The organism is Chryseobacterium sp. KMC2, assembly GCF_016756935.1.
GTDB classification, from domain to species: Bacteria; Bacteroidota; Bacteroidia; order Flavobacteriales; family Weeksellaceae; genus Chryseobacterium; species Chryseobacterium rhizosphaerae.
In genome coordinates, this window is the sequence record NZ_JAESIT010000001.1 from 230,687 (window position 1) to 288,357 (window position 57,671).

The 57,671-nt window shown below is 36.5% G+C and carries 52 protein-coding genes (1 of these 52 cut by a window edge); 22 read left to right on the plus strand and 30 right to left on the minus strand.

The annotated features are described in order from the left end of the window. The 8 genes from JML65_RS01030 to JML65_RS01065 all read right to left on the minus strand — a co-directional run bounded on the left by JML65_RS01030 (position 1) and on the right by JML65_RS01065 (position 6,344). Positions 1-186, minus strand: a complete 186-nt coding sequence (locus JML65_RS01030) for a hypothetical protein (RefSeq protein ID WP_047485441.1) — start codon at positions 184-186, stop codon at positions 1-3. Positions 187-413: 227 nt separating this feature from the next. After that, the gene (locus JML65_RS01035) at positions 414-1,655 is read right to left on the minus strand and encodes an MFS transporter (protein WP_202269652.1); all 1,242 of its coding nucleotides are present in this window, start codon (positions 1,653-1,655) and stop codon (positions 414-416) included. A gap of 73 nt (positions 1,656-1,728) precedes the next feature. Beyond that, a complete protein-coding gene (gene rny / locus JML65_RS01040) occupies positions 1,729-3,294 on the minus strand; it encodes a ribonuclease Y (protein WP_047485450.1) in 1,566 nt (521 codons plus the stop codon). A 230-nt stretch (positions 3,295-3,524) separates the two neighbouring features. Further along, a complete protein-coding gene (locus JML65_RS01045) occupies positions 3,525-3,812 on the minus strand; it encodes a cell division protein ZapA (protein WP_047485454.1) in 288 nt (95 codons plus the stop codon). Then, complete coding sequence (locus JML65_RS01050; protein ID WP_047485456.1) at positions 3,812-4,114, minus strand: hypothetical protein; 303 nt, start codon at positions 4,112-4,114, stop codon at positions 3,812-3,814. The genes JML65_RS01045 and JML65_RS01050 overlap by 1 nt, the downstream gene beginning before the upstream one ends. Before the next feature lie 139 nt (positions 4,115-4,253). Further along, positions 4,254-5,036, minus strand: a complete 783-nt coding sequence (locus JML65_RS01055) for a porin family protein (protein WP_047485458.1) — start codon at positions 5,034-5,036, stop codon at positions 4,254-4,256. 3 nt (positions 5,037-5,039) lie between these two features. Continuing rightward, positions 5,040-5,771, minus strand: coding sequence for a bifunctional demethylmenaquinone methyltransferase/2-methoxy-6-polyprenyl-1,4-benzoquinol methylase UbiE (ubiE, locus tag JML65_RS01060; RefSeq protein WP_047485460.1), 732 nt, complete (start codon positions 5,769-5,771; stop codon positions 5,040-5,042). A gap of 3 nt (positions 5,772-5,774) precedes the next feature. Continuing rightward, positions 5,775-6,344, minus strand: coding sequence for a hypothetical protein (locus tag JML65_RS01065; RefSeq protein ID WP_047485462.1), 570 nt, complete (start codon positions 6,342-6,344; stop codon positions 5,775-5,777). 101 nt (positions 6,345-6,445) lie between these two features. Here JML65_RS01065 and JML65_RS01070 point away from each other — a divergent pair, with 101 nt between their 5' ends. Next, a complete protein-coding gene (locus JML65_RS01070; protein ID WP_084086026.1) occupies positions 6,446-7,513 on the plus strand; it encodes a 3-oxoacyl-ACP synthase III family protein in 1,068 nt (355 codons plus the stop codon). Between the two features lie 74 nt (positions 7,514-7,587). Then, complete coding sequence (locus JML65_RS01075; RefSeq protein ID WP_202269653.1) at positions 7,588-8,793, plus strand: metallophosphoesterase; 1,206 nt, start codon at positions 7,588-7,590, stop codon at positions 8,791-8,793. Positions 8,794-8,966: 173 nt separating this feature from the next. Here JML65_RS01075 and JML65_RS01080 read toward each other — a convergent pair whose 3' ends face one another. From JML65_RS01080 to JML65_RS01090, 3 genes are all read right to left on the minus strand, one after another. Beyond that, complete coding sequence (locus JML65_RS01080; protein WP_047485468.1) at positions 8,967-9,719, minus strand: polysaccharide deacetylase family protein; 753 nt, start codon at positions 9,717-9,719, stop codon at positions 8,967-8,969. 84 nt (positions 9,720-9,803) lie between these two features. Next, the gene (locus tag JML65_RS01085; protein WP_047485731.1) at positions 9,804-10,769 is read right to left on the minus strand and encodes an NAD-dependent epimerase/dehydratase family protein; all 966 of its coding nucleotides are present in this window, start codon (positions 10,767-10,769) and stop codon (positions 9,804-9,806) included. A 276-nt stretch (positions 10,770-11,045) separates the two neighbouring features. Next, positions 11,046-13,886 carry a TonB-dependent receptor plug domain-containing protein gene (locus JML65_RS01090; protein ID WP_202269654.1) on the minus strand — a complete coding sequence of 947 codons (2,841 nt, stop codon included), beginning with the start codon at positions 13,884-13,886 and terminating at the stop codon, positions 11,046-11,048. A 262-nt stretch (positions 13,887-14,148) separates the two neighbouring features. On the opposite strand from JML65_RS01090, the gene ggt reads away from it, so the two are divergent. Continuing rightward, on the plus strand, positions 14,149-15,837 hold the full coding sequence (gene ggt, locus JML65_RS01095; protein ID WP_202269655.1) for a gamma-glutamyltransferase: 1,689 nt from the start codon (positions 14,149-14,151) through the stop codon (positions 15,835-15,837). A gap of 222 nt (positions 15,838-16,059) precedes the next feature. After that, positions 16,060-17,340: a dicarboxylate/amino acid:cation symporter gene (locus JML65_RS01100; protein ID WP_047485733.1), complete on the plus strand. Its 1,281-nt coding sequence runs from the start codon at positions 16,060-16,062 to the stop codon at positions 17,338-17,340. Positions 17,341-17,348: 8 nt separating this feature from the next. Here the strand turns inward: JML65_RS01100 and JML65_RS01105 are convergent, their stop codons facing one another. The 6 genes from JML65_RS01105 to gyrB form a co-directional block, all read right to left on the minus strand. Further along, positions 17,349-18,239: a diacylglycerol/lipid kinase family protein gene (locus tag JML65_RS01105; protein ID WP_373866349.1), complete on the minus strand. Its 891-nt coding sequence runs from the start codon at positions 18,237-18,239 to the stop codon at positions 17,349-17,351. Between the two features lie 4 nt (positions 18,240-18,243). Next, positions 18,244-19,071, minus strand: a complete 828-nt coding sequence (locus JML65_RS01110) for an RsiV family protein (RefSeq protein WP_202269656.1) — start codon at positions 19,069-19,071, stop codon at positions 18,244-18,246. 97 nt (positions 19,072-19,168) lie between these two features. Beyond that, positions 19,169-21,112, minus strand: a complete 1,944-nt coding sequence (locus JML65_RS01115) for a transglutaminase-like domain-containing protein (RefSeq protein ID WP_202269657.1) — start codon at positions 21,110-21,112, stop codon at positions 19,169-19,171. A 2-nt stretch (positions 21,113-21,114) separates the two neighbouring features. After that, positions 21,115-23,007 carry a DUF3857 domain-containing protein gene (locus JML65_RS01120; protein WP_115917211.1) on the minus strand — a complete coding sequence of 631 codons (1,893 nt, stop codon included), beginning with the start codon at positions 23,005-23,007 and terminating at the stop codon, positions 21,115-21,117. Positions 23,008-23,327: 320 nt separating this feature from the next. Then, positions 23,328-23,750: a DUF5684 domain-containing protein gene (locus JML65_RS01125; RefSeq protein WP_047485477.1), complete on the minus strand. Its 423-nt coding sequence runs from the start codon at positions 23,748-23,750 to the stop codon at positions 23,328-23,330. 95 nt (positions 23,751-23,845) lie between these two features. Next, positions 23,846-25,780, minus strand: coding sequence for a DNA topoisomerase (ATP-hydrolyzing) subunit B (gene gyrB / locus JML65_RS01130; protein ID WP_047485479.1), 1,935 nt, complete (start codon positions 25,778-25,780; stop codon positions 23,846-23,848). Positions 25,781-26,013: 233 nt separating this feature from the next. Between gyrB and JML65_RS01135 the strand changes: the two genes are divergently transcribed. Both JML65_RS01135 and JML65_RS01140 read left to right on the plus strand, forming a co-directional pair. Next, on the plus strand, positions 26,014-27,357 hold the full coding sequence (locus JML65_RS01135; RefSeq protein WP_047485739.1) for a cytochrome ubiquinol oxidase subunit I: 1,344 nt from the start codon (positions 26,014-26,016) through the stop codon (positions 27,355-27,357). Continuing rightward, positions 27,354-28,358, plus strand: coding sequence for a cytochrome d ubiquinol oxidase subunit II (locus tag JML65_RS01140; protein WP_202269658.1), 1,005 nt, complete (start codon positions 27,354-27,356; stop codon positions 28,356-28,358). Before JML65_RS01135 ends, JML65_RS01140 begins: the two co-directional genes overlap by 4 nt. 159 nt (positions 28,359-28,517) lie before the next feature. Here JML65_RS01140 and JML65_RS01145 read toward each other — a convergent pair whose 3' ends face one another. From JML65_RS01145 to JML65_RS01175, 7 genes are all read right to left on the minus strand, one after another. Continuing rightward, a complete protein-coding gene (locus tag JML65_RS01145; RefSeq protein ID WP_202269659.1) occupies positions 28,518-29,954 on the minus strand; it encodes a glutamate synthase subunit beta in 1,437 nt (478 codons plus the stop codon). Then, positions 29,954-34,483 (minus strand): glutamate synthase large subunit, encoded by a 4,530-nt coding sequence (gltB, locus tag JML65_RS01150; protein WP_202269660.1) that lies wholly within the window; start codon positions 34,481-34,483, stop codon positions 29,954-29,956. The genes JML65_RS01145 and gltB overlap by 1 nt, the downstream gene beginning before the upstream one ends. A 303-nt stretch (positions 34,484-34,786) precedes the next feature. Beyond that, positions 34,787-36,175 (minus strand): T9SS type A sorting domain-containing protein, encoded by a 1,389-nt coding sequence (locus tag JML65_RS01155; protein WP_202269661.1) that lies wholly within the window; start codon positions 36,173-36,175, stop codon positions 34,787-34,789. A gap of 169 nt (positions 36,176-36,344) precedes the next feature. Next, positions 36,345-38,042: a lysine--tRNA ligase gene (gene lysS / locus JML65_RS01160; RefSeq protein ID WP_047485488.1), complete on the minus strand. Its 1,698-nt coding sequence runs from the start codon at positions 38,040-38,042 to the stop codon at positions 36,345-36,347. A gap of 283 nt (positions 38,043-38,325) precedes the next feature. After that, the gene (gene rlmF / locus JML65_RS01165; RefSeq protein WP_202269662.1) at positions 38,326-39,255 is read right to left on the minus strand and encodes a 23S rRNA (adenine(1618)-N(6))-methyltransferase RlmF; all 930 of its coding nucleotides are present in this window, start codon (positions 39,253-39,255) and stop codon (positions 38,326-38,328) included. Between the two features lie 3 nt (positions 39,256-39,258). Next, positions 39,259-39,633, minus strand: coding sequence for a c-type cytochrome (locus JML65_RS01170; protein ID WP_047485492.1), 375 nt, complete (start codon positions 39,631-39,633; stop codon positions 39,259-39,261). Then, positions 39,633-39,851 carry a hypothetical protein gene (locus tag JML65_RS01175; protein ID WP_202269663.1) on the minus strand — a complete coding sequence of 73 codons (219 nt, stop codon included), beginning with the start codon at positions 39,849-39,851 and terminating at the stop codon, positions 39,633-39,635. Before JML65_RS01175 ends, JML65_RS01170 begins: the two co-directional genes overlap by 1 nt. Positions 39,852-40,042: 191 nt before the next feature. Between JML65_RS01175 and JML65_RS01180 the strand changes: the two genes are divergently transcribed. The 13 genes from JML65_RS01180 (at position 40,043) to JML65_RS01240 (ending at position 51,134) form a co-directional block, all read left to right on the plus strand. Then, complete coding sequence (locus JML65_RS01180) at positions 40,043-40,498, plus strand: cupin domain-containing protein (RefSeq protein WP_202269664.1); 456 nt, start codon at positions 40,043-40,045, stop codon at positions 40,496-40,498. Between the two features lie 78 nt (positions 40,499-40,576). Then, complete coding sequence (locus JML65_RS01185) at positions 40,577-41,221, plus strand: hypothetical protein (protein ID WP_202269665.1); 645 nt, start codon at positions 40,577-40,579, stop codon at positions 41,219-41,221. Positions 41,222-41,476: 255 nt separating this feature from the next. Continuing rightward, positions 41,477-42,901, plus strand: a complete 1,425-nt coding sequence (locus tag JML65_RS01190) for an anthranilate synthase component I family protein (RefSeq protein WP_202269666.1) — start codon at positions 41,477-41,479, stop codon at positions 42,899-42,901. Positions 42,902-42,972: 71 nt separating this feature from the next. Beyond that, entirely contained in the window at positions 42,973-43,575 is a 603-nt protein-coding gene (locus tag JML65_RS01195) for an anthranilate synthase component II (protein WP_084086042.1), read from the plus strand. A gap of 38 nt (positions 43,576-43,613) precedes the next feature. After that, entirely contained in the window at positions 43,614-44,600 is a 987-nt protein-coding gene (gene trpD, locus JML65_RS01200; RefSeq protein ID WP_202269790.1) for an anthranilate phosphoribosyltransferase, read from the plus strand. Positions 44,601-44,654: 54 nt separating this feature from the next. After that, the gene (gene trpC / locus JML65_RS01205; protein WP_202269667.1) at positions 44,655-45,434 is read left to right on the plus strand and encodes an indole-3-glycerol phosphate synthase TrpC; all 780 of its coding nucleotides are present in this window, start codon (positions 44,655-44,657) and stop codon (positions 45,432-45,434) included. A gap of 50 nt (positions 45,435-45,484) precedes the next feature. Further along, on the plus strand, positions 45,485-46,168 hold the full coding sequence (locus tag JML65_RS01210; protein WP_202269668.1) for a phosphoribosylanthranilate isomerase: 684 nt from the start codon (positions 45,485-45,487) through the stop codon (positions 46,166-46,168). 27 nt (positions 46,169-46,195) lie between these two features. Beyond that, positions 46,196-46,741 carry a GNAT family N-acetyltransferase gene (locus JML65_RS01215; protein ID WP_084086045.1) on the plus strand — a complete coding sequence of 182 codons (546 nt, stop codon included), beginning with the start codon at positions 46,196-46,198 and terminating at the stop codon, positions 46,739-46,741. A 4-nt stretch (positions 46,742-46,745) separates the two neighbouring features. Continuing rightward, on the plus strand, positions 46,746-47,924 hold the full coding sequence (gene trpB / locus JML65_RS01220) for a tryptophan synthase subunit beta (protein WP_115917223.1): 1,179 nt from the start codon (positions 46,746-46,748) through the stop codon (positions 47,922-47,924). A 46-nt stretch (positions 47,925-47,970) separates the two neighbouring features. Beyond that, on the plus strand, positions 47,971-48,705 hold the full coding sequence (gene trpA, locus JML65_RS01225) for a tryptophan synthase subunit alpha (protein WP_084086047.1): 735 nt from the start codon (positions 47,971-47,973) through the stop codon (positions 48,703-48,705). 32 nt (positions 48,706-48,737) lie between these two features. Then, the gene (lipB, locus tag JML65_RS01230; RefSeq protein WP_084086048.1) at positions 48,738-49,466 is read left to right on the plus strand and encodes a lipoyl(octanoyl) transferase LipB; all 729 of its coding nucleotides are present in this window, start codon (positions 48,738-48,740) and stop codon (positions 49,464-49,466) included. Positions 49,467-49,796: 330 nt separating this feature from the next. Continuing rightward, positions 49,797-50,753, plus strand: coding sequence for a protein-glutamine glutaminase (locus JML65_RS01235; protein ID WP_156126007.1), 957 nt, complete (start codon positions 49,797-49,799; stop codon positions 50,751-50,753). A gap of 69 nt (positions 50,754-50,822) precedes the next feature. Beyond that, complete coding sequence (locus JML65_RS01240; RefSeq protein WP_047485515.1) at positions 50,823-51,134, plus strand: hypothetical protein; 312 nt, start codon at positions 50,823-50,825, stop codon at positions 51,132-51,134. A gap of 8 nt (positions 51,135-51,142) precedes the next feature. Here JML65_RS01240 and JML65_RS01245 read toward each other — a convergent pair whose 3' ends face one another. Further along, positions 51,143-51,895 carry an SDR family oxidoreductase gene (locus tag JML65_RS01245; RefSeq protein ID WP_202269669.1) on the minus strand — a complete coding sequence of 251 codons (753 nt, stop codon included), beginning with the start codon at positions 51,893-51,895 and terminating at the stop codon, positions 51,143-51,145. A gap of 239 nt (positions 51,896-52,134) precedes the next feature. Between JML65_RS01245 and JML65_RS01250 the strand changes: the two genes are divergently transcribed. Genes JML65_RS01250 through JML65_RS01260 form a run of 3 tightly spaced genes read left to right on the plus strand, consistent with a single transcriptional unit; the run spans position 52,135 to position 53,660 of the window. After that, positions 52,135-52,767, plus strand: coding sequence for an NAD(P)H-dependent oxidoreductase (locus JML65_RS01250; RefSeq protein ID WP_202269670.1), 633 nt, complete (start codon positions 52,135-52,137; stop codon positions 52,765-52,767). Between the two features lie 32 nt (positions 52,768-52,799). Beyond that, positions 52,800-53,234 (plus strand): MarR family winged helix-turn-helix transcriptional regulator, encoded by a 435-nt coding sequence (locus JML65_RS01255; protein WP_047485522.1) that lies wholly within the window; start codon positions 52,800-52,802, stop codon positions 53,232-53,234. Continuing rightward, on the plus strand, positions 53,235-53,660 hold the full coding sequence (locus JML65_RS01260; protein ID WP_202269671.1) for an organic hydroperoxide resistance protein: 426 nt from the start codon (positions 53,235-53,237) through the stop codon (positions 53,658-53,660). It begins immediately after the preceding gene. Positions 53,661-53,973: 313 nt separating this feature from the next. Here the strand turns inward: JML65_RS01260 and JML65_RS01265 are convergent, their stop codons facing one another. The 5 genes from JML65_RS01265 to JML65_RS01285 all read right to left on the minus strand — a co-directional run. Then, positions 53,974-54,603, minus strand: coding sequence for a peptide deformylase (locus tag JML65_RS01265; RefSeq protein WP_084086053.1), 630 nt, complete (start codon positions 54,601-54,603; stop codon positions 53,974-53,976). Between the two features lie 235 nt (positions 54,604-54,838). After that, positions 54,839-55,711 (minus strand): ChaN family lipoprotein, encoded by an 873-nt coding sequence (locus tag JML65_RS01270; RefSeq protein ID WP_047485528.1) that lies wholly within the window; start codon positions 55,709-55,711, stop codon positions 54,839-54,841. Between the two features lie 168 nt (positions 55,712-55,879). Next, positions 55,880-56,908: a hemin-degrading factor gene (locus JML65_RS01275; protein ID WP_047485531.1), complete on the minus strand. Its 1,029-nt coding sequence runs from the start codon at positions 56,906-56,908 to the stop codon at positions 55,880-55,882. Positions 56,909-56,912: 4 nt separating this feature from the next. Then, entirely contained in the window at positions 56,913-57,563 is a 651-nt protein-coding gene (locus JML65_RS01280; RefSeq protein WP_202269672.1) for a class I SAM-dependent methyltransferase, read from the minus strand. 2 nt (positions 57,564-57,565) lie between these two features. Continuing rightward, positions 57,566-57,671, minus strand: the 3' portion of a protein-coding gene (locus tag JML65_RS01285; protein WP_047485535.1) for a heme ABC transporter ATP-binding protein. 668 nt of this gene lie beyond the right edge of the window; only the last 106 of its 774 coding nucleotides appear in the window; its start codon lies beyond the right edge, outside the window; the stop codon is at positions 57,566-57,568.

The following is a 57,671-nucleotide window of genomic DNA, read 5'->3' on the forward strand; positions in this document are numbered from 1 at the left end:
TTAGCAAGTCATCACCTGTGGGCATCCAATTAGCTCAACACAGTATTTAGGGCCTGTTACAGCTCCCGTACAACTGCATCCGCAAAGTGAAGCATCCGGAGTTCCAATTCCGGAACCTCCAATACCACCTGTAATATTCTTCAGATCTTCTTTTCTTAATTTTTTAGCATTTTTAATAATGTTCATGTGATTTGATTTTGATTAAACAATATAATTTAGTTGCCTCCCAAAGTTAAACAAATATTAATTATTCGCAACATAATTTAATATATTTTTAACTAATACATTGATTTAAACCCAATTAAACTACTAAAAAACAGAGATTTTATTTTATTAATTATTAAACAGAAAATAAATCACCCTTTATTATTGTCCCTATAAGAGAAAAAGTTCTCTTGATCCGGGTTTCAATTCTATTCTGTGAATTCAAGATCTTTATCATGGGTTTCTGAGATCGTAAGTGCAGAGTAAAAGGCAAGTCCAAATACAATCACTCCCACGATAGCGGCACTCCCAATTACAGAAAAATAAGCTTTCAGGGAATCAAAAGCCAGAATCATGACAGGAACCAACCCTCTTACCATATTCGGAACCGTAGTGGTTGCTGTATTTCGGATATTGGTTCCGAACTGTTCTGCTGCCAATGTCACAAACATTGCCCAATACCCCGTTCCAAGGCCCAGCCATATGCAAAACAGATAATATTTTGTTTCAGTATTGGTATTTCCAAACAACATAATTGCGGCTCCAATCAGAGTAAAAATCAACATATAAAATATGGCCATTTTACGGGATTTTAATGCATGAGAAATAAAACCACTCATCAGATCACCGACAGAAATCCCTACATAAGCCCACATGATTGCTTTTCCGGGATTAAGATCCTTAATTCCAAATTCAGGAGCAAACTGATTGGCTAAAACCGCCAGAATACCTATGCAATACCACGTGGGTAAGCCTACGGCAATGCATTTTAAATACCTTATCAAACGGTCTTTATGGGTAAAGAAGGAAAGGAAATCTCCTTTGGAGACACTTTTATGTTCAATATTTTTATAAATTCCGGATTCTGAGACGCTTATTCTAAGCACTAATAACAAGATTCCCATAACTCCACCAATGATGTAAGAGATATTCCATCCCCCTGATAATTCTACGGTCAGCTGAGCAACTACCGCACCCATTAATCCAAATCCGGCAACAACGGATGTCCCAATCGCCCTTAAACTCTTCGGCAGGCTTTCAGAAACAAGGGTAATTCCGGCTCCAAGCTCTCCGGCGAGGCCAATCCCCGCAATGAACCTTAATCCAGCATATTGATACACTAAATGTTCTTTTGGAAAATAAGGCAGAAAACCACATGCTATATTTGCTATAGAATACACCAGAATAGAGCCGAAAAGTACAGAAAGCCGTCCTTTTTTATCTCCAAAAATACCCCAGAAGACGCCTCCAATCAGAAGTCCTACCATCTGGCAGTTGAGAATAAAAGTACCGTCAGCATCAGGATTGAGCCCTAAAGCCTTCAGGCTGGGAATCCTTACAATCCCAAATAAAAGGAGGTCATAGATATCTACAAAATAGCCTAGGGCAGAAATAATAACAGGAATAGAGAAAATGTACTTCATTTTTGAAGACAGGGACAGTTCTTGCATTTTTAAATTTTGATAAAAATAAAAAACCTTTCAATTTCTTGAAAGGTTTTTATATAATATCTTAATCCGATTATTATCTTGCAATATTCACAGCTCTCGTCTCTCTGATTACTGTTACTTTTACCTGACCTGGATAAGTAAGTTCGTTCTGGATCTTTTCAGAAATATCGTAAGATAGCTGAGAAGCAATTTCGTCATTTACTTTTCCGCTCTCTACCATTACTCTTAGCTCTCTACCTGCCTGGATTGCATAAGCACTGGACACTCCGTCAAAGCTTAATGCAGCAGATTCAAGGTCTTTCAGTCTCTGGATATAAGATTCCAATACCTGTCTTCTTGCTCCCGGTCTTGCTCCTGAAATAGCATCGGCTACCTGAATGATCGGAGATAATAATGATTTCATTTCAATCTCGTCGTGGTGAGCACCAATAGCATTCACTACTTCCGGATTTTCACCATATTTCTCAGCCCATTGCATTCCTAATAAAGCGTGAGGAAGTTCAGACTCCTGCTCAGGTACTTTACCGATATCGTGTAACAGACCAGCTCTCTTAGCTAATTTTACATTTAATCCCAGCTCAGCAGCCATAGTTGCAGCAATGTTCGCTACCTCTCTTGAGTGCTGTAACAGGTTTTGTCCGTAAGAAGAACGGTACTTCATTCTCCCCACAATTTTAATCAATTCAGGGTGCAATCCGTGGATTCCCAAATCAATAATTGTTCTTTTTCCTACTTCAATGATCTCCTCTTCAATTTGTTTTCTTGTTTTTTCTACTACTTCTTCAATTCTTGCAGGGTGGATTCTACCATCTGTAACCAATCTGTGAAGTGATAGTCTTGCGATTTCTCTTCTTACAGGATCAAAACATGAAAGAAGAATGGCTTCCGGAGTATCATCAACAATAATTTCTACTCCTGTAATCGCTTCCAAAGCACGGATATTTCTACCCTCTCTACCGATAATTCTACCTTTTACCTCATCAGATTCAATATTGAAAACTGATACTGAGTTTTCGATAGCCTGTTCTGTTCCGATTCTCTGAATCGTCTGAATAACAATCTTTCTGGCTTCATTCTTAGCATTCAGCTGAGCTTCTTCCATAATACCCTGAACGTGAGCCTGAGCTCTGGTTTTAGCTTCAGCTTTCATGGTTTCTACCAATTCTGCTTTGGCTTCATCTGCGGTATAATTAGAAATTTTTTCAAGAACTTCAACCTTTTTAGCGGTAGCAGTATCCAATTCCTGTTGTTTTCTTTCTAAAACTTCATTTTTCTTAGAATAATCAGCAATCTGCTTATCTAAGTCTTTTTCAAGTTTTCCTACCTTGCTAAGTTCGTCATTCAGTTTGTGTTCTTTGTCTTTTGTTCTTTTTTCTACTTCCTGCATTTTCTTTTCGCGAGACTGAATGTCAGCATCATGCTGAGACTTCAATTCCAGGAATTTTTCTTTTGCCTGAAGGTTCTTTTCTTTCTTTATGGATTCAGCTTGTACATTAGCTTTTTCTATAAGGTTTTCGGCATTTTTATTGGCATCATCGATGATGAATTTTGCTTTAGTATTCAGTGAGCTTTTGGAAAAAAACATTCCAACGACAGCCCCGATTACTAAACAAACAACGCCGACTATAACTTCTATCATAATTTATATTGAGTTTTAATTGTATTTATATTTTTCAATAAAAAAAGCCCACAATAATCCAGGGATTGAGAGTAAACTCCTAATCAACACGATTTGAACTGATTTCCACTATCTGTAATCCGGGAATCCGGCACGCCATTTAATGGACATTCGTTCGGCAATTGCTTAGCGTTGAGTTTACCTTTAATGTGTTAGAATTATTGTAGGCAGTCTTTTTCAGGAAAAAAAATCTATTTCCCGATTTCATTCAACGATTGATTAATCTGTGCTAACCTCTCGTTGGTAGAATTAATATTTTTTTCGTAGTTAACAGAAACTACTTCTGCATTGGTTCCCAGTTTAAGGGCACACATGGCTAAAGCATCCTGTTTATCTCTTACGTCAAAGTTTTGTTCAAAATCTTTAATCATATTCTCTATCTGCTTCCCTACTTTACGCAACGTTTCTTCTTCTGCTGCGGGTACGTTCAGCGGATATACTCTTCCTGCAATGTTTACGGTTATTCTCCTTACCTCCATTATAATCCACTGTTTTGAAGCTGTGCAATACAGAAATCTATTTCTTTCACCAATCTGTTGATATGATTTTTCATTAACCTATTGTGTTCAGGATTTCCTGATATTGCTGAATAAAGTTTTATATTTTTTTGTTCTTCTGCTAATACCTGATTTCTTCGTCTTTCCTCATCATATTTCACTTTCAGTTCTTCATGCTCAACACTTAGTTCTGATAAACTTTCAGTAAGATTTTTATAATTCTTTTGTAGAGCCAAAATCTTTTTTTCTAATTCTGAAAAATTGTTTTCTAAATCTTGAAGCATTTCAGGTTTGTATATTCTAACTAGAAGCAAAAATAAAAAAATAATAACACTAACAAAAATAAAAAGCCTTATATTTTGGTATACCCACAAAAAAGGAGATGCTAAAGCACCTCCTTTGTATTTTTAATATGAATTTTTCTTATTCAAATTTCAGAACAAACATGATTGCTCTTGTCTGTAATGTAGAAACTGCGGACGCCCAGTAAGGAGGTGTATTGGCATTATCAGCTACTTTTTCGTTATTCATGAAAAATGTTCCTCTAATGGCAGGAGTCAGTTTAAATTTGTTGAAATAAAACTGGATTCCCATTTCAGCAGACCATGCAAAGTTGTGCGTGGTAGATCTGAAAATTCCCTGCATATTATCATCCGTAGAAGCTGCATTAGACTGAAGATTTACGATATAGTTTACCCCAGCTGCAACGTAAGGCCTTGAATTGTACCATCTTTGCCCATGAAGTTCCAAAAGCACGGGAACATCAATCAATGTAGATTTGATTTCTCTCACTTTATCTTTATCCTGCAAAGGGAACGGCATGAAAGGAGGATTGGTTAAAGATCCACCTGCATAGATGTCATTAGATTGAGTATTAAAAGTCAACTGTCTTTGTGCAAACTGTAAACCTGGTTCTATTCTCACGTCCAGATAGTCGTTCAGTCTCCATTTTGCAATAAGCCCGGCACCGAAACTGTAGCTTTCTTTAGAAGTCACAAGATTCTGATTATCGTTCATCCCATATCTTGGGTGCAATACGATGCGGTAGTCCAGTCTATTCCCGTTCAAATAAAAACCCCAACTGAATTTCTGCTCGTCGAAGTCTTCCAACTTGTCCATTCTGTTTCGGGTTCTAAATTGCGCGTCTGCAAAAACGGCAACATTTACTGAGGCTAAAACCAGTGCTCTTAATAAAAATTTATTCATAGGTTACTTTGTTGCTTTATAAATTGTGGCTATACCTAAACTTAGTTTTTTATATTCTACTTTCTTAAATCCCGTATCTAAAAGAATTTGCTTCATCTTCTCCCCGAAAGGAAAAGCATTTACAGAATCCGGAAGGTATGTGTATGCCCTATTATCTTTGGAAACCATTCTGCCAATGGCAGGTAATATATTTTTAAAATAAAACATATACAGTGGTCCCATCAACCCCTCAACCTTTGAAAACTCCAGTATATAAACACTTTTGTTATCCTTAACTACTCTTCTTAACTCTGCTAAACCTTTGGTAAGATTTTCAAAATTCCTTACTCCAAATGCAACGGAAACAGCATCAAATCTATTGTCCTCGAAAGGTAAATTTTCCGCATCTCCTTTTTGCATGGAAATTTTGCCGTCTAATTTAAGTTTTTTTATTTTAATAACGCCAACATTCAGCATTTGTTGTGATAAATCTAAACCAACTACTTTTGAGCCGGTTCCTTTTTCGATGGTAATAGCCAGGTCTCCCGTTCCTGTAGCCACATCCAGCACTTCCTGCGGGTTATCATTTTTCATCCATTTTACCAGTTTATTTCTCCATAAAACATCAATTTTCATGGATAAAACACGGTTTAAAAGGTCGTACTTCGGTGCAATATTGTCGAACATATCCTCTACCTGGCTCTTCTTAGTAGCCTCTGAATTGTAGGGAGTAACTTTGGTGATATCTTTTGTCAAAACTTAAAACTTGTAATATTCTTTATAATAATTTAGGTAATCCTGCTTTCTGAAGATTTTGGATCTTGATTCCACTTTCTGGATATTTTTGATCACTTTATCGTAATCTTCATCCACATTGTAATAAAAATCTTCAGTGTAAAGCTTATTGAAGCGCTTTGCTCCTCCGAAATAATCTTTTCCGTCAATTTTAGTCTTATCAAGCGCTAAAAGTAACGAATCTTTTTTAAGGTTATATCCGTAGTACTGATCGTTAACATAATAATCCTGGTGGGAAATGTTAATCAAACCACGAAGTTTGTTTACTTCAAATGCTGAATCGTAAAGCATTTTTTTATTCTGATCGAAAACCTGAATAGAGTTTTTTCCCTTATTCAAATCCACATGCACATACTGCCCCGCTGAGATGATTCCTTCAGAACCGTTATTGATTTTAAAGTAATACGTATTGGGGGTAGGATTATCTACAACATAATAATTCTTCTTGGCTAAAAAAAGGAAGTAGATCCCAAAGGCAACGATAAACGCCACAGCTGCAATGAGTAAGCCTTTTAAGGACGAGTTGTTTTTCATAGATTGTAAAGTACAATTTTTGCAAATTTAATAATATTTTTAATTCTCCGTTATTAATATTAATTATTAACTTTGCATCTTTAAAAAAATCATATAAACGAATGCCGAATACGATCATTATTGGCTCTGGATCTTACATTCCGAACAGAGTTATTGGTAGAGATTACTTCATGAATTCTGAGTTCTACACAGAGGATGGGGTAAAGATAGAAAAGCCTGTGGAAGAAACTATTGCGAAGTTTGTAGAAATTACAGAAATAGAAAACAGGAGATTCATTGAGGACGGTCTTTCCAATTCACAGATCGGTTATGAAGCCGCAAAAATTGCCCTTGAAGACGCAAAAGTAGACGGCGAAGAACTGGATTATATTATTTACGCGAGCAATTTTGGAGAGGTTACCGAGAATGGATATGCTGATTTCATGCCTACTATGGCTGCAAGAGTAAAGAATAAACTAGGCATAAAAAACAGAAAATGCGTAACATACGATATGCTTTTCGGGTGCCCGGGATGGGTAGAAGCAATGATTTTAGCAGATAATTTAATTAAAGCTAAAGTTGCAAAAACCATTTTAGTAATCGGAGGAGAAACTCTAAGCCGTGTTACAGATCCACACGACAGAAACAGAATGATCTTCGCTGACGGTGCCGGAGCAGTCGTGGTAAAAGCTACCGATAACGAAAATGTAGGAATTATTGCCCACAATACAATCTGTGACAATGGCCCTGAATTAAATTATCTTGAGAATGCACCTTCTATCAACAAAGAAGTAGATCAAAGACGTCTTTATGTAAGAATGCTGGGAAGAAAAATCTACGAGTACGCTCTTAAAAACGTACCTGTTGCGATTAAAGATACAATTACAGATGCAGGACTTTCTATTGAAGATATAGATAAAATCCTTATCCACCAGGCCAATGCCAAAATGGATTATGCTATGATTGAAAGACTTCACAGGCTTTATGACATCAAAGAATACGATCATTCAATCTCTCCAATGACAATTCAGGATTTTGGAAATACCTCTGTAGCAACCATTCCAACCATGTATGATTTAATAATTAAAGGAAAAATGGATGGTCAATCGTTTAAAGAGAATGGGAATGTTGTGATGACTTCGGTAGGTGCCGGAATGAACATCAATGCTCTCGTTTACAGATTTCCTTAAAAGATAATTTTTAACATAAAAATATAAAAAGCACAAAGGAAGTCTTCTTTTGTGCTTTTTTTGAAAACAGACTTATGCAAAAGAACTTTTTAATCATTGCCGGAATTTTCCTGTTTCTGGAAATTTACATCTATCAGGCCATAAGAACTCTGACCGATAATTTTTGGTTAAGAACTGGATATTGGGTAATATCATTACTTATTTATGGAGTTTTCGCTTATGAAGTAACTCATTATCAGAGATCGGACCGCAGTACGATAAGACCTCAAATTATGATTTCATTATTTTTGATATTTATCTTTCCGAAAATTTTCGTGGTTTTATTTTTATTAATTGATGATTTATTCAGAATAGGGGGCTACTTTGTAAATATGATAGGCTCTAAGGAAACATTCTTCCCGGAAAGAAGGAAATTTCTGAGTCTTGTAGGTCTGGGAATGGGAGGTGTTCTCTCAGCCCTTTTCATAGATGGAATTACTTTTGGCAAGTATCGCCATACCGTAAGAAGAGTTAAGGTAAAGTTCGCCAATCTTCCAAAGAGCTTCAAAGGATATAAGATCATTCAGATTTCTGATGTTCATAGCGGAAGTTTCTCTGATCCGGACAAATTGAAGCATGCAGTAGATCTTATCAATGAACAGAAGCCCGATTTGGTTTTATTCACAGGAGATATGGTGAATAATGTAGCTGATGAATTCAAACCTTTCATCCCTCTTTTTTCAAAAATAAAGGCTAAAGACGGCAAGTTTGCAGTCCTTGGAAACCATGATTACGGTGATTACGTAAGCTGGACTTCTCCGGATGCCAAAAAGAAAAATCTTGATATGCTGATCGACTATGAGAAGCAGGCAGGTTTTGATATGCTGAGAAATGAAAACAGGGTTATTGAAAAAAACGGAGAAAAACTGTACATCCTGGGCGTTGAAAACTGGGGACTGAAACCATTTCCACAATTCGGAAAAATCGATGACGCTTTAAAAGGAGTTCCGGAATCCGCTACAAAGATTTTAATGAGCCATGACCCTACCCATTTTGATTATGTGGTAAAAAAACACCCCGCAGACATCCACCTGACCCTTTCAGGACATACACATGGGATGCAGTTTGGGTTGGATCTAAAGAATATAAAATGGTCACCGGTTCAGTACCGTTATCCAAAATGGGCAGATTTATATGAAAGTGAAGGTAAATTCCTGTATGTCAACAGGGGCTTTGGAGTGCTTGGATATCCAGGAAGAGTGGGTGTACTGCCTGAGATCACTCTTTTTGAATTGAGTTAGTGGGAATGGAGTGAGAGAGCTGGAGCGTTTGAGAGCGAAAAGGTTTGAGCATGCAGAAGCAGCGTTCGAAGCTCAAAGTTTAGAGTAAGAGAAATCAAATGGACTTGCAATGGAAAAAGGATTCCTAACCTCTATCACCTAACCTCCACTACCTATCATCTGCAACCTGCAACCTAAAAAATATAATCTTTCATACGGGAAACGGCAAGTTCTTTCTCGTTGATAAAAGTAAGGAGGGCATCTAATTTGTCCTCCATTTTTTTGCCCGAAAACAAGCTTCTGTAAAAGGGAATATCAAAACGGTATTTTTTAAAATCTGTAAACTGCCACGAGTTCAGATAAATCAGTACAAACTCTTCATTCTGCAGGGTCTCTAAAACCATATTCTGATAATACTTCATGGGTAGAATCTGAAATACAAAATCATTGTATGGGAGCTGACTGTAGGGAGAGATGCTTTCCGGGATAATACTTAAGCCATCCTCTTCTGTAATTTCCGTATCTCTTTTGAGACGTTTGAAAGGGAAAAGTATATCTGCATTATCGATATTGGAGACATAATTAAACTCCAATAATTTCAAATTTTCCTGAGGTACTTTTACCTCCTTCTGACGAATTCCTCTGATCTGTTTTTCCAAAAGATCCTGAATTTCTTTCTTGGCATTTTCAATTTCTGTAAGGTTGGAGTCTTTATTATAAAAAGCAATTTCATGCCCTTTGGATGAAATTGCTTTTATAAGATTCTGCAGTTTTCCGGAGAGAGAAACCTCTACAAAAAAACTGGCTTTAATATCATGAATATCTAAAATTCTAAGAATTGCTTTGGTGTTATCTTCTGTGATTTTCAGTCTTTCTTCATCGGTAATTTGAAACCCTTTTTTGGGGTCAGCATCAATATTTACCATGTTAAAAGTTAATAATATCATTTAAATTAAATTTTATATAAAAGTTATAATATATTAAAAATCAGAAGTTAAAGCAATTTTTAATTAAAGTATTACTTTACATTATTAATCCTTAGCTAATTTTACTTTCAGATTCTTGATCATGTCTTTTGACATTTCAGAAATTCCGAAATCATACGTCAGCCCCCAGTCTTTTTTAGCCACTGAATCATCAATTGAAGCCGGCCATGAATCTGCAATTGCCTGTCTGAAATCGGGTTGATAATCGATGGTAAAATCCGGAATTTCTTTTGCAATTTCCTCCGCCAATTCTTTTGGAGTAAATGACATTCCACCCAAGTTATAAGAAGAACGAACCGTCAGACTTTCTTTTGGAGCTTCCATTAATTTTAGTGTGGCGTTGATCGCATCATCCATATACAACATCGGCATTCCGGTGTTCTCAGAAATGAAGCTTGTATACTTCCCCTCCTCTATTGCCTTATAGAAAATCTCAACAGCATAATCTGTTGTTCCTCCACCTGCAGGAGTCTTCCAGGAAATTAATCCGGGATACCTGATGCTTCTTACATCCACCCCATATTTATCAAAATAATACTCACACCATTTCTCTCCTGCCATTTTAGAAATCCCATACACTGTAGTTGGATTCAAAACAACATCCTGCGCTACATTCTCTTTTGGAATTCCTTTTCCAAACACAGCAATAGAACTTGGCCAGAAGATCTTTTTAAGAAGCCCCTCCTTTGCCATTTCACAAAAATGCAGCAGAGGTTCCAAATTCAGTTTCCATGCAAAAATAGGCTGCTTTTCTGAAGTTCCGGATAAAAGCGAAGCCAGGTGATACACTGTAGTGATATCATAATCTTTCACTACCTGTCTCACCAATTGCGTATTGGTAACATCCATTCTTTCATAGTGTCCCGCAGCGGTAATTCCCTCTTGCCATCTGTCCAGTCCTGAAGCAACTACATTTTCTGCTCCGTGGATTTCAACAAGTCTATTCGTCAGTTCGGTGCCGATTTGTCCCAAAGCACCCGTAATCAGTATTCTTTCCGTATAGGATTCCATTTTTAGATTTTTTTTAGAATGGTACAAAAGTAAAAAAAACATGTTAACCATAATAAAAAAGGTGTATTTAAAAATACACCCATGGATTGTTATAGAAAATTATTTATATACTGAACTCAGGATAAGGCATTTCTATATTATAATTAAGAAAGGAAGCGGTTATTAAGAATATAAAAAAATGACTGAACCTTATTTTATTAGCTTTTAAACATTTACAGATCAGCAGCATCAACCAGTAACTTCTAGCCCTTTTCCCTGTCTAAACATGACTAAAATTTATAAGCTCAAATTCATCCTTACAAACAGAAACCTTCCATTCATTCCAAACTGTGAAACATTTCTGGAATACACAAACTGATCCTGATTGGAAAGGTCTATACTATTAATTGGATTCCCAGAGGCATCTACAGAAGGTGTTTTCAGAGATCTGGGTCCATAATTCTTATCCGGATAAATATCAAATAAATTATTAGCACCAATGGTCAGCCTTAAGCCTTTTGTAAATTTATACCCAATCGACAGATCGGTAATGACTTTACCTCCCCAAACCGGATGCTCAACAGGCACCTGCTTCCCATTGATCATATTGCTATCGACAATACCGTCTCCATTCACGTCTGTTGTATTAGGATCAGTCACTTTTCCAAAATATACATTCCTCACAAGGATACTAAAATTATTAAGCTCTAAAGCATTATTCAATGACACTTTAAATCTTGGGACTGCCTCTTCCAGGTAGACGCGACTGGTTTCAGAATAATAACGGTTTACCTGACCAGCCTGAATCAGAATATCCGAACCATGGATCTCTCCCACCCTATTGGTTTTGGATACCGTTGCCGCTAAATCAGAATTCAAAGTAACCTTTTCAGAGATTTTCAACCTGTGAGAAATTACACCTTCTATCCCTTTGGTCTGAGTGTCAATAGCATTGGCAAAGAATGTTGCCGCGGTGGCATTAGCCTGATCAAAGCCTTTCTGAAGATTATATTCAGGGCTGTCCACCGGAAAAACTCCCGAAGGTCTGGAAAACTGATCTGTTAATACTACTCTGTTTTTTATTTTAATATAATACCCATCTACCGTAAATGTCAGGTTAGCACTTGGTATTTTAGCGGTAAAGCCTGCAGAAAAGCTATTAGACTCTTCCTGCTTCAATTGGGGGATTCCTAAAATCTTTGCCACTTGAGAATCATTAGAAAATGTCCCGACTTCATACGCTGTCCCTCCCACAAACTGGGTAGCTGTTGCATTGAAATAAATTTGCTGTAAGGAAGGCGCCCTGAATCCGGTGGAATGCGCTGCCCGGATGTTAATATGATCCGTAAGTTTATATCGGGATGCAATCTTATAATTGAATGTAGAGCCAAAATCTGAATAATTTTCAAACCTAAATGCTGCACTCACCAACCAACGATTGGTAACATCCAATTCCGTATCCAGGTAAGCCGCTACAGAGCTCCTCCCTTTTTTCAATGCATTCTCCGGTCTGAAGCCAGGAAATACCTGTGCCCCGCCGGGTCTTGTAGCCCCCATAAAATCTGTCGGTTTCAACGAAGCTGCAGTTTCGGGATTCTGAATATTTCCGTTAATATCATAAAGAGCCCATGAGGCTTCTTCTCCACTTTCTATTTTATATCTTTCCAATCTCACCTCTCCGCCAAATGCCATATTGAAGCCCTGCAGCCAATCAAATTTGGTGTCAAAATCAGCATTGATCGTATTCTGTAAGAACCCCAGTCCCCCACCTCTAAACTCCCTTTGCATGGAAGACAGCATGGATGCATTAGCCGTATTTTTTATAGTATAATCAAAGGTATTCTGTCCAAAGGTATTACTGATATCATAATTTACATTTCCTACTTTGCCTTTAAAACCCGCCGCTAGTGAAAGGTCAATCACATCAGATGCAATCTCCGGTAAAAAACCGTTGGGATACAATGAAGTTGAAGTCCTGCTTTGGTTAGGTCTTCTGTAAAATCCTGCAGCATTTCCGCTTCTATAAGAAATTCCTCCAAATGCATACCCACGTACTGATGAAGAAATATCAAATTCGGAATTCATAAAAACCTGTCCCGATCCAAGCTTAGACTGCCCTACTCTCATATTAAAATCATTTCTCTCAAGCCCTCTGTAAGTTAATTCATTAGCTGTAACATCTGCTCTTAAAATCGCTTGCAGTTCCGGAATCGTATTGGCATTCTGAATACTCATCAGCATCCCTGGACTGAAATAGTTTACATAAGGAGCATATTGATGAATGTAATTAACGATCTGTTGAGTATTGGAAGTGTTTGTAATATTCCCAAATAGAGAATTAATATTAACTCCATTTTCAAGTGCTCTCTGCTCAATAGCGTTGTAGGCATTGAAAATATCTCCCGTAGCCGTTCCGGCTCTTCCTGTAGCGGCTCTGTTCAGAAAACTGGCTGTAAAATTCAAAAATCCTGTAGCACCAAGCTTTGCACCATAATTAAGATCCAGCTGATATTTTTCCCCATCCCAGCCACCACTGTGGTCATTAGAGCCTTTCGAATTATACCCTCCTGCTGTAATGGCTGCAGTGAGGTTATTTGTACTTTTCTTCATAATAACATTGATAACACCCGCAATAGCATCAGAACCATATTGCGCTGAAGCACCATCCCTCAGTACCTCTAATCTTTCAATCGCAAAGGCAGGGATTGCATTTAGGTCTGTTCCTACCGAGCCTCTTCCCGGTGAACCATTGATATTCACCAATGAAGAAGTATGTCTTCTTTTTCCATTAAGCAATACAAGAACCTGATCGGGACCTAATCCTCTCAACTGTGCAGGATCTACATGATCTGTACCATCTGCAACTGTGGTAGAATTGGAGGTAAAGGAAGGTGCCGCATAATTTAAAATCTGATTAAGATCTGTCTGAGGACTCAACACTGACTGTGATCCAATATTAATCACATCTACAGGAACCGGTGTGTCGGTAGCCACCCTACTTTTGTTTCTGGATCCCACTGTAATTTTAACTTCATCCACAGTTTTCACTTTAATTGAATCCCCGGTTTGTGCATAAAAATTTACAGAAATAAAGAATAACGCCCCTAAAGAGACAATTTTTTGATTGTTTTTTCTCATGTGTTTTTTTTCAAATGTACAAATCATTTTAAAAACAACACAGACATTATCAATAAAATATCATAAATTATTGAAAATAAATCAACAAAAACAACTAGTTATTGATTTTTAAATATGAATTTTTAATAATAAATACCAAATAAGCAAAACCAAACAGTCCTAATCCTGCCAGGTCAGGTGAAAAAATTAAAAATACATTTCATGAGACCAGCATCGGCAATGATTTACAAAAAAACTATATTTTTGTTATAAAGAAAATCATATGAAGAAGTTTTTAATTGTTTCGGTCCTGTTAGCAAGTCCATTAAGCTGGGCCCAGTTTACAGATATCAGTATCGTAAAAGAAGTACAGGTAAAAAAGAAGGGTGTAGTAGTCTCTGCTCATCCTTTAGCCAGTGAAGCAGGGTCAAAAATTCTAAAAATGGGAGGAAACGCCTATGATGCCATTACGGCGACACAGTATGCATTGGCAGTTGTATACCCTCAGGCAGGAAATATCGGTGGTGGTGGATTTTTGGTGGGTGTAAAAAATAATGGTGAAAAATTCACATTAGATTATAGGGAAACGGCTCCCAAAAAAGCTTCCCGGGATATGTATCTCGATAAAAAAGGTAAAGCAGATACTGATCTGTCTCAAAACGGAAGACTTGCAGTGGGTATTCCGGGGAGTGTAGCTGGTTTTTTCGCTACCTTAAAGTATTGTAAACTTCCTATGGAAAAAATCATACAACCTGCCATTGATCTGGCAGAACAAGGTTTTACCATTACAGAAAAGGAAGCCGATATGCTGAATAACAATAAAGAGAAATTTCAAAAGCATAACAAATCCTCTATTATTTTTGTAAAAGATACTCCCTGGAAAGCCGGTGATATTTTAGTGCAGAAAGAATTGGCTGAGACTTTAAAGCTTATCCAAAAATTAGGGGCAAAAGGTTTTTATGAAGGAAAAACAGCGGATCTTTTGGTGGCAGAAATGAAAAGAGGTAATGGAATCATTACTCTGGAAGATCTTAAAAATTATAAAGTTGCTGAAAGAAAGGCTTTAGAATTTGAATATAAGGGAAATAATGTAGTATCCATGCCTTTACCCTCAAGTGGAGGTTTACTGCTGGCTCAGATGTTGAGAATGGCGAGTTTTGAAAATCTTGAAAAATACCAGCAGAATTCTACAAAGGCTGTTCAGATTATGACTGAGGCTGAAAGAAGAGCTTTTGCAGACAGGGCTGAGTATATGGGTGATCCTGATTTCATCCAGGATAAAACGGATTATCTGATCTCTGATGCCTATTTAAAAGAAAGATGGAAAAGTTTCAGTTTTGATAAAGCCACACCTAGTGCTGAAGTGGGTAAAATTATAGAACAACCGAAAGAGTCTACCCAGACTACCCATATTTCTGTACTGGACAAAGACGGAAATGCAGCTTCTGTAACCACTACCCTTAACGGATATTACGGAAGCAAAGTACTGGTTTCAGGGGCAGGATTCTTCCTCAATAACGAAATGGACGATTTCTCCATCAAGCCAGGTGTACCCAATATGTTTGGAGCTGTAGGCGGAGAAGCCAATGCGATCCAGCCCAATAAAAGAATGCTTTCTTCTATGACGCCTACGATTTTGCTGAAGAACGGAAAACCTTATATGGTGGTGGGAACACCAGGAGGAACAACCATTCCCACTTCCGTATATCAATCTATTGTCAACGTTGTTGATTTTAAATTAAACGCCAATATGTCCGTGAATGCACCCAAGTTTCATCACCAATGGCTTCCAGAAGTTATAACAGTGGAAAATAACTTTCCCGAAAGTACTATTTCCGAGCTGAAAAGCAAGAATTATGTTATTGAAAAAATAAAACAAATCGGAAAAACAGAAATGATTGTTCTTGATGACAATGGTAGTATTCACGCTGTAGCAGACGGTCGTGGCGACGACTCTGTTGCTACTGAATAATTAAAAGCGACTTTACTCACATAAAAAATCCTGTTTTAATTATTTTAAAGCAGGATTTTTTATTGAAAACTTTACAATACAATCCTTTATTTACCAGAGGTCGGCACGTAAAGACAAATACTCTCCTCCCTACGTGATATCCTGTATTTTTTTAAAACTTTAATGATATTCATCATGTTTTTGGAAAAAATTCATAATTTCGCCCTTCTAAAACCACTTCTATTGAAAGCAAAACAATTTTATCAGCAGCTTTATTTTCAGGTTATTATAGCCATTATTGCAGGTATTCTTCTCGGAAGATATTATCCTGAGCTGGGAGAAAAAATGAAACCATTAGGCGATGGTTTTATTAAGCTGGTAAAAATGATTATTGCTCCGGTTATTTTCATTACCCTGACCCTGGGAATTGCTCATATGACCGACCTTAAAAAAGTAGGGAGAATTGCAATAAAGGCAATGATCTATTTTTTTACGTTCTCAACTTTAGCACTCATCATTGGGCTAATAGTGGGTAATCTTTTACAACCCGGTCATGGTTTAAATATTGATCCGGCTACCCTTTCAGGAGATATTTCACAATATAAAGAAAGAGCTCATGATTCTACACTTACCGGTTTCATCATGAATATCATTCCGGATACTCTTTTCAGTCCTTTAGTGGGTGATAATATACTTCAGGTTCTCCTTGTGGCAATTTTAATGGGTGTTGCTTTGGTACTGACTAAAGAAAAGAGTAAGAAAGTAACTGATTTTCTTCAGGATTTGTCTACTCCTATTTTTAAGATTGTCCATATGCTTATGAAGCTTGCCCCTATCGGAGCCTTTGGTGCTATGGCTTTTACGATTGGAAAATATGGACTTCATTCTGTGTTGAACCTTATTTTCCTGGTAGCCACATTCTATATCACATCTATTCTTTTTGTGGTCATTGTTCTGGGCGCTGTTGCATGGTACAATGGGTTTAGCATTTTCAAACTCTTGTATTATCTTAAAGAAGAGCTTCTTCTTGTATTAGGTACAAGCTCTTCCGAATCGGCTCTTCCGGGTCTTATGGAAAAACTTGAAAAAGCAGGCTGTTCAAAAGCTATTGTAGGTTTAGTAGTTCCCACCGGTTATTCTTTTAACCTGGACGGAACCAATATTTATATGACATTGGCTTCACTTTTTATTGCTCAGGCATTGAACATCCATCTTCCTCTTGAAAAACAGCTCATGCTTCTGCTGATCGCCATGTTGAGTTCTAAAGGTGCTGCCGGAGTTACAGGTGCCGGATTTGTTACACTGGCTGCTACATTGGCCGTAGTTCCTGAAGTTCCTTTAGCCGGAATGACATTAATTTTGGGAATAGACAAATTCATGAGTGAATGCAGAGCATTAACCAATGTTATAGGAAACTCTGTGGCTACAGTAGTTGTTGCTAACTGGGAAAAGCAGCTTGATAAAAAACAGCTACAATACTGCCTCGATCATCCACAGGAAATTGAGAAAAAACTTGAAGTCTGAACAGGTCTTTACACCAGGATATTAAGGCTTGCAGGCTGTACTTTAACATGGATGGGTGATTCTATTTTATTAAACTCACCATCAAGATGCCAGTTTTTGGTATTCACCTCGAATGAAATTTCAGAAACCGGAAGATAGGTAACATATTCATCGTCCTTTAGTCTTTTGGTAAACATTCTGAAAGCAAACAATGCAGAATAGGTCAGAGGAAATTTCTTCACCAAAACCATATCAACCAAACCGTCGCTTTTACTTGCTTTTGGAGCAATATAGGCATTATTACCAAACTGACGGGTATTGGCAATATTCAGCATAAGATATCTGCCATTGTACTGCTGATACTCTTCGCCAAAAAATTTCACTTTGATTGGTTTATAATTGAAGAATGTTTTCAGGGAAACTTTAATATAATTTTTGAATCCACGGCTTGTTTTCTCAAACTCTTTAACCACTTTTCCATCAAAACCTGTTCCTGAAACATTGATAGAAAGCCTGTCATTAACCGTAAATGTATCGATTTTTCTGGATTGCTTTGCTTTTATTTTCTCTAAAAGTCCATCCAGATTTTTACTGAAGCGCGTTTCATTGGAGAATCCATTTCCGGAGCCTGCCGGAAAAATAGCCAGGATCTTATCTGTAGAAATAAGATTTTTAGCTACGGTAGAAATAGTTCCATCCCCCCCAATTGCCACAAAAATATCGATATGATCAAAATGAGTTTTAATAAACTCATCTGTTCCCGGAATAGATTCAGAGACGTAATACAAAGGATTTCCAACCTTTGCTTTAAGTTCATTCAGAAACGGCTGATAATTTTTTTTGGCCGAAAAAGGGTTGATGATAAAAGCTACTTTTTCCATTACCGCAAAAATAAACAATGCTTCCTGAACCGGAAGCATTTATTTATTTAATTTTCATTCTTTCTTTAAATTCTGCATTCAATGTCACGCCTAATTCTTCCCAAGAGATAGGAATGGTGATATCTCCTGCTGCAAAAGCTGCAATTTCGTACGGGCTGTAATGAAAATAAAGGTTTTTCTGATCAAAATAGAAATTATTGTTCGCCGGAATTTTTTCCACCAGCAGCATTTCGGAATTTTTAACTTCTCCTTCAGCATCTGATGTTCCACTATTAATATTATTGATATTCTTCATCAGAATAGCTTCAATTTTAGCCTTTGGCATTGAGGTGATGTCCTTCAGCTCAAGTTTTTTATTCTTCTTAAGATCAAAAACCCTTTCAGCAAATCCGTAATTATCATGAGCCCCGCCCTCATAACCGCTTCCTACATACTGAATATGCATATATCCATTGGTATTGGATATGAGATTCATGTAAGAGCTGGTATACCAATCCTGAGCATAGGTGATATCTGAAAGCCAGTCTTTATTGTCATTTTTTACAGAAGAGAAATATCCTATTTTCTCATTTTCCAAATAAGTCTGAAGCCCGGTTTTGGAAAAATCTTTAATATCTTTATTCTGGAAATAAATACTGTCTAATAAGGTTTTATCTTTCAATTCCGGGAAGACCAGCAATTTTGAAGTATATTTTACTTTTAAAGAGTCTGTGATTTTTGTAGAATCACTTACTTTAACAGAATCTACTATCAGTTTTCCGGATTCTTTGTAGTCTGACTTTTCGGTAGCCGGTCCTGTTGATTCATTTTTCTTACAGGCCGTAAAAACAAAGAATGAAGATAGTGCCAAAACAGTAATCGTATTTTTCATAATTAATTTTTTGATACTAATACAAAAACCATTCAAAAGCTGAATGGTTTTAAAAAAATATTATCGATAGTGTTGATACACATTAAAAATCAAACACTTATGATTTCTTCACTAAACTTATCACCTGATTTTCATGTTTTGAGGCAACTCCCCAAATTTGCTTGAAAGCCGGGTAATATTCTTTTGGATAATCCGGACTGGCTACTTTAGTGGTAGCTGTTACCTCCAGCTTATTCCCTTTTTGTTCCACTACATAGCTGTATTCTATTTCTTTATCCTCTGTAACAATTTTCTTAGTTTGAGGAATCTCTTCAATAGTATATCCTTGAGGGATTTCCAGGATAACTTTTTTCACTTTCGTAGAACCCGATCCAAAATCTATAGGATGTTTCCTAGCTTCCGTCTGATCAAAATCGTTAGAATTCCTATTCAAAAACAGCATGGGGTTGATAATTATTTTTTTACCTACCCGGTCTACCATATCTGTAGATTCGAATTTCATGGTACTCTCAAATTCCCCGTTCTCTAATACTTTTGAATCAATTCCAGTAAAATCTACAGAAAAATTTTCTTTATACTGTTTTTTATATTTATCGGGATTCTCATCATAAGCATCCTTAACATACATAGCAAAAGTCCCGGTATCTTTATCAGAATACGTCCCGGAAACACTTCCATCCTCGTTAATTTTAGCATCCACAGTAAGATAGGTATTACTTAATTTATTGTTGACCATCTGAATCTGTACAATTTTATCATTCGTCATCAGAATACCATACTGATTCCAATCTCTTAAAGGAAGCTGATCCACAGAAGACTGTTTTGAAGTTGCATCATAAATATGAAGCCCTCCCGCTGTTTCAATAGCAGCCAATACAAAGTTCATATTTGATATATTGGGTGATATTAAATTTACCCATCCGTTATCAACAGTAGAAATGACAAGTGGATCCGCTTTAATTCCAGCTTCACGAAGAAGCATTACCAGATAAAGATTAATTTCTGCAGCATTCCCGGTTTTAGTATCTAAAAGTTTTTTAATTCCATCTTCAGTATAAACTCCTTTCTCTTTATTCCAGGTAAAGTTTTTTTGAACATGTTTAAATATTGCATTCGCTTTATCAAGATCACTGCTCTTCATTTCTGAAATCCCAGCCGGCATATTATCTTTGGCAAGCTTTGATTTTTTCAGCTCGCTTCCAAAATAACTATTTTCATAAAGTCTTTTTCTGATTTGCTCCCATGAAGAAGAGTAGAGTTTAAGCTCACGGAAATTCGTAGAGTTAAGTTCAGTACTCACTTTTGTACGGAAATTCCTGCTGTTTCTTACAAATTTTTCATTTTTAAACCCTTTTACATTTTCAAAACCAAATCTATAGGTTTTATATTGAGCGCCGTACAATGTTCGGGGCTCTACTTCTCTGTATTTTGGCGCTAGATCACCCGTATAGTTGATATTATAGTCTATAGTATAAGGTGTATCCAAAACGTATTCTGTATACAGTGCAGGAGTATCAGATTCAATTAGTATTTCAGGAATAGCAAACAAACCCGGAGATAGTATTTCATATTGATACTCTAAGATTGATCCATCTTTGACATTTGGAAAGGCAAATTTGTTTACTGTCACAGATTTGCTTTCTTTACTTTTATATTTAGAGCTATTCTCCACTTTTACAGGAACCACCTTTCCATTCTCCAGATTATAGGTTAATGCCTTCATTTTATACAAGGACTCTTCCTGGTCTTTACCGCCGCCATAGCTATAAATAGGAACCTCAAGATTTAACCATTCCTCAGCTTTGTCTTTGTTATAAATTTTTACCCTATAAAAAAATTTCTTGTGTAGCAGACCTGTGCTTGTATCAATCATGAAGTGAACAGATCTGTATAAAATTTCAGCAGGTGCATTTTCGTCTAATAAAGATTTTGTCTTTGATAAATCTGCATCATTAAATTTCGGAGCGTTTAAAAACTCATGTTTTTGAGCTAAAACCACAATATTAGCTGAACAAACAATCAGCAGTATGATTTTCTTCATCTTTATATTTTTGTAATTAAAATTTTTGAATTATCCATGTTTAGTATTTTTTTTCTGAAGCCTACATATTCATTGTATTTTTCTTTTGTGTACATTCCTTTATTAACCTGTACTTTTCTTTTTACTTTAATTTCTTCTCCATTTTTAACAAAGCTTAAATTATAATACCCAAATTCAGATTTTAAATTGATGTCTTCCGGAGCCTCATCAATTTTATACCCCTTAGGAATGGTAAAATTGATTTCATACTCGTCTTCAAAAGCTTGTCTGATTTCAAAAGGAAGCTCACGGCTTTCTTCAGTTTTGTAAATAGTATTATTATAAATAGGAACAGCTCTGAATATAAGACTGTTTCCTGCTTTTTTCGCAAAATTATTGGCCTTGAAATCTATATCGTAGGTTATAAAAGCTTTATCCTTATCGTTGACAAAGTTTTTCATTTCAACTTTCTCAAAGTTTAAAACATCTAACGAATTTCTCAGCGCATCATTTTTTTCTTTGGGATTAAGTCCGGTAAAGCCTAAAGTATAATCATACTGACTTCCTGTATAATAGAAGTTACCCTCTCCTGAAATACTGTTATCCTCTCCTACTTTTACCTTCAGGACTTGTTTTTCTTTATTTTGATCAGCAGTGTATACGGGTGTATTAATCAGTTCTATACCGTTTTTCTTCACAGAAAGCACATTTCTGTCTGTTGTACTATACCCTAAATGATTAAATGCAATTTGCTGTGATGTATTTTCAAGCCATATATTTCCCTTTTCGGTAGGGACCATTAAAATAGCATGATTCCCTCCCATTTTTGGAAATTCAGGATCAAAAGACACTTGGGAAGGACTGGAATTGATCACACAATAATGTGAAGGAATTCCTGCTTCATCCAATAAAATCTTCATATAGTTGGTAAGACCTTTACAATCTCCGTATCCTTTCTTATCTACCTCTTCAGGCAGCATAGGAAGCCATCCTCCAATTCCCAACCCCACAAAGATGTATCGGGTTTTGGTCTGCATATACTGATAAATTTTCTTTACTTTATCTTCTACCGAACCTTCCAGTTTCAGAGCTGCTATTTCTGCTTTGATCGCAGGGGTAGAAACGGCAACAGGCTCTACCAGATTATTGTAATACCACGTTCCGAAATCTGTCCAATTATTTAAAGATCCCTGTTTACCCGCCAGATTAAATTTTGCCAACGCAAAACTTACCTTAGGTAAAATCTTCACAGGCTGCGGAATCAATGAAACATCATCAATTGCCGAAACATTCTTATAAGAATAGGTCTTTTCATTACCACTTCCGTTTTCTACAACAGAAGCATAGTTATATATAGAAGGATAGATTTTAGTTCGAAGTTCAATTCCTGATGTATTGATTATTTTAAGTTCTCCTTCCTCCAGTGAGGTATTGGTAGAGAAAAATGGAACGAAATCAGGAATGAAAATGGTATTCTTATCAGAAATCTGATAAGAGAAGTCTATAGTGTATGGATATTGAATCGGTGTATAATTAAAAACCAAAACCCTATTATCAGAGTAAAATACTCCTTGATTGTTATTAGCAAAATCACCGAAATCAGATTTGGAATAACTTTTTATTTTCTTTCCGGAATCATCATAGATGGTCACCTTTACATCAGAAATACTGTTTCCTTTATCATAAGAAATATAGGCTACAGCTTTATTATCTCCATCTTTATTTAAAACAGTTGTTACCTTATTATATTGATATTTTATCTCATCAATTTTATTAATCTGAACCGTTGTAAAATCTTTTCGGACAACAATATTTGCATTTTTCTTTAAGGTTTCAGGAATTGCAGAAACAGGATATGTCTGAGCAAAATACATTGAAGCGGCAGATAATGCTCCAATCAAGAATATTTTCATCATGGTTATTAAAATTATGCAAACATAAGAAAATCTTAATAACTGTTAAATTTTTATTTAAAAAAACTACTCCATCCATTGAAGTATTTAATTATTTCAAATAAAAAATACCTTTATATCACTATATATAAGACACTTGTGAATAATCAAAAGACATTTATTGATTTTTACAGCTGTCTCACTAAGAATATACTTGTATCAACGGAATTTAACTTTTTATTATACTTTTCATGTTTTATTTTGCAAAAAAAATGCGAAGCTAATATATAATCATAAAAAAAGACTCCATTTCTGAAGTCTCTATTTTTATTTTCTCTTTATTGTTAGTCGTTAGGAATTCTTTTGCTATCATAAGAATCACTTCCAAGACCCAGCACCGGGATAAAAATAAATCCCAAGAAAAACAACAAAAGGGTGTATAAAGGGGTCTCTTTTGCAAAACCCTTCGCTAATCTTTCGTTGACTACCCAACTTGCAAAAAGATTCACAAAAGGAATACAAAATAAAATGATCCACCAAATAGGTTTCTTTACAATATCCAGTAAAACAATGATATTGTAAATAGGAATAAATGCAGCCCATGCATCTTCTCTTCCTGCTTTCTGAAAGATTTTGTACATGCAGTATCCATAGAATATATAGACCAGTAAGCTCATGAACAATGTTCCGATTCCTAATCCTGCTGCCGCTGCTCCGGACACCGCATCTACCCCTTCATAAGGGTCTGTTTGTAAAAGAGTTAACATATTATTATTTTTTATTGGTTTCTTCAAATATAGAAAAAGCTTCTAAATAATTAGAAGCTTTTCTTGTATATTTTACATGTATTCTTTAAATACGCTTATGCATCAATTTTTGCATACTTAGCATTTTTCTCAATAAACTCTCTTCTTGGTGGAACTTCATCTCCCATCAACATTGAGAAAACACTGTCTGCTTCTACAGCATTATCAATAGTTACCTGCTTCAGAATTCTGTGCTCAGGGTTCAGAGTAGTCTCCCAAAGCTGTTCAGGATTCATCTCTCCAAGACCTTTGTAACGTTGTACTTCTACTCCTTTTCCGTCCGGAGACATCTCCAATGTAAACTCTTCACGTTCTTTTTCGTTATAAGCATACATTTTTTTGTTTCCTCTTTTTAATAGATATAAAGGTGGCTGAGCAATATAAATATATCCGTTTTCAATAAGTTCTTTCATATATCTGAAGAAGAACGTAAGAATCAGGGTAGAAATGTGAGATCCATCAATATCAGCATCGGTCATGATTACGACCTTATGGTATCTTAGCTTAGCCATATTCAATGCCTTGCTGTCTTCTTCTGTTCCTACAGAAACTCCAAGAGCTGTATAGATATTTCTGATTTCTTCATTATCATATACTTTATGAAGCATAGACTTCTCAACGTTCAGAATTTTACCTCTTAACGGAAGAATAGCCTGGAAGTGTCTGTCTCGCCCTTGTTTAGCTGTACCTCCTGCGGAATCTCCCTCTACAAGGAAGATCTCAGATTCAGCCGGATCTTTTGATGAACAGTCAGATAGTTTTCCCGGAAGACCAGAACCTCCCATTGGAGATTTTCTCTGAACCATTTCACGGGCTTTCTTAGCCGCCTGTCTTGCTTTTGCAGCCAGAACAACTTTTTGAACAATTATCTTCGCTTCATTAGGATTCTCTTCCAAGAAATTAGTAAGCATCTCCCCTACAATCTTATCAACAGCTCCAGAAACTTCAGAATTTCCTAATTTTGTTTTGGTCTGTCCTTCAAACTGAGGTTCCATTACTTTTACAGAAATTACAGCTGTCAATCCTTCACGGAAGTCATCACCAGTAATTTCTACTTTCTCCTTTGCCGGAAGTCCCAATTCATCTGCATATTTCTTAAGAGTTCTTGTTAAAGCTCTTCTGAAACCAGCAAGGTGGGTACCTCCTTCATGAGTATTAATATTATTAACGTAAGAGTGTAAGTTTTCGTTGAAAGATGTATTGTAACGCATTGCTACTTCAACCGGAATATCATCTCTTTCACCTTCCATGAAAATAACGTGCTCCATAATAGATTCACGGCTTCCGTCAATATAGGCAACAAATTCCTTCAGACCTCCTTCAGAATGAAAAATTTCAGTTTTAAAAGAACCATCTTCCATTACCTCTCTTTCGTCGGTAAGTGTAATGGTAATCCCTTTATTAAGGTAAGAAAGTTCTCTTAAACGGCTTGCTAATGTATCGTAGTTATAAACTAATTCCGTGAAAATAGTATCATCCGGCTGGAAAAACTGTTTTGTTCCTCTTTTGTCACTGTTACCAATTTCTTCTACTCCTGTTTGAGCTTTTCCTTTAGAATAAACTTGCTGATAAACATTTCCGTCTCTGTAAACGGTAGTTATCATTTCGTTGGAAAGTGCATTCACACACGATACCCCTACTCCATGAAGTCCTCCTGAAACCTTATAAGAATCTTTATCAAACTTACCTCCGGCTCCGATTTTTGTCATTACAACTTCAAGAGCGGATTTCTGTTCTTTTTCGTGAAAATCAACCGGAATACCTCTACCATTATCACTTACTTCAATTCCGTTTCCTTCTTTAATGGCCACAAAGATCGTATCGCAGTATCCTGCCAACGCTTCATCAATAGAGTTATCTACTACTTCATAAACCAAATGGTGAAGACCTCTTGTCCCTACATCACCAATGTACATTGAAGGACGCATACGAACGTGCTCCATTCCTTCTAATGCCTGAATACTACTAGCTGTATATTGTTTCTGACTCATATTAAATATTAAAAATCTTGCTATATGCAAAGACTTACAAATATCGTGATTTTTTTCGAATTATGAAAGTTAAAATGTGTCAAAAAATGTAGACTTTTCTTAGGGAAAACTTAAATAAGAGTGGATTTATAAAAGATTCAAAATTACATGGTATTCCTGAATTATCGGCTGTTTTAAATCATACTAAACATCCATAATTTATACGTAAATTTATGTATTCAAAAGTTGATATTATGGATGATTTTATTGCTGCACGTGCCCAGATGGCTCTATCTCTGGGCTTCCATATCATTTTTTCCTGTGTGGGTATGGTAATGCCTTTTTTAATGGCCTTTGCCCACTGGAAATATTTAAAAACAAATAATGAAGTATATAAAGGTCTTACCAAAGCCTGGAGTAAAGGGGTAGCCATATTATTTGCTACAGGTGCTGTTTCCGGGACTATGCTTTCCTTTGAACTGGGACTTCTGTGGCCGGGATTCATGAAGCATGCAGGCCCTATTTTCGGAATGCCGTTTTCCTTAGAGGGAACCGCATTTTTTATTGAAGCTATTGCTATCGGTTTCTTTTTATATGGATGGGAAAGATTTAATAAATGGTTTCATTGGTTTTGTGGCTTCCTTGTAGGAATAAGCGGGCTGGCTTCCGGAATTCTGGTAGTCGCAGCCAATGCCTGGATGAACTCTCCTACCGGCTTCGATTACATTAACGGGCAGTATCTGAATATTGATCCCATCAAAGCGATGTTTAACGATGCCTGGTTTCCCCAGGCTCTCCATATGACGGTTGCTGCTTTTTGTGCAACAGGATTTGCCGTAGCCGGTGTACATGCTTTATTGATTATTAAGAAAAGGAATGTGGAATTTCATACCAAAGCTTTTAAAATCGCTGTTGGGTTTGCCCTTATAGGTGCTTTTGGAGCCCCTTTAAGCGGTGATATTGCTGCAAAATCTGTAGCGGAAAGACAGCCTATTAAATTGGCAGCTATGGAAGCTCATTTTGAAACAGAAAAGGGAGCTGCCTTTGTGATCGGTGGAATTCCGGATGAAGAAAAGGAGGAAATAAAATATGCGGTAAAAATTCCAAAAGTGCTAAGCTTTCTGGTGAGCAATGATTTCAATGCTGAAGTAAAAGGTCTTAAAGATTTTCCAAAAGATGAATGGCCCCCAATAGCTGTTACCCATTATGCATTCCAGATTATGATCTTCTTTGGAGTGATTATGATCTGTATTGGAGTAATCTACTTATATGCTTTATTCTTCAAAAAAGAATGGCTGAAAAAAACATGGTTGTTAAAAACATTTTTAATTGCCACCCCTTTCGGATATATTGCCCTGGAAGCAGGATGGACAGTCACTGAAGTAGGTCGTCAGCCCTGGATTATTTATGGAGTCATGAGGACCATAGATGCTGTAACACCAATGCCCGGAATACAATATTCTTTCTACTTTTTCACTGCTATTTTCGTATCATTATCACTGATTCTTATTTTCCTTTTAAAAAGACAGATACAAATGGTACCTAAAATTTATGACCCTACAGACCCAAAGTTTAACGAAAAAAACAAAAAATCATGATTTACATTGTTATAGGCTTTCTATGGCTTTCCATCTGTCTTTATATTATTCTGGGGGGCGCGGATTTCGGAGCGGGTATTGTAGAGCTTTTCACCAATAAAAAAGCCCGTCATAAAACCCACGAAATCATGTATGAATCTATTGCTCCCGTTTGGGAGGCAAACCATATGTGGCTTATCATTGCCATTGTGATTCTTTTTGTAGGGTTTCCTGAAATCTATACGACCATGTCTACGTATCTACACATTCCTTTAGTACTGATGCTTTTAGGGATTATTGCAAGGGGAACAGCTTTTACATTCAGGCATTATGATGCCGTGAAAGATAACTGGCAGGTTTTATACACTCAGATATTTTACTATGCCAGCCTTTTAACACCTTTTTTCCTGGGGTTAATAGCTGCGGCTACGGTTTCGCAATCTATCGATCCTAACGCTACCACTTTCCAGGATCTTTATATTTTCAGCTGGCTGAACTGGTTTGGGGTTTCTGTAGGATTATTTACAGTAGCGCTGTGCGCCTATCTTGCTTCCATCTTTTCATTGAGGGAGACTAGAGATAAAGCAGATCTGCTTCTGATGATCAGAAAATCCAAACAGACCATGATCTTTGTAGTTATTACCGGAATTCTTGTGTTTTTCACAGCTTATATTTCGGATATTCCGCTTGTAATATGGGTATTCTCAAAACCTTTGGGGATCATGTCTATAGCTTTCGCTACTATTGCTCTCCTGCTTATCCTTCGCGCTATGAACCGTCAGAAATTACTTCCTGTACGTGCTTTAGCAGGCTTTCAAATGGTAATGATCCTTGTAGCAGCAACCTATCAGCATAATCCTGATATTATTTTATTGGCAAACGGACAGCATCTTTCCCTTTTCGCCACTGCAGCTCCAGCCAAAACAATTGCAGCATTAGGATGGGCGCTGGTACTTGGTTCCTTATTTATCCTGCCATTCTTATTTTACCTGATGTTTTCATTCAGTCGTTTAAGAAAATAAGTTCCGGATAAGAATAAGATGTTCGAAGCCTGAAGTTTATATTGTAAGTAATTTTGATCATAAAACATGAATAAAATTGAGCTTCAGGTTTCCATCCCATAATAACACTCTTATTCAGCTACCTTCTCTGAAAAGGGCTTACTCAGAATTCAGGTTAATTCAGGATTTATTTTTAAAAAATTCATTAATTTTCTCTGCGCATTGCCTGCCTTCCGCAATAGCCCATACTACAAGGCTTTGTCCTTTTCTGGCATCACCACAGGTAAAAATTTTATCTTGATTGGTTTTGTATTCTTTATTATTTCCGATTAAGTTCCCTTTGGGATCCAGGTGAATGTCTAATGCTTCAACCAGTCCTTTATGCTCAACATGAGTATATCCTAAGGCAATAAAAATAATATCACATTCGAGTACAAATTCTGAGGCTGGTTTTTCTGTATATAAGTTCCATTTTCCTTCATCAGAATCTTTTGTCCATTCTGCTTCCACCAGGCGAATTCCCTTTAGGGTTCCGTTTTCATCTTTCACAAACTCTTTTGAATTCACGGACCACATACGGTCACATCCCTCTTCATGGGAGGAAGTAATCTGTAGTAGAGCCGGATAACTGGGCCACGGCATCGTTTCATCCCTTTCTGTTGGCTGCATAGGTTTATAATAAATCTGATACACCACTTCTGCTCCCTGACGGTTAGAAGTTCCTATACAGTCAGACCCTGTATCTCCACCTCCTATGACCACTACTTTTTTTCCTTTCGTATTAATTTCTTCTTCCTCAAAAGGAATCCCGCTTACTTTTTTATTACTCTGTTTAAGAAAATCCATAGCGAAATAAATACCTTTTGCATCCCGGTTGGGAATCACCAGGTCTTTGGGAACAGTACTTCCCGTTGCCAATACAATTGCATCAAAATTACGGTTCAGTTCTTCTACAGCATAATTAACACCAACATTAATTCCCGTACAAAACTCAATCCCTTCTTCTTTCATCCATTGAACTCTGCGTTCTACAATATTTTTATCCAACTTAAAATCTGGTATTCCAAATCTTAATAATCCTCCTATTTCAGGATCTCTTTCAAAAACCGTAGTCGTATATCCCATCTGGTTCAATTGATAAGCTGCCGCCAATCCGGCAGGTCCGGAACCTACGACAGCAACTTTTTTATCTGTCTTCAGCTTGGGAAGTCTTGGCTTGGCAAAACCTTGCTCAAAAGCCATTTCTACAATATTCTTTTCTATTTCTTCAATGGTAACGGCCTTGTCATTAATTCCCAACACACATGCACTTTCGCAGGGAGCAGGACAAATTCTTCCGGTAAACTCAGGAAAATTATTTGTAGATATTAAAATCTGATACGCTTTTTGCCATTGCTTTTTATACACAGCTTCATTAAACTCAGGAATGAGATTTCCCAGAGGGCAACCATTCTGGCAAAATGGAACCCCGCAATCCATACATCTTGCCGATTGACAATTCAACTGCTGATCAGAAGGCTTCTGGATAAATTCTTTATAATCCTTAAGTCTCTTTTCAACATCCAGTTTAGAGGGAAGTTCCCTCTCATATAATAAAAATCCATCTGTCTTCCCCATTACGTAATATCATTTATCTGGTTTTCAATCACTTTCTTATATTCTCTCGGATACACTTTCGTAAAATGCTTACAGCTGTTATCCCAATCACTTATGATATATTCTGCTAATGTACTTCCTGTATTTTCAGAATGTTCTTTGATCAGATTAAAGATCAATTCTTTATCCTCCTCTGTAATAGATTCCAGATCCGCCATATCAGGATTAAAATGATATTCCAAGGTTTTATTTACATCCCAGACATAAGCAATACCCCCACTCATTCCTGCGCCAAAATTTCTTCCGACCCCTCCCAGGACAATAACTTTTCCTCCGGTCATATACTCACATCCATGATCACCAATTCCTTCTACAACTGCAGTAGCTCCAGAGTTCCGAACAGCAAAACGTTCTCCTGCCATGCCATTGATAAACACCTTTCCTGAGGTGGCTCCATATAAAGCAACATTTCCAACAATGCTATTTTCGTTGGCATGAATAATAGCCTCTTTATGAGGGAAAATCATCAGCTGAGCACCAGAAAGCCCTTTCCCTAAATAGTCATTAGCATCTCCTTCTAAACGCATGGTAATTCCTTTATTACAAAATGCTCCAAAACTTTGTCCTGCGGTTCCTTTAAAATTAAATAATAATGAATTTTCATTCATTCCCTCAGACTTATAAATTTTGGTTAATTCATGGGAAAGAATAGTCCCTACAGTACGATCCGTATTCTTTATATCAAATTCGGCCTCCATTGATGTATTATTTTGAAGAGCGTATTGAGCAGCTTCAACCATTTTCCAGGAAATAGAATTCCCCAATCCCGCATCCTGGTCTTCAGATTTAATTACCGGCAAATCAGTTTTTATTTTATAAAGAACCCGGCTTAGGTCTATCCCCTGATGTTTCCAGAAAGTAGTATTTGTTTTTCTTTCAAGACATTGAGACTGGCCTACCATTTCATCAATGGTCCTGAAACCTAAATTAGCCATAATCTCACGAACTTCCATCGCAAGAAATCTAAAATAATTCACCAGATGTTCAGCTTTTCCCTTGAATTTTTTTCTTAATTCTTCTTTTTGAGTGGCAATCCCGACAGGGCAAGTATTCAAATGACATTTTCTCATCAGTATACAGCCTTCAACAATGAGCGCAGAAGTAGCAATTCCCCATTCTTCCGCCCCCAACAAAGTAGCTATAGCCAAATCACGTCCTGTTTTCATCTGTCCGTCAACCTGCAGAGTAACCCTCTGTCTCAATTTATTTTTAATCAGAGTCTGATGGGTTTCGGCCAATCCAAGCTCCCAAGGTAACCCGGTATGACGGATTGAGCCTAAAGGTGACGCTCCTGTACCTCCGTCATATCCTGAAATCAGAATATGATCTGCTTTTGCCTTGGCAACCCCCGAAGCTATAGTTCCTACTCCTGCTTTTGAAACTAACTTTACCGATAACCGGGCATGGCGATTGGCATTTTTTAAATCAAAAATAAGCTGGGCCAAATCTTCAATAGAATAAATATCATGATGTGGTGGTGGAGAAATCAGCCCAACGCCAGGTGTCGAGTGTCTCGTTTTACCAATCCACGAATCCACTTTATCACCCGACAATTGCCCGCCCTCTCCAGGTTTAGCACCCTGAGCCATCTTTATTTGAATTTCATCTGCTTCTGCAAGGTATCTGGCAGTAACCCCAAACCTTCCGGAAGCTACCTGTTTAATGGAAGAACGCAAGTTATCTCCATTCTTCTCAGGTGTATATCTGACTTCATCTTCTCCCCCTTCTCCCGTATTACTTTTTGCCCCTATCCTATTCATTGCAACTGCCAATGTGGTATGTGCCTCCCAAGAAATAGACCCAAAAGACATCGCTCCTGTTGCGAAACGCTTCATTATGCTTTCTATGGGTTCAACTTCTTCCAGCGGGATAGACTCTCTGTCATTTTTAAATTCCAGTAAACCTCTCAGTAGAGTTGCTTTACCCATTTGCTGATTGACAAGTCTTGAATATTTTTTAAAAACATCATAGTCATTGTTCCAGGCAGACTGTTGAAGTAAATGAATAGATTGTGGATTAAACTGATGATACTCATTATTACTTCTCCACTGGTAAATACCTCCTGTATCCAGTAAAGAGTTTTCCATATCCTCCTTAAATGCGTCCTGATGTTTTAGCAAAGCTTCTTTAGTGATTTCATCAAATCCAATGCCTTCAATTCTGGAAACAGCTCCTGTAAAGCATGTATTGACCACCAGTTTATTCAACCCTATAATTTCAAAAATTTGTGCCCCATGGTAGGATTGTAAAGTGGAAACTCCCATTTTAGAAAATATCTTTAAAAGTCCATCTCCTACCGCTTTTTTATAATTATCTCTTAGCTTTACTAAGTCTTCCTCTTCAAATGCCCCTTCATCAAACATTTGTCTGATACTTGCCAATGCCAGATAAGGATTAATTGCCGTTGCTCCAAACCCTAATAGTGTTGCAAAGTGATGAACTTCCCAAACATCTCCAACCTCCATTACCAAACCGATCTTTCTCCGGATTCCTTTTCTGATCAAATGATGATGTACTGCTGAGCATGCCAGTAGTGAAGGAATAGATGCATGCTGAGAATCCAGTGACCGATCTGAAAGTATAATTACTTCAAATCCATCATCTACTGCATCTACCGCATACCTGCAAATCCTGTCGATCGCTTTTTTCAATTCACCTTCCTTTCCTCTCGCATTGAAATAAGTATAAATAGTTTTGGCTTGAAATCTGCCGGTATCAACGCTTCTTAATTTTTCAAGCTGATTATTGTTAATAACAGGATTTTCCAGTTTGATAGAATGTGCAAAGTTTTTATCTTCTTCTAAAAGATTTCCATTTCCTCCGATAATGGTAGTCAAAGACATGACCAGTTTTTCCCTTATCGGGTCTATCGGTGGATTGGTTACCTGGGCAAATAACTGTTTGAAATATGAACTCAAATGCTGTGGTTTCTCACTTAGCACAGCTAACGGAACATCAAATCCCATTGACCCAATCGGTTCTTTACCATGAGAAGCCATTTCTTTAATCACTCCGTCCAAATCTTCTCTGGAATATCCAAATGCCTTCTGGTACTTAAAAATATCTTCTGTCTGAAGTTTATTGAACCGAATTTTAGGGTTGGGTAATTCGGTGATATTAATCCTCATACTATCCAACCATTCCCGGTAGGGTTTTGAGGTACATATTTCTTTTTTCAATTCATCATCACTGATGATTGTTCCTTTTTTCATGTCTACAAGAAACATTTTGCCAGGCTGAAGGTGACCTCTTTTAATTATTTTTTGGGGATCTACAGACAATGCTCCTGATTCGGATGCCATAATCACCAAATCATCCGATGTAATGCAATATCGTGAAGGACGAAGTCCGTTTCTATCCAGAGTAGCTCCTATCATATCACCATCTGTAAAGGAAATGGAAGCGGGTCCATCCCAGGGCTCCATCAAGCAGGCATGAAACTCATAGAAATCTTTTTTGTAGTGCTCCATCTGCTCATGTCCATCCCATGCTTCAGGAATCAGCATCATCATCGTATGAGGAAGCGACCGCCCCGAATGATACAACAGCTCCACCATATTATCGAGATATGAAGAGTCTGATTGTCCCGGTTTTGTTAAAGGGAGAAGCATATCCATTTCCTGAGGGGTAAAAAAAGGGCTTTGGAACATTTTTTCAGAAGATCTCAACCAATTAAGATTTCCGCCTAAAGTATTTATTTCGCCATTATGCGCTAAAAATCTAAATGGCTGTGCCAAGCTCCATGTGGGAGAAGTATTGGTAGCAAAACGGGAATGTACCATTCCAAATGCAGAACGAATTTTGGGATTGGTAAGGTCTTTAAAATAATTCCGAACCTGAATACTTCTCAGTTGGCCTTTATAAATAAGTTTTTTACAGGAGAAAGAAGCCACATAAAATCCAATAGGATCATTATTGGTAATACTGATCATCTGATGAGAAATATAATTTTTAAAAATAAATAACTTTCTCTCAAAATCTTTTTCAGTATCCAGATCAAAAGGACGCTCAATAAAAAGCATCTCCATCACGGGTTCTACACTTTTCGCCAAATCACCAAGATCAATATTACTCACCGGAACAGGGCGATATCCTAATATTTTAAGATGCAGCTTTTCTGCAGATTGTGCGATGACCTCTTTACATTCTTCCCTAATAAAATTATTCTGAGAAAAAAATAACATTCCAACACCGTAATATCCAGATTCTGGTAAATCTATCCCAACGTTTAATGCCTCATCATATAAAAGCTCATGAGGGATCTGGATTTGTATCCCTGCACCATCCCCGGTATTACTTTCATATCCGGTAGCACCGCGATGTTCCATGTTCTCCAGCATGGTAATGGCATCACTTACAATCTTATAACTTTTTACTCCTTTAATATTCGCTACAAAACCAACTCCGCAGGAATCAAATTCAAATTCAGGCTCATAAAGACCCTGGTTTTTTGTAAAATTATCTGGATTTTTTTTTCGTGTTGTATTCATCTACATATTCATTTTCATATCAAATGTAATGAAAAGAATAATCCTAAAGAATATAAATTACATTTATTTCAATAAAATATATTCAAAGAATAATTTTATATAATAAAATAAAACAATAAATAAACATAATATCATAATCACAACAAATACATAGATATTAAACAATAACAACACGAAATATTAATCTATAAATTCCAACCAATTAATAATAAAATTAAGTAATCCTTAGTGAAAAAAAAGAAACCGGTACAGACTTATTCTGCACCGGTTTTTATTATTTATTTTCAAGATATAGAGGATATTCTATTTCTTTATAATCTTTTTGCTATACATATTCTTATTGGTTTTTATCTCTGCTATATAATCTCCTGCAGGTAAAAATTTCACATTAGTCTTTAATTCTGCTCCTGTAAAAACCAATCTGCCATCTATAGAATAAATATTTACTTTCTGTAGCTTTTCATTAGTGTTTAATTGAATATTTAAGATGTCTTCTATAGGATTCGGATGTAATGATAATTTATTATTATTTATTTCTTTAACATTTAGATTTGATAAATCAGGAGTGCGTAGATATTTCGTAATTCCGCAAGACCCATATGAAAAACCAAAACCTGCAAAATAATCAAAACACAAATAGGAATTATCATTTAACATATTTACATCTGTAATAGCTGCTTTTGTCCTTCTGTAATGAAATGCATTTCCATTATTAAAACTATTATCTAATGTTCCATCAGAATTGAATCGAATGATTACTGCTGTGACACGGTCATCAAAATATTGGTTTTCTCCACTTCCTCCAAACAACAAAATTTTTCCGTTAGAATCTATTTTTAATACCCTTATAAATTGTGGTCCAATCAAACCAGTAGGATACCAATTATCACCTGCAGGTAATTGAAAGGAAGCAATACCATTAGTACCAAAAGAAGTATCCAAAATTCCATTCTCATTATATTTTTTAAGCTCTACAGGATAATTCCTACAAACTAATATATCTCCCGTATATTTGTTAACTCCTGCTTTGAATGGGTAAGAAGAGAATTCAGAAACTTGAAGAACTCCCTGAATTCCAAAATTCAAATCCTGAACTCCTGCAAAATTATATTTTTTAAATTGATTGTTTGAAATCTGTATAATAATTGCTGAGTTTGTGATAGAGAAAGATATAACACCTGCTATTGAAATAAAACTACTATCTAATTGCCCACTAGATGTAATTTTAGATAGTGAATTTCCGCATTTTACAAACAATCCGAAATCACTACTCATCTCCATAGAGCTAATATTGCCACTACCACTTATATTTAAATAACCGCTATTACCAAAAGTTGTGTCAAGATTACCATTTACATCATATTTTGCAATTCTGTTACCGCTTGCCAGAAATATATTCTGATCATTAACGACTATTGCACCTTCATCGGTAACATTAGTTTTTAACGGCATAACGGTTGTAGAAAAACCATTGACACCAAAACTTAAATCATTCTCTCCATTTGGTAATATTTTCCTCAAATAATTTCCTTTATAAATATAGGAATAGCCTAACGGAGAAGATGCAAACTCAGTACTGGTATCTCTATAAATCCTTGACGAAAATATATAATTAATATCTTCTCCAACATACCATTGTTGAGCATTAATGTTAAAAAATAAAAATAAAAAAAATGTAAAAAAAAATTTCATGATTAGGTTTTTAAATTACTTACAAAAATAATATTTTTAGATAAAACTAATTGATAAGGTCTTGATTATTTTTGAAATAAAAAAGTAAAATCAAGTCTTTATTTTTAACTAAAAAAGAGACCATCCCACTTTGGAAACAGTCTCTAATATTATCTTCAATTCAATGATACTATACCAGTTTCATCAAAAGAACTTCATCAATCTTATCAACTTTCACAAGGTTGTTCTTGGTCAAAGTCTTAGAAGCTTTATCCCACTTCTTCCCTGATAATTGACTTCTTTCTTTTACTTCTGCCAAAGCAATTGCATCTTCCTGAGAATTCAGAATTTCAAGAATTACTTTTTCATCTTCTCCTAATTCAATTTGAGGAACGGTTTTCTCCGGTCTCATCTGAGGGAAGAATAGAACTTCCTGGATAGAAGCATTATTCGTTAAGAACATTATCAATCTGTCCATCCCGATTCCTAATCCTGAAGTTGGCGGCATACCATACTCAAGAGCTCTTAAGAAATCCTGGTCAATAAACATCGCTTCATCATCACCTCTTTCAGACAAGGCCATTTGAGATTCAAAACGCTCTCTCTGATCAATAGGATCATTAAGCTCTGAATAAGCGTTTGCGATTTCTTTTCCACATACCATTAATTCAAAACGCTCCGTTAAACCTTCTTTACTTCTGTGTTTTTTAGTCAATGGAGACATTTCAATAGGATAATCTGTAATGAATGTTGGCTGAATGAAGTTTCCTTCACATTTTTCACCAAAAATCTCGTCGATTAATTTTCCTTTACCCATTGTTTCATTCACCTCAATACCAATAGACTTTGCGAAATCATATAATTCCTGCTCAGTTTTTCCGGTGATATCAAAACCTGTAAATTTCAGAATGGCTTCTGTCATTGAAACTCTTGGATAAGGAGCTTTGAAATCTACATTATGCTCTCCAAAAGTTGCTGTTGTAGTTCCGTTTACCTGGATAGCACAGAATTCCAATAATTTCTCCGTGAAATCCATCATCCAGTTGTAATCTTTATAGGCCACATAGATCTCCATTGCGGTAAACTCCGGATTGTGCGTTCTGTCCATCCCTTCATTTCTAAAGTTTTTGGAGAACTCATATACTCCGTCAAAACCACCTACGATCAATCTTTTCAGATACAACTCATTGGCAATTCTTAAATATAATGGAATATCTAAAGCATTATGATGCGTGATAAACGGTTTTGCTGCTGCTCCTCCAGGAATAGACTGTAAAATAGGAGTTTCCACTTCAAAGTATCCGGCATCATTAAAGAAAGTTCTCATCGCATTGAACAATTTTGTTCTCTTCACGAAAATTTCTTTCACCTGTGGATTTACTGTTAAATCTACATAACGCTGTCTGTATCTTAATTCAGGATCTGTAAATCCGTCGTGCACCACTCCGTTATCATCAGTTTTAGCTTGAGGAAGAGGACGCAAAGCCTTAGTGAGAAGGGTAAAGTTTTTCACTAAAACGGTCATCTCTCCTACCTGAGTCGTAAACAAAGTACCCTCAATACCGATAATGTCACCGATATCCAAAAGGTGTTTGTAAACTTCGTTATATAGTTCTTTATCTTCTCCCGGACAGATCTCGTCTCTGTTAAAATATACCTGGATCTTACCCTTAGAGTCCTGCAACTCAGCAAAAGAAGCCTTCCCCTGAATTCTGCGGGACATTAATCTACCAGCGATCTTCACCTGTTTATTCTCAGAAAAATCCTGTTTTATAGATTCTGTCGTATCTGTAATAGTATACTCCTCCGCTGGGAACGCATTAATCCCCATTTCAGTAAGCTTGTTCAGCTTTTCTCTTCTAATGATTTCTTGTTCTGATAATTGCATTTCTTATTTTTCTAAAAGCGTACAAATTTAGTCATTTTTGAGGTGACCATCAATCGCTTTTTAAGAAATTTTTCAAATTGTAAGGATGAATGGTAAATTTTGCAACTAAGATACGAGGACATAAGAGTAAAGACAGGAGACTTTGAGATATGAGACTTGAGACGGTAACTGGATTACCAATCTCTTTACAATGGTATAAAAATCCAATTCTGAACATTGCTTCTTCTCGGTAAATTTGCTTTGTCGTGAATGGATCAGTTACACCGCAAATTGACCTTTGAGGTTACAACCAGTTGTCTTTACGATTCTGTTTGGGAATAAATGTCCAGGTCAGTATTCTGCTTATTTTTTGTCCCTGAGCCATATCAATGATCTTGAACTCCACTACTTTTATCTTTTTTAAAACCGAACTAAGTTTATAAAGATTATCTTTTTTAGAAACAAGGCATGTAAACCAAAGAACCTGTGAGGAATACAACAAACTCTCGTTAATCATTTTTGTAATAAAGGCAAGTTCGCCCCCTTCACACCATAATTCTGTCTGCTGGCCTCCAAAATTAAGCAATGGCTTCTGGTTCCTGGAACCGTTAAGGTTTTTTGTTTTTCTTATATTTCCCTTCATGGCAGATTCCTGAGAATCATGGAAGGGAGGATTACACATTGAAAATGCAAAACGTTCTCCGGTATTAATGATATTTTTAAATATATGTTCGGAGTTTTTTTGATGTTTTAACTGAATAGCCGGTGAAAGATCAGGGTTTTGATCTAAAATAAGCTGAGCACTAGCTAAGGAATCTTCACTGATATCCGTTCCTGTCATGGTCCATCCATAAGATCTATGGCTGATCAAAGGATAAACAAGATTTGCTCCTACTCCTATATCTAAACCTTTTACAGAAGCACCAGTAGGAACTTCATAGTGTTGTTCCGCCAACAGATCTGCAATATAATGTACATAATCTGCCCGTCCCGGAATAGGCGGACATAGGTTAGTGTCAGGAATATCCCAGTTTTTAACCTTATAAAAGTGCGACAGTAATGCTTTATTGAGCAGCTTAACTGCCTGAGGAATACTAAAATTAATGGTTACCGTCTGATAAGCATTAACAAAAACATACTGCTTCAGTTCCGGCACACAAGAAATGAGCTGATCAAAATCATAAGGATTACGATGCAGATTTCTTGTGTGCAAACTGGATTTTTCAGTAGACATATTTTATTTCTTCTGACTTAAAATATACTCCACCATCTTTTTGGCATCTTCTTTAGATACCTGTGGATGGGCAGCCATAGGGACACCTCCCCAAACACCACTTCCGCCTTCTATAATCTTGGAAGCAAGCATTTCCATATCCTTTTCAGAATATTTACCCGCTATTTCCTGATATGAAGGTCCTATCATTCTCTCGCTAACAGAGTGGCATCCTGAACAGTCCAATGTTTCGATGATCTGATCACCTGAAAGATTAGATTTTGCAGGTTCTGAAACAACAGCGGTCTCAGAAGATGCAGCCACATCTGCTGTATTTTCTTTTTTAGAACAGGAAAAGGCTAAAAAACCTAAGGCTCCTGCCAAAAATATTTTTTTCATTATTTCTTTGCTGTAGAGTCTGTTTTAGCAGCTTCAGGAGTAGGTGTAGCAGGAGTTGCAGCAGCCGGAGCAGCAGTCTTAGCCGTAGAATCTACTACAGTTGTTACTTCAGGTTCCGGAAGCATAGTGTTGCTGTCCTGTAATGAGTGATCTGTCTTTTTTGAACAGTTTACTACTAATAACCCTCCGATAAATGCGATAGCTAATACTTTTTTCATTTTTTTCTAATTTGGAAGCAAAAATATAAAAAATAAAGTTTTAAACTTATGACAAATGTTTTCTTTGAACATATTTTTTAAAAACTAAGTATTTGAAATCAGCAGCCAGAAAATAATTCATTTTCCAGGGATATTTAAATTTCGTTAGTATTTTTGCTACACCAACCATTGAAACCCAATACAATATTATTATGATTAGAAAAAATGTATTAACTACAACCTTATTTGTAGTGCTTACTTCCCTCGCCTCATCTTGTGACAATTCATCACACGATGATCAGAAATCAGAATATTCCGATGAAATAGAATCTGTATCTCTTTTAAAAACCACAAAATCATGGGATGGGACACCATATCCCAATTATCCGAATGGCCAACCGGAAATATCCGTTCTCAGAATTTCAGTTCCTCCCCATAAAGCTTTGAACTGGCATAAACATCCTGTTATCAATGCGGCGTATATAGAAAAAGGAGAAATTCAGATTGAGAGAAAAGAAGACGGCAAAACCCAGTGGATCAGGCAGGGACAGGTTGTTCCCGAAATGGTCAATATCGCCCATAGAGGTAAAACCGGAGAAAAAGGGGCCACCTTAATCGTTTTCTATAGTGGAACCACGGACCTTCCTTTATCAGAACCGGTGAACTAAATGATTTTTTGAACAGAATTTTTGAAATTTAATATTCATTCTAAATTAATATTAAAAAGATAATAGTAAATTTAAGCTATGATTCTACTATCAAAAATTCTGTTTTTTACCAGTCATCACGGTTTTTATACTGTGATCATTATCATTTTATTCTTTGGGTTGCTTTCATATTTGACAAGAAAAGCATGGTTTCTTGCTCCTATTCTTCCTTTGGCCATTCTAAACGGATTTGGCGGACAGTTTCTGAATGCCTGGTTCTTACATAAATACGGTGTGGAAAGTACAGCTATTATCACTTCTGACAAGGAAACCAATTCTACGCTGAACGACATGTATATCCATGATTACGAAGCTATTGTAAAGAAACAGGATGGAAAATATGTCTCCACTTTTTTTTCTACAACTTCGGCTTCCATCTACCCTATTGAAAATGCCATCAGAATTCCAAGAATGGAAGAACCATTTCCGGTAAAATATATCCCCGGATATGAAAAAAATATAGTTATTCTTTATAATCAATCCATTGAAGGACAGATGGCTGTTAAATATTCAAAGCTTGCTCCGGTCAATTCTGCAAAGATCAAATATGAAGCAGACAGAACCAACAAAGACTTTATCCGGGAGTACATTTCAGCATTGGAAAACTATCTAAACGATTATGATGATGACACTTACGAAACAAAGCTAAAAGAACTTAAACAAGAGCTTGAACAAGTGGAATAATAAAATGTAATACTTATTTTTTTATTTTTTTTCAATTTTTTATTTTTTGTATTAAAAAAATTTCTACATTTGTCCCATGTTAAATATGAGCAACAATATTTGGTGGTGGCTTTCAAACTCTTCGTCGGGTCTGGAGGTATTGTCATGTTGCTAATCATACAGCAGAATTAATTTAAAATACAATATATAGGCTTTGACGGATTCCGTTAAAGCCTTTTTTTTATTACTTAATCTCACATAAAAATAAAACTACAGATGTTTACTGATACTATCAAAATAAAAACCGTTTCGAAAAAAACATTAGGAGATCTTCATACTCCAATGAATATTTATCTTAAAATCAGAGACAAATTCAGGGACACCATCCTTCTGGAAAGTTCTGATTCCAAAAGTATTGACAATAACTTTTCCTTTATTGCCATCAATGCGATTGCAGGAATTGAAGTAAAAAACCTCAACGAATTTGAAGTTAAACTTCCTAATTCCGCTCCTGTAAAACAATTAATCATGGAGCGTGACATTACGGAGATCTTTGAAAGTTTTCGTACCGTTTTCCAATGTGAAAAAACAGATGACCCTATCGAACAGACTGCTCAAAGCCTTTTTGGATATACAAGTTTTGAGGCCGTACAGTTTTTTGAAAATGTAAATCTGAAGAAGCAAAGCCCTGAAGTAGAGCTTCCGATCCTCAGATACCGACTGTATCAATATGTGATTGCCATCAACCATTTTAATGATGAGATGTATATTATTGAAAATCAAATTGACGGTATAAAATCTGAACTTCGCTTTTTGGAAAATATTATTAAAAACCAGAATACCCCGGTTTATCCTTTTGAAAAAAATGGCCAGGAAACTTCCAATATTACCAACGAGGATTATATCGAATTGGTAAAAACAGCTCAAAAGCACTGCATGAGAGGGGATGTATTTCAATTGGTTTTAAGCAGAAGGTTTGAACAGAAGTTTAAAGGCGATGAATTTAATGTATATCGTGCTCTAAGAAATATCAATCCTTCTCCTTATTTATTCTATTTTGATTACGGAAACTACAAACTATTCGGATCAAGCCCTGAAAGTCAACTGATTATCAAAAACAATAAGGCCATTATTCATCCGATTGCCGGAACATCCAAAAGAACAGGGAATTTTGAAACAGACCTGGAATCTATCGAAATATTAAAAGCTGACCCAAAAGAAAATGCCGAACATACCATGCTGGTAGACCTGGCAAGAAATGACCTTGGAAAGCTTGGAAAAAATGTAACCGTTACCAAACTGAAAGAAATTCAATTATTCTCCCATGTTATTCATATGGTAAGTGAAGTAACCGCTGATTTACCGGAGAACATCAATCCTCTTGAAATGGTTTCTGCAACTTTTCCACAGGGAACTTTAAGCGGAGCACCCAAACACAGAGCTTTACAGCTTATCAATCAGTATGAGAAAGATTCCCGTGGATATTATGGAGGATGTATTGGGATGATTGGTTTGAATGGGACCTGTAACCAGGCTATTATGATCAGAACATTTTTAAGCAAGAACAATACCCTGTATTACCAGGCCGGAGCCGGAATTGTAGCTAAATCTGTTCCTGAAAATGAATTACAGGAAGTCAATAATAAATTGAATGCGCTGAAAAAAGCGGTAGAAAAGGCGGGAAAGATAGTTGAAAGTTAAAACCAATACACTAAACAGTATATCTGACCCAACTACTCACTAACAATTGGCCAATCAAAAAAAATAAAAAAATGAATAGCAATATAAACAACCAACACTCAAAATCTAAAGTTTTAGTTTTCGACAATTACGACAGCTTCACTTATAACCTTGTTCAGATCATCGAAAAAATTCTGGATCAAAAGGTGGATGTGGTAAGAAATGATAAGATCACTTTAGAAGAAGTGGGAACATATGATAAAATAATCCTTTCTCCCGGTCCCGGGATTCCGGAAGAAGCAGGAATTCTATTGGATCTCATCAAAGAATATGCTCCTACGAAAAGCATTTTGGGAGTATGCCTTGGCCAGCAGGCTATTGCAGAAGCTTTCGGAGGAAGTCTTGTCAACCTGTCTGAGATTTTTCATGGAGTGGCAACGACTACTGAAATAGTAAAAGAAAATACCCTGATTTTCAGGAATATTACTTCAGGTCTGGAAGTAGGAAGATACCACAGCTGGGCTGTGAATCCGGAAAACTTCCCTGAAGAACTGGAAATTACCGCAGTAGATAAAGACGGAATGATCATGGCTTTACAGCATAAAACCTATGATGTACATGGTGTACAGTTTCACCCGGAAAGTATTTTAACTCCCGAAGGAGAAACCATCATCAAAAATTTCCTTTTACAATGAAAACAACAGAAATCTCTTCAACAATAAAAACGCCCCAAATGAAAGAAATACTACAATACCTTTTTAATCATAATACGTTATCAAAATCTGAGGCAAAAGCTACTATGATTGAAATTGCTCAGAATAAATTCAATGCTGCAGAAGTGACTGCCTTTGTCAGCGTTTTCCTGATGCGTAATATTACCTTAAAGGAGTTGGAGGGGTTTAGAGAAGCTCTTTTACAAATGGCCGTTCCTGTCCATATAGAAGCCCATGACGCTATCGATATTGTAGGAACAGGAGGTGACGGAAAAAACACAATCAATATATCAACATTGGCCAGCTTTGTAGTGGCCGGAGCCGGGCAGAAGGTAACAAAACATGGAAATTATGGTGCTTCAACCACTACAGGCTCATCCAATGTACTGGAAGAACTTGGATATGAGTTTAAAAATAATTCAGATCAGCTGAATGAAGACCTTGAAAAGGCCAATATCTGTTTTTTACATGCTCCTTACTTCCACCCGGCCCTTCAATCTGTTGGATTATTGAGAAAATCATTGGGATTGAGAACTTTCTTCAATCTTCTCGGCCCTTTGGTAAATCCTGCCAAACCTCAATATTCTGTCATTGGAGTATACAATCTGGAAATTGCAAGAATATATCAGTATCTCCTACAAAAAGAAGATCGTGATTTCATGCTCGTTCACGGATTAGATGGTTATGATGAGATCAGCCTGACTGATGACACTAAGATTATCACTAAAAATGGTGAAAGCATCTATTCTGCAGCAGATTTAGGTTTTAGTCCGGTAACACTGGAAGATATTAAGGCGGGTGAGACAACTCAGGAAACGGCAAAAATTTTCAGAAATATCCTGGAAGGTAAAGGTACAGAACAACAGAATTCCGTAGTGCTTGCCAATGCTTCCGTATCGCTTCATCATACCAATAAGTTTGGATCTTATGAAGACTGCCTTCTTTTGGCTAAAGAAAGTTTGGAAGGCGGAAAAGCACTGAAGAGTTTTGAACTTTTAATGAGCTAACAGTTATAAAGCAGTTTAAGAACCATTGTAATTTCTATTATTAAAAAAACAAAAATGACTATACTTGATAAAATTATTGAAAGGAAAAAAGAAGAGATTGGTGTTGCAAAATCAGAAATTTCCGTTAATCGCTTAAAAGAGGCCGAGTTTTTTGGAAGAAAGACGTATTCTCTGAAAGAATCTGTAAAAAATAAAAACGGAATTATTGCTGAATTTAAAAGGCAATCTCCCTCAAAAGGAATTATCAATAATAGTATTTCTCCTTTACATGTAGTTTCTGCCTATGAAAATTTCGGGGCGAGTGGAATTTCTATCCTTACAGATAAAGATTTTTTCGGAGGCGACCTCAGTGATATTCTGACCGTAAGAAATCAGATCAACATCCCTATTTTGAGGAAAGATTTTATGGTTGATGAATATCAGTTCTACGAAGCAAAAAGTATTGGAGCGGATGTTGTTTTGCTGATTGCATCCTGTCTTTCAACCAGTCAGGTCCAAGAGTTCACAGAATTGGCTCATGAGCTTGGCCTGGAGGTTTTGCTGGAAATTCACACTGAGGAAGAGTTGAAACATTTCCATTCAAATATTGATCTGGTGGGAATTAATAACCGAAATTTGAAAGATTTCAAAGTTGATTTGCAACATTCCGTACAATTAAAGAATTTACTTCCAAAAGACGTTTTATCTGTCGCTGAAAGCGGCATTTACAGCCTTGAAGATTTCACCTATTTAAAAGAAAAAGGATTTGACGCCTTCCTGATGGGTGAATATTTTATGAAGAATCCTGATCCTGCAAAAGCATTTGAAGAGTTCAGCATTGAAATCGGCCAATAAGGTTATTTGAGAATCTGAGAATAAATGAGTAACAACAAAATATATACTGAATGAACCTGCCCCCTCACCTCAAAGTATGTGGCTTAACAAAAACTGAACAGATCCAGGAGCTGATTGGTATGAAAGCAGATTTTCTCGGCTTTATATTTTATGAAAAATCCCCGAGATATGTGCTGAATCATCTGGGTCTTCAAGATATTGCAAACATTGAACATTCAGGAAAAACAGGTGTTTTTGTGAATGAAGAAATTGATCAAATTGTAGAAATAGCTGAGAAAGCCCATTTAAATTACATCCAGCTTCACGGCGATGAAAACCAGGACTTCACCATTGAATTGAGAAAAAAATTAAGTCCGGAAATTAAAATCATTAAAGTCATAAGAATTGGTCATGACGCTGCAGAAAACAGGAATAAAATACAGCAGATCATCAATTCTCCACTCTCCACTCTCAATTATTTGCTATTTGATACCGACAGCAAAGCCTTTGGAGGAACTGGAAAACAGTTCGACTGGACAGTATTGAATGCATTTGAAATCCCTCTTCCTTATTTTTTAAGTGGTGGTATTTCGGAAGAAAATATAGAAAATATTAAATTTCTGCATCAAAAACCTTTTGCCTTAGACATCAATTCAAAGTTTGAAATTGAACCAGGCAATAAAGATATCGACAGGATTAAACGATTCCAATCAATATTACACAAGAAAGAATCCCAACGGGACGAATTGCTATAGAATTGGGATGAAAACAATATTACAATTATGAAGTATCAGATAAAACAGGCAGAAGAATTGACGGAAACTGAAATAGAACATATTCTTCAGCTTTGGGATGTTCCTGTGTGGAGCAGTATGAAACCTTCCTATTTCCGAACTTTCTTTAAAGACTCAGAATTTCATCTTCTATTGGATACGGATGAATCTATACTGGCTGTTATCCGTAATAATTTTGATTTTACATTGGAAATATCCGGAGAACAAATTACCTTCACAGAGGCTGTAGGGCTTGTTTCAGCTCATAAGAAAAAAGGTTATGGAGCCAGGCTTGTTCAGTATTTTAAAGATAATGCCAATCAAAGAAATATGGAGACCATTGGATTCTGTCACGAGGAACTCCGTCCTTTTTACCAGAAATGCGATATTGAAATTCTATATGATAAAGCAAAATCAATCAAAGAGAATGAGAATTCGGAATGGGTCAATTCTGAAGACGATGACATTTTAATTTTTAATATTTCAAAAGAAAGAAAGGAACAGCTCAGCCAGCTGAGTGCAGAGAATACTGCTTATTTAATTACTAAAGAATAAAGATATGAATTATAAAAACCCCGATGAAAACGGATATTATGGAGAATTTGGAGGAGCTTTTATCCCTGAAATGCTCTATCCGAATGTAGATGAACTGCAAAAACACTATCTTGAAATTATTGAGTCTGAAGATTTCCAGAGTGAATATCAGGATTTGCTTACCCATTATGTAGGAAGGGCTACCCCACTTTATTTTGCAAAAAATTTAAGTAAAAAATACAATACTCAGATTTATTTAAAAAGAGAAGATCTGAACCATACCGGAGCTCATAAAATCAATAATGCTTTAGGACAGGTTTTACTTGCCAAACGTTTGGGAAAAACCAGGATTATTGCTGAAACCGGAGCGGGACAGCATGGCGTTGCTACAGCTACCGCCTGTGCACTTCTTGGTCTTGAGTGTATTGTTTATATGGGAGAAATAGATATTCAGAGACAGGCTCCCAATGTTGCCAGGATGAAGATGCTTGGAGCAGAGGTTATTGCAGCTACATCAGGCTCAAAGACACTGAAAGATGCCGTGAATGAAGCCTTAAGAGACTGGATCAACAATCCTGTAACGACACATTATGTAATCGGAAGTGTAGTGGGACCTCATCCTTTTCCGGATCTTGTGGCAAGGTTTCAGAGTATTATTTCAAAAGAAATTAAGGAGCAGCTTAAGGAGAAAATCGGAAGGGAGAATCCCGATTATGTAATTGCCTGCGTGGGAGGAGGCAGTAATGCTGCCGGAACTTTTTATCATTTTGTAGAAGAAAAAGACGTAAAAATCATTGCTGCTGAAGCCGGAGGTTTAGGAGTGGATTCCGGAAAATCTGCTGCCACCACCTTTTTAGGAACTTTGGGAGTTCTTCATGGAAGTAAAAGTCTGGTGATGCAAACTGCAGACGGGCAGGTCATAGAACCCCATTCTATCTCTGCCGGACTTGATTACCCGGGAATCGGACCTTTCCATGCTCATTTGTTTCAGGAAAAAAGGGCAGAATTTTTCAGCATCAATGATGATGAAGCTTTACAATCTGCTTTTGCCCTTACCAAGTTGGAAGGCATTATTCCTGCTTTGGAAAGCTCCCATGCTTTAGCTGTTTTAGACAAGAAAAGATTTAATGAAAATGACATTGTTGTTATTTGTCTGAGTGGCCGTGGAGACAAGGATATGGAAACGTATTTGAAAAATCTGTAAAATGTCTGGTGTAGAATGTACTTATTCTACTTTAATACAATAAGAAATGAAAAAATTAAATATATACTTCACAGCAGGAATTCCACAACTGGAAGATACTCCTGAAATTATAAAATTAATTCAGAATTCCGGAGCGGATATGATTGAAATCGGAATGCCTTATTCTGATCCGGTAGCAGATGGGCCCGTAATTCAGCAGGCCCATGAGCTTGCTTTGCAAAACGGAATGACCATTGAAAAGCTTTTTTCCCAGTTAAAAACCATAAAAGAAGACCTAAAGATTCCCATTATTTTGATGGGATACATTAATCCTGTCTTAAGTTTTGGATTTGAAAAATTCTGTAAAGAATGTTCAGAAAGTGGGGTCTCAGGACTTATTCTGCCAGATCTTCCTCCTATTGAATTTGAAAAAAACTATCAGCATATTTTAGAGAAATACCATCTCAATTTTACCTTTCTGGTTACTCCCGAAACGTCTGATGAGAGAATTCTCTATTTAGATTCTTTAAGTTCAGGATTCCTGTATGCTGTAAGTTCTTCCTCTACGACCGGAAATGAAAATGCTGTTGTAAAGAATGATAATTATCTGGCAAGATTAGCTTCCCTTCCTCTTACAAATCCTGTTATGATCGGCTTCGGAATCAAGTCAAAGGAAGATTTTGAAAATGTGACTGAAAAAGCAGATGGCGGGATCATTGGAACAGCCTTTGTGAATATATTATTACAGCATAAAGACTGGACGAAAAAAGCTATAGATTTTATCCATTCCATAAAAGACTAAAATTCACTAAATTTGTATGTCTAAAAATTGAAATGAATACAAATCAAAATAAAGCAGTAGAGTTTGAAGATTTAGGGGTCAAAGAATACCAACCCGCCTGGGATTATCAGGAAACACTGATGAAGAGTATTATTGATACCAAGATAAAAAACCGTGATCTTCCTGCAGAGCAGCATATTACTACGCCCAACCACCTTCTTTTTGTAGAACATCCCCATGTGTATACTTTAGGAAAAAGCGGCCATGAGGAAAACATGCTTGCCGGTATTGATAAACTGAAAGAAATAGAAGCGACTTACGTGAAAACAAACCGTGGAGGAGATATTACCTATCATGGATACGGGCAGGTCGTTGGTTATCCGGTTCTGGATCTTGAAAATTTCTTTACGGATATTCACTTATATATGAGAAACCTGGAAGAGGTTATTATCAGAACTATTGCAGAATATGGCCTTAAAGGAGAACGTTCTCAGGGTGAAACCGGAGTATGGCTGGATGTAGGAAAACCTTATGCAAGAAAAATGTGTGCTATGGGGGTGAAAGCTTCCCGATGGGTAACTCTGCATGGTTTTGCTTTGAATGTCAATACGGATATGCGGTATTTTGAATACATTATTCCATGTGGAATTAAAGATAAGCAGGTAACTTCTCTAAAAAGAGAACTTGAAAGAGAACTGACACCGGAAGAGGTGGAGGAACTGAAAGCAAAGATCAGAAAACATTTTGCTGATGTTTTTCAAGCTGAATTGATCTATAAATAATGATCAAAAAAATATAAACTCCCTATCCATTACAACGGGAGAAAACCTAATCCAGTTTCAAAATATTGAGACTGGATTTTTTCTGAAATAAACAAAAAACCAACCTTCATTTCAAAATTCATAAAAATATACATTTTAAACCATATGATTATTAATATACACCTGTTTAAGCTCAAAAATTGGGTTTAAAAATAAATATTTTATATTTTTTTGAAATTTTTATAAAAATAATTTGGTGATATTTTATTTTTTTTTACTTTTAATATCACTTTAAAGTGAACTAATTTCACGGTAAAGAACAAATTTTTAACCACCAAATTTATGAGAATTATGAAAAAATTTTTGCTATCAATGATGGTATTTGTATCAGTACTGTCATTCAATTCCTGTTCAGATGCGAACGCAAATCAGGAAAACATGAGTTCGAAAGAGTCTAAAGAAATTGCTCTGAAAGACTTCGGAAGAACTGTCCCGGTAGGGATACAAAAAGAAAACGGGAAATTTAAAGTATCATTTATCATTACTGCTCAGCCTTTTGAAATTCAGGACAGCAAGGAAAATGAAAACTATATTTCCATGATCAGAAAAGCTGTAGCTGATGAAACTCCAATTCATGTCTTTTTAAAGCCTAATAGCCATGAAATTGCAAAAGTAGATAAAGCAACAGAGGAAGATGTCCGTTATTTCAAATCTGTTTTAACGAAAGATGTACAGGTAGAAGCAAGGAGATTAACCAGTGTTATCCCTAATTTGGCTACTTTAAACAGTTTATTTGCCCAAATTAAAAATCAGGCATGCGGAACTTCTACCGCTTCTTCCCCTTGTATCACTTTCAGATATCCTGTAGACGGTTGCTACGCAAGAGCTCACAAAATGAGACAAATACTGATCAATGCAGGTTATGATTGTGAAAAACAATTCGTCTATGGTAACCTGAGAGCTTCTACAGGTACCTGCTGTGTATCATGGGTATACCATGTTGCTATCCTTGTAAGCTTTAAAAATGCTTCCGGAGTGGTAGAAAAAAGAATTATAGATCCTTCTTTATTCTCCAGCGGACCAGTAACTGATACGGCATGGAGAGCTGCCTGCACGAATACGTCTTGTGGATCTGCTTCTGTTTCATCTTTTGCCAATACTGCAGGAAATGTTTATTACAGAAGCCCATCCGGTTCTTTACTGTATGACAATAATTATGTGAATACCAATTGCGTATTGAACATATTCTCATCTTTATCAGGATGTTCTCCTTCTCCTGCACCTAACGTAGGAGGTTGTGGATTCTAACTAACTTTTATATAGCTCCTGCACTTATTTTACATACATTGCAGGAGCTTTTACTTAATACATTTTGCTATGAAAGCCTGGACCTATATATTATTACTTTTTATTATGATTACATCCTGTTCCGGTAATGCCAGTTCACAGAACCTAACCTGGTATAATAACTCAACGATTTCAAGTATTACCGAAGATCCGGACAAGCCGAACGATCTTGTACGTGTAGCCATCGGAATAAGTGCTCAGGTATTTTATCTCTCAAAAAAATCACCGGATTACAAAGTTCTGATGGAAAAACTGAATCAGAGCTATAAAAATGGGAAAGCATTTGATATCGGTATTGAAAATAATACGAATATCATCAAACAGGTCAAAGAGGTCAAATAATCTACGGGTTATCTTATGACAGAAATCCCGGCATCTACCTTGATCTCTGCTCCATGGATATAGGAAGCCTCTTCCGAGGCAAGGAATAAAACCACATTGGCAATCTCTGCCGGCTCTCCCTGCCTTTTAAAAGGGATGGTAGGAATAATATCCCGGACGGCTCCTTCTATTTGCCCGGCAGTTAATCCTGTATTATTGAAGATATTGGTTTTGATATGTCCCGGGCTTACTCCGTTGACCCTAATACCACGTTCTGTAAGTTCTACAGCAAATGTTTTAATAAAAGACTGAGTTGCCGATTTTGCTGCAGAATACACTGAGAAATTGGGCATAGCAATATCTGTAGCTACTGAGGTATTAAAAATAACTGAACCTCCCCTTTTCATCAACGGCAATATCTGCTGAACGGTAAAGAAAGGACCTTTCACCAATACATTGAAAAGCTCATCAAACTGGTTTTCATCTACATATTCAACAGGAGCAAATTTTCCATAGCCAGCATTGGCAAAAATGACATCAATATGGTCTGTATATTTTCGGACCTCTTGCTGTACATTCATCAGATCCTTCATATTCCCGGCATTGGATACAATTCCAAAAGCATTCTTTCCTAGCTTAGCCAAAGCACTCTTTACAGTTTCATCTGTTCGCCCGGTAATAATTACCGTCCCACCTTCTTCTATAAATTTTTCGGCTGTGGCCAATCCCATTCCATTGGTACCTCCTGTAACTAAAGCTGTTTTGTTTTTAAATCTCTGCATTGTTTTTTGTTTAAAATGATAGGACAAAGATTGGAATATCACCGCTTTGAAAAAATCCGAATCTTGCTTAAAATCAAATTAATCCCATAGTTTCCTTCAATTTAAAATTGACGGCAATAAAATTTTTCAAAATTAAATTGCACACAATTTAAATTGTTGTATATTTGCAGTGTTAATTTGTTCAATTTAAAATTTCACGAACAGATAGCAGGTAAGTATTTAATTTAAAAACATAAGAAATGTCATTAATAGAAAATTTAAACTGGAGACATGCTGTAAAAGCATATGACCCAACCAAAAAAGTATCGGAACAAGACTTAAACACAATTTTAGAATCAGCAAGACTGGCTCCTACTTCGTCAGGGCTACAGCCTTTCCGAATTATTGTAGTGGAAAGCCAGGAATTGAAAGAGAAAATGGTAGCCGGAGCTTTAAACCCTGAGGTAATGAGAGATTCTTCTCATGTTTTGGTTTTTGCAGCATGGGATAGCTATTCTAATGAGAAAATAGATAAAGTATATGATCATCATACGGATGTAAGAGATCTTCCAAGAGGACGTTTTGGAAGTTATACAGATAAAATTAAAGAAATGTATGGAGCTCAGACTCCTGAAGAACATTTTGCACATACTGCCCGTCAGACTTATATTGCTTTGGGAATAGCTCTTGCACAGGCAGCAGAACTTAAAATCGACAGTACTCCTGCAGAGGGATTCAACAATGAGGTAGTAGATGAAGTATTGGGATTAAAAGAATTAGGATTGAAAAGTGTAAGTCTTTTATACCTTGGATACCGTGACGAAGCAAACGACTGGTTGTCTTCTATGAAAAAAGTCCGTGTTCCAATGGATGAGTTTATCATAAAAAAGTAATACCTTCATCGAATCTTTCGTACCCGAAAATCATGGAAAATTTAAAAACACCTAAACTAGAAAACCAGATCTGCTTTCCGCTATATGTCATTGCCAAAGAGATTACCGGTCTTTACCGTCCTTTTCTTGATGAGCTGGACATAACGTACTCTCAATATCTCGTTATGATGGTATTGTGGGATAGTGACGGACTTACCGTAACGCATATCGGAGAAAAGCTATTTCTGGATAGTGGTACTTTAACTCCTCTTCTCAAAAGACTTGAGACTAAGGGTTTCATTACAAGAAAAAGAAAAAAGGAGGACGAAAGAGTGGTTGAAGTATTTTTAGCTGAAGCTGGCAAACAATTACAGCAAAAGGCCTGTGCAATTCCGGGGAAAATCCAGGAAAAAATTGGGATACAGCCTGAAGAGCTGTTAGAACTTAAAGACACAGTCTTAAAAATATTAAAGAAAATAGAAAAATAAATGAAAACATTATATACAACAAAAGTCACTGCCCAAGGCGGAAGAAACGGCCATGTACAAAGTGAAAATGGAGTCTTAGATCTTGAGGTAAGAATGCCTAAAGCTTTAGGAGGAGCTAATGATGACTTTACGAATCCTGAAATGCTGTTTGCTGCCGGATACTCTGCATGTTTTGACAGCGCACTCAACAGAGTGATCAGTTTGGCAAAAGTAAAAACCGGTGAAACCACTGTTGCCGCTCAGGTGAGCATAGGACAGATTGAAAACGGAGGTTTTGGACTTGCTGTGGAGCTGGATGTCAATATTCCGGGAGTTTCTATAGAAGAAGCACAATCATTAACGGATAAGGCACACCAGATTTGCCCCTACTCTAATGCTACCAGAAACAATATTGAGGTTAAGCTTTCAGTGACCAATAACGACTAATCCAATTTTTTTTAAGCATAGTTATAGCGAAAGGAGCTGTTTTATTTCTAAAACAGCTCCTTTTTATTTTTCATCAGATCAACATAGATCATTCTACATTTTTAAAATGCAGCCAGATAATCAGATAATATTGAAACAGACCATATTTGTGATCTTAGGGTAATCATTAGTGCAATTTGTGTTTCCTTAAACGCAAAGAAAAATAATACAATGGATAAGAAATTGAGCAAAAATGAATCGATTCCTCGATTTGACTAAGCGAGCTTCCTCGCAGCTGCACGGCACTCATCACTCATCATTCATCACTCATCACTTACCTTCTGTTCAAATCACTTTTCTGATACGCTTCTACCTTTTTATAAGAATCATTCTTTTCTTTTTCTTTTTTATCTGAAATCAGGATTCCGAAAAGATGGTCGATCTCATGCTGGAAAATGACCGCGGTAAATCCTTCTACTATCTCAGAATATTTCTGCCCTTTTAAATCCACATATTCCAATTGAATAACCTTGCTTCGGTAAAACTGGTCTCTGAAATCAGGAATCGATAAATCTCCTTCAGGTCCAAGATTTTGAAGGTCAGATCTCCATACAATCACCGGATTGATAAAATATTCCAGGGGTGTTCCTTCTTTATCAAAACGTTGTACCCAGATTATCCTTCTATTAATTCCAACCTGCGGTGCAGCAATTCCTACTCCGCCATCCGTAGACAGGAGAGATTCTTTCATCCTTTTTACCAAAACCGCCGTATTAGGATCTGTAGGATTGATTTCTGCAGAAAAGCTCAACAATGTTTTATGCTGATGGGCATCTGTAGTTTGATAGATCGGAAGTGCTGCATTGATATCACCCTGATTGATAAGGGAAACTTCATTGGGAGATAATGTTTGTGCCTGTAGCAGCCCTACACAAAATACAACTAAAATGGTCAGTTTTTTCATATGGATTGAATGTGATACAAAGGTAAATAATGTAATCTTAAGTTTTGGCTAAAGCCATTGGAATCTGTATATAAAAAAACGGGCTAAAGCCCGTTTATATTGATCTATTTTATAAGTTTTACAAATTAAAAAACTTTACATGACGTGTGTCATTCCGTAGGAATCTAAATCCCGTTTTAATTTTTCAAGCTGGATTCACAAAGACTCTGATTAAATCCTTACGATTTACCAGAAATTAAAAAGTCTTCGTCATATCACTCGGAATGATCAGATTAAAATCTGTCGGGACATACTCTTTTTCGGGAACTTTAAGCTCCGGATTTTCAGATTCAAATACTGAAATCACCGCCATTTTCAGATTCGGATTCTTCTGCTTGATATACCAATAAATTCCGCCAAACTCTTTGCTGTGATAGTTTCCGTTATAATGGATAAAGGTTTTTCCGGCCTGAAAGTTTTTCAGAATAGATTCCGCCATTGTAGCATCTTTTGTAGCCTGTGCCGAAATAAAATTCATCACTTTGGTTCCTTCAGCATGATCGCCCATCATCGCTTTCATCTCCTGATATCCCGGAGTATCCAGTGTTACTTTGATAGGTAACTGAGCAATATACGTTTTCTCTTTTTCACTGAGTTTATTCAAAGACTCTAGTCCTTCTTTTGCGGTCTGGGAAGCATATCTTCTTGGAATATTCGTCGCCACAAAATTCAGTTTTTTGTTCTTAGCAAAATCAACCAAAGGTTTGTAGTCTGTTGCGTAGTTATTCCATAAACGGGCTGAATCTTTGAATGTTTTAGCATCAAATTTTCCATTTAAATATTGGTTGAGCTGAGATTGGTTGTCTCTTTCAAACATTTCAGCACCTAAAATAAGCTGTCCCTTTTTCTTTTCAAACAGAGCTTCTGTAATTTTCAGCTGAAGCCAGTGATTGATAGAACTGTTATGATTCTCACCAAAGAAGACCACATCATAATCTGCCAGTTCTTTGACTATTTTATCGGTCTTTACCTCCTTTCCTTTTTTATCATAAAACTGATATGCTTTAAAATCCTGTGCACTAAGTGTACAGAACCCTGAAAGCAAAATCGCCATAAGAATATTCTTCATTTTATATATTTAACCACAAATTACACAAATATTTTGGCAGAAAGAATTGTAAAAAAGTAAATTTGAAAACCCACTTATTTTGCATTCTCCTCGTGCTGCCAAAACTCAAAATGAAAAGACCGCTTTGAATCTTACAAAACAAAACGGCCCATTCAAATCATCTAATTATTACTTTTCTAATTCTGCAACAAGGTCTTTCCATTCTTGTAATTCTGGAATCCCCGGTTTTCTTTTTCCAAAGAACTGAACGATAAAATCTCCGTCTGCATTGAATACTTCAATTGCTGTTACCTCACCGTCTTCAGTTGGCTTTTTCACGATCCATGCTTCTGCAATCTTCGTTACATCAAGGTGCAGGTTGAAATCAGGGTCCATTACATTGAACCATTGCTGATGCCAAAGGGTTTTCTTTACATTTCCGGTATGGATCTGGATAATTCCTCTGTTTCCTACAAATGCCATGATAGGGGTGTTTTTTTCAGAAGCATCTTCAAGAACATTTACCACTTTAGCGTTATCAATTTTTTTGGTAAATCCTTCCGGAGCCAATCGTAAAGCCTGTGTTCTGCTTACCCCGAATTTTCTTGTCATCATAAAGAAATCGTGAGTATCTTTTAATTCTGTCCATGCTTTTTTAAATCCGTCCACATCAATTTCAGCGTCAGCTTTTTCTGCCTGTTTCGGTGCTACTGCCTCAAATACAAAAGCCTGATTCTGATCTTCAGCTTTGAATTTTTCAACAATAGCCTCAAAAGCTGAGTCATTACTGTCTTTAGTCAAATAGATCTTGTGCAATGCCAATCCATCTTTACCAAAGAACTGAAGGCTTTTTTTATCTCCTTCCACTACTGCAAAAGCAAATTTCCAGTGGTTCAGGAAAATTCTAAGATCAATATCTTCACCTACAAAAAGCTGTGCGTGCGGGCTGCTGAAATCACCATTCAGATAAGTTCCTTTTCTTTCATGAACACATTCATCATTACGGGTAAGAGCCATTACTTTCCCCAGCTGGCCGGCTTCTGTCAGAATACCTGGAAATTCAGGTTTCAAAACAGTTACTCCTTCACCTACACCGGTTGCTAATAATTCTGCCTCACTTACTCCCAATTGAGCGGCTGCATTTCTTATTCTTACATGTGGATTTTCTGCTTTCAGAGCCTCCCATTTTTCCTTTAAGTCATTAACTATTGTGCTCATTTATTTATTTTTTTATGGTTAAAACTGTATAAATTCTCTGTATTGTTTCTTCTCCTGTTTTGCTTTTTATCTCTTCTTCTCTTTCAGAAGTTTTCATTCTTTTAAAATGGCTTTGGGATATCAATTCTTCCATCTCTGCATTATTGTAGAGCGTGAAATCATAAGCCGTAAACGGTAACTTTTCCATGAAATCTTTTTGTGCAAACGTAAGAACAAAGGTTCCGTCGTCTTTTAAAACTCTGTAGATCTCATTTAAAAATGCGACAGGATTCTCCCAAAAGTATACAGTATTGACTGTAAATATTTTATTAAAAGTTTCATCTTTAAAAGGAAGTATGCTGCCTTCATACAAAACAAAATCTGCCTGATTTCCAAACGCTTCATTGAGTCTTCGGGCTTCCTGATGCATTGTTTCAGAAATATCTATTCCTGTATATCTTGTATTTTGAGCTAAGCCTATAATAGTCTTCAGGTGTGCTGCATTTCCGTGTCCTATTTCAAGAATATGTTCATAATCTTCTATCACAAGCGCTTTAATGCTTTCCAGGGTCATCCCTATATTGGTAGCATTCATCATTTCACCGATTTCAATGCCTTTTTCACCTTGAGGATTGGCAAGGTTATGGGCGAGGATTTTTAATTCTTCTTTTTCCATGGTTATCCAAAAATGATCATTGGGTTATTAGTAATGGGATGTTCGCAGATGGTACATGGGAAATTATAGGCATCACTTATATTTTCAGCCGTAAAAACTTCCTGTGGT

Coding starts and splice junctions, on each gene's coding strand:
- JML65_RS01030 (WP_047485441.1), bottom strand. CDS start 186: ATGAACATTATTAAAAATGCTAAAAAATTAAGAAAAGAAGATCTGAAG.
- JML65_RS01035 (WP_202269652.1), bottom strand. CDS start 1,655: ATGCAAGAACTGTCCCTGTCTTCAAAAATGAAGTACATTTTCTCTATT.
- rny (WP_047485450.1), bottom strand. CDS start 3,294: ATGATAGAAGTTATAGTCGGCGTTGTTTGTTTAGTAATCGGGGCTGTC.
- JML65_RS01045 (WP_047485454.1), bottom strand. CDS start 3,812: ATGGAGGTAAGGAGAATAACCGTAAACATTGCAGGAAGAGTATATCCG.
- JML65_RS01050 (WP_047485456.1), bottom strand. CDS start 4,114: ATGCTTCAAGATTTAGAAAACAATTTTTCAGAATTAGAAAAAAAGATT.
- JML65_RS01055 (WP_047485458.1), bottom strand. CDS start 5,036: ATGAATAAATTTTTATTAAGAGCACTGGTTTTAGCCTCAGTAAATGTT.
- JML65_RS01065 (WP_047485462.1), bottom strand. CDS start 6,344: ATGAAAAACAACTCGTCCTTAAAAGGCTTACTCATTGCAGCTGTGGCG.
- JML65_RS01070 (WP_084086026.1), top strand. CDS start 6,446: ATGCCGAATACGATCATTATTGGCTCTGGATCTTACATTCCGAACAGA.
- JML65_RS01075 (WP_202269653.1), top strand. CDS start 7,588: ATGCAAAAGAACTTTTTAATCATTGCCGGAATTTTCCTGTTTCTGGAA.
- JML65_RS01080 (WP_047485468.1), bottom strand. CDS start 9,719: ATGATATTATTAACTTTTAACATGGTAAATATTGATGCTGACCCCAAA.
- JML65_RS01085 (WP_047485731.1), bottom strand. CDS start 10,769: ATGGAATCCTATACGGAAAGAATACTGATTACGGGTGCTTTGGGACAA.
- JML65_RS01090 (WP_202269654.1), bottom strand. CDS start 13,886: ATGAGAAAAAACAATCAAAAAATTGTCTCTTTAGGGGCGTTATTCTTT.
- ggt (WP_202269655.1), top strand. CDS start 14,149: ATGAAGAAGTTTTTAATTGTTTCGGTCCTGTTAGCAAGTCCATTAAGC.
- JML65_RS01105 (WP_373866349.1), bottom strand. CDS start 18,239: ATGCTTCCGGTTCAGGAAGCATTGTTTATTTTTGCGGTAATGGAAAAA.
- JML65_RS01110 (WP_202269656.1), bottom strand. CDS start 19,071: ATGAAAAATACGATTACTGTTTTGGCACTATCTTCATTCTTTGTTTTT.
- JML65_RS01115 (WP_202269657.1), bottom strand. CDS start 21,112: ATGAAGAAAATCATACTGCTGATTGTTTGTTCAGCTAATATTGTGGTT.
- JML65_RS01120 (WP_115917211.1), bottom strand. CDS start 23,007: ATGATGAAAATATTCTTGATTGGAGCATTATCTGCCGCTTCAATGTAT.
- JML65_RS01125 (WP_047485477.1), bottom strand. CDS start 23,750: ATGTTAACTCTTTTACAAACAGACCCTTATGAAGGGGTAGATGCGGTG.
- gyrB (WP_047485479.1), bottom strand. CDS start 25,780: ATGAGTCAGAAACAATATACAGCTAGTAGTATTCAGGCATTAGAAGGA.
- JML65_RS01135 (WP_047485739.1), top strand. CDS start 26,014: ATGGATGATTTTATTGCTGCACGTGCCCAGATGGCTCTATCTCTGGGC.
- JML65_RS01140 (WP_202269658.1), top strand. CDS start 27,354: ATGATTTACATTGTTATAGGCTTTCTATGGCTTTCCATCTGTCTTTAT.
- JML65_RS01145 (WP_202269659.1), bottom strand. CDS start 29,954: ATGGGGAAGACAGATGGATTTTTATTATATGAGAGGGAACTTCCCTCT.
- gltB (WP_202269660.1), bottom strand. CDS start 34,483: ATGAATACAACACGAAAAAAAAATCCAGATAATTTTACAAAAAACCAG.
- JML65_RS01155 (WP_202269661.1), bottom strand. CDS start 36,175: ATGAAATTTTTTTTTACATTTTTTTTATTTTTATTTTTTAACATTAAT.
- lysS (WP_047485488.1), bottom strand. CDS start 38,042: ATGCAATTATCAGAACAAGAAATCATTAGAAGAGAAAAGCTGAACAAG.
- rlmF (WP_202269662.1), bottom strand. CDS start 39,255: ATGTCTACTGAAAAATCCAGTTTGCACACAAGAAATCTGCATCGTAAT.
- JML65_RS01170 (WP_047485492.1), bottom strand. CDS start 39,633: ATGAAAAAAATATTTTTGGCAGGAGCCTTAGGTTTTTTAGCCTTTTCC.
- JML65_RS01175 (WP_202269663.1), bottom strand. CDS start 39,851: ATGAAAAAAGTATTAGCTATCGCATTTATCGGAGGGTTATTAGTAGTA.
- JML65_RS01180 (WP_202269664.1), top strand. CDS start 40,043: ATGATTAGAAAAAATGTATTAACTACAACCTTATTTGTAGTGCTTACT.
- JML65_RS01185 (WP_202269665.1), top strand. CDS start 40,577: ATGATTCTACTATCAAAAATTCTGTTTTTTACCAGTCATCACGGTTTT.
- JML65_RS01190 (WP_202269666.1), top strand. CDS start 41,477: ATGTTTACTGATACTATCAAAATAAAAACCGTTTCGAAAAAAACATTA.
- JML65_RS01195 (WP_084086042.1), top strand. CDS start 42,973: ATGAATAGCAATATAAACAACCAACACTCAAAATCTAAAGTTTTAGTT.
- trpD (WP_202269790.1), top strand. CDS start 43,614: ATGAAAGAAATACTACAATACCTTTTTAATCATAATACGTTATCAAAA.
- trpC (WP_202269667.1), top strand. CDS start 44,655: ATGACTATACTTGATAAAATTATTGAAAGGAAAAAAGAAGAGATTGGT.
- JML65_RS01210 (WP_202269668.1), top strand. CDS start 45,485: ATGAACCTGCCCCCTCACCTCAAAGTATGTGGCTTAACAAAAACTGAA.
- JML65_RS01215 (WP_084086045.1), top strand. CDS start 46,196: ATGAAGTATCAGATAAAACAGGCAGAAGAATTGACGGAAACTGAAATA.
- trpB (WP_115917223.1), top strand. CDS start 46,746: ATGAATTATAAAAACCCCGATGAAAACGGATATTATGGAGAATTTGGA.
- trpA (WP_084086047.1), top strand. CDS start 47,971: ATGAAAAAATTAAATATATACTTCACAGCAGGAATTCCACAACTGGAA.
- lipB (WP_084086048.1), top strand. CDS start 48,738: ATGAATACAAATCAAAATAAAGCAGTAGAGTTTGAAGATTTAGGGGTC.
- JML65_RS01235 (WP_156126007.1), top strand. CDS start 49,797: ATGAAAAAATTTTTGCTATCAATGATGGTATTTGTATCAGTACTGTCA.
- JML65_RS01240 (WP_047485515.1), top strand. CDS start 50,823: ATGAAAGCCTGGACCTATATATTATTACTTTTTATTATGATTACATCC.
- JML65_RS01245 (WP_202269669.1), bottom strand. CDS start 51,895: ATGCAGAGATTTAAAAACAAAACAGCTTTAGTTACAGGAGGTACCAAT.
- JML65_RS01250 (WP_202269670.1), top strand. CDS start 52,135: ATGTCATTAATAGAAAATTTAAACTGGAGACATGCTGTAAAAGCATAT.
- JML65_RS01255 (WP_047485522.1), top strand. CDS start 52,800: ATGGAAAATTTAAAAACACCTAAACTAGAAAACCAGATCTGCTTTCCG.
- JML65_RS01260 (WP_202269671.1), top strand. CDS start 53,235: ATGAAAACATTATATACAACAAAAGTCACTGCCCAAGGCGGAAGAAAC.
- JML65_RS01265 (WP_084086053.1), bottom strand. CDS start 54,603: ATGAAAAAACTGACCATTTTAGTTGTATTTTGTGTAGGGCTGCTACAG.
- JML65_RS01270 (WP_047485528.1), bottom strand. CDS start 55,711: ATGAAGAATATTCTTATGGCGATTTTGCTTTCAGGGTTCTGTACACTT.
- JML65_RS01275 (WP_047485531.1), bottom strand. CDS start 56,908: ATGAGCACAATAGTTAATGACTTAAAGGAAAAATGGGAGGCTCTGAAA.
- JML65_RS01280 (WP_202269672.1), bottom strand. CDS start 57,563: ATGGAAAAAGAAGAATTAAAAATCCTCGCCCATAACCTTGCCAATCCT.